The following is a 57491-nucleotide window of genomic DNA, read 5'->3' as shown; positions in this document are numbered from 1 at the left end:
AGAGCAACCTGATGGGCCTGATGCTGGCACGTGACGCGTTCTTCGCGCGTCAGGGTCACTCCGTTCAGCAGGACGGCCTGGTGGGCGATCTGCGCAAGATCCGCGTACTGTGCTCCGAAAACGCGCACTTCTCCGTACAGAAAAACATGGCGCTGATGGGTCTGGGCTACCAGTCCGTGGTGCAGGTGAAAACGGATGAATTCTCCCGCATGGATCTGACCGATCTGGCGGCGAAAATCGAGCAGTGCAACGCGAACGGCGAACAGATTCTGGCGATTGTCGCAACGGCGGGTACCACCGATGCCGGTGCGATCGACCCACTGCGCGCGATCGCTGAACTGGCGGCGAAGCAGAACATCTGGGTACACGTTGATGCGGCCTGGGGCGGCGCGCTGCTGATGTCTGATCAGTATCGTCACTATCTGGACGGCATCGAGCTGGTGGATTCCGTAACGCTGGACTTCCACAAGCAGTTCTTCCAGACCATCAGCTGCGGCGCGTTCCTGCTGAAAGAAGCGCGTCATTATGAGCTGATGCGCTATCAGGCGGCATACCTGAACTCCGAGTTCGACGAAGAAGCGGGCGTGCCTAACCTGGTGTCCAAATCCCTGCAGACCACTCGTCGTTTCGACGCGCTGAAGCTGTGGATGAGTCTGGAAGCGCTGGGTCAGGAGCAATACGCGGCAATCATCGATCACGGCGTGACGCTGGCGCAGCAGGTTGCGGCCTACGTGAAGGAGCAGCCTGCTCTGGAACTGGTTATGCAGCCTCAGCTGGCAAGCGTGCTGTTCCGCTTCCGCGGACAGGTGCAGACGGACGACGCGGGCATCGCCCTGCTGAACCAGAAAATTGGTGATGCGCTGCTGGAATCCGGCCGTGCAAACGTTGGTGTGACCGAGCACAACGGCATCACCTGCCTGAAGCTGACCCTGCTGAACCCAACCGTGACGCTGGAGGATATCAAAATCCTGCTGTCGCTGGTTGAGCGCACCGCGCAGGAAGTTCTGGCTAAGTAATACAAAACCCCTCTTCCGTCGGGAGAGGGGTTATCTTTATACGCCTGCCCACCACATTCTGATTTTCAATCCCCAGTAGCTCGTCCAGCCCGTTGTGGCGCTGACAACGTTCCCCTTTGACACTATCACCAGCGTTGGCGTTACGCTCACCTGCCACTGCTGCGACAAGGCGCCGCTTACATCGTTAATCACCGGCATACTCAGGTTTTTCTTTTCAGCCCAGCGGGCAAGCTTTGCATTATCACCGGAGCGCATGGCAACGCTCACGACGTTACCGCCCTCTTTTGCCAGCTTATCGACCGCAGGAGTTGTATAGCGACAGATGCTGCACCAGGTTGCCCAGATGTAAATCAGCAACGGGCGCTCCTGGCTGAGCGCCGCGATATCGTGAATGTTACCGTCGATGCTCTGCATTGGCGTTGCGCTAAAGCTGGCGGGTAATGACGGCTTTCGGTATTGATCCACACCCCACATGACCGCCAGCGTAAGCAGAATGAGTATGATCCCTTCCCGCGCCCAGCGGCGCAGGCGACTCAATTTACGGTTATCCATTATGACCTCTCGATTTAACGGAGGTCATCTTAACGGGCTATTCGGCGTCATGCTGTAAAGAAGTGTCGCGTCGCTTTTATTCCGGGGTGTAGCCGCCGTAGTCGTAATGGCTGTACCCCGAGTGGTAATAGAACGCCGCGGATTTCACAATATCATTGAGAATCGCACCTTCAACCTGCACGCCCATCTGTAGCAGGCGCTTCCGGCAGTTCTCGATCTCTTTAACGCTGGTTTTACCGAAACGGGCCACCAGCAACGTGGTTGCCGCGACTCTGGCGACGAGTAGCGCATCCGTTACGGCCAGCACCGGTGGCGTGTCGACAATCACGATGTCGTACTCTTTGTCTATTCGCGTCATTACCGTCTGGAAACGCTCCTTCATAAGCAGCTCCACAGGATGCGAAGGTTGTGGTCCACAGGTCAACACGTCAAAGCCCCCTTTCTCGAAGCGTTGAATTGCATCCTGCCACTCTACGCTTCCCCCCAGCACGCTGGACAATCCATGGTGGTTGTTCAGTTTGAAAATATTGTGGACATATCCTTTGCGCATATCCGCATCAATGAACAGCACGCGCTGTCCGGCCTGAGCCGCAATCGATGCCAGTGAGGTACTCACCAGGGTCTTTCCGCAGTCCTGAGACGGACCTGAAATCACAACGACCCGATTTGCGGCATCCATCATGGTAAAATGCAGACTGGTGCGTAACCCCCGCACCGCCTCGACAAACATATCAGCCGGTCGGTCAACGGGCAGGAAGGGTATGTTTGACGTCCTGTGCTTCCAGTGGGAAGCACACAGCGTTCTCCTGCGCAAATGCGTTTTTTTCCATAGCCACACCGAACGCGGGAGCGTAGCCAGAAGAGGCATTCCCTGCGCTTCCAGCGGTTCAGACGAGGTGATGCCCCGTTTAAACGCAGAACGAACCAACACCGTTCCTGCTGAGAGCATCAATCCCACCAGCATACCGAGCATAATGATAATCACTTTGCGCGGTTTGACTGGGGCCGGCTGCGTTACTGCAGGGTCAATGATCCGCACGTTTCCAATGGCACTGGAGCGTGAGATATTCAGCTCCTGCTGGCGCGTCAACAGCTGCAGGTAGATGGTGCGCCCGGACTCAACGTCACGGCTTAAACGTAAAATTTCCTGCTGCGTAGAAGGCATGGCTGAGACGCGGTTATTCAGGCGCGTACGTTCCTGCTCCAGGGTCTGTTTTTTTTCCCGTAAGGCGCGGTAGGTAGGATGATCCTTTTTGAAAAGCTGAGAAACTTCTGCTTCGCGGAACGTCAGCTCGTTAAGCTGATTTTCCACGTTAACAACCTGATCAAGAACCGTCTTCGCCTCAAGGGATAAATCGACAGAATCGCGTTGCTCTCTGTAGGCGTTCAGCCGTGCTTCGGCTTGATCCAGTTCGCGGCTGATTTTAGGCAGTTGATCCTGTAAAAATGTCAGGCTACGGGTATCTTTAGCTTCCTGGCGCGCAATATTCTGGCTGAGATAATTTTCAGCAATGGTGTTAAGCACTGCGGCGATCTTGTCAGGCTCCTCTCCCGTCAGCGTTAAGGCAATCATTCCGCTCTGCTTCGCCGACTCCGAAACAATGAGCCGACGCTGAAGGGCGTTAATTGCCTCGAGCTTTGTGACGGTTTTGAGGGAAAACTGGGTCCCTGGTGCCGCGCTGAGGGAGGTGACAAGAAGCGTTACCCCGTCTTTAACCAGCATGTTCCCGACAACGCCATCAGCCTCCAGCGTTTTTCCTTCGAGGTGATACCGGCCCTGCTCCTTAACGGTCAGTAAAAGTTCCTGCGGCTTATCTTCCAGAGGAGGAATGGTTAGCGCGCCAATTGTCAATTCACCGGCTTTATGCCCTCGTTCCAGTAGCGGCCCAATGACGGGCAGTACGCGCCGTTTAACGCTGTACGTTAGCCCCAGCTTGTCAACGGTCTCTCCCAGAATCATCCGCGATTTGAGCAGCAAGAGTTCGGGTGCAACATCAGGTGAAAGATCGGTACCAAACTGGCTTAAGCTTTTGAGCAACGAGTTGTCCTGCTTCGCTTCTATCTGTACAAGGGCATCGGCCTGATAGATCGGTGTGATGCTATAGGCATAGATCCCGGCGCATACGGTGAACAGGAGCGTGATGCACGCTATCATTACCCGATGATCAAACATCTCAGCCAACAGCTGAATGAGATCAATTTCATTATCATGCGGTGTTGCCGCACCATATTTGTCTGATTTATGAGACGACATTACTGCTTCATTCCTTGTTGACGCAAACGACGAGCCCATTCCTGGCTGGCTTTTCCTAACTGCTCGAAAACATATTCGAAGGCTTCCCGGCTTTTGCGATACGGGTCGGGAATGTCCTTTGTTTCCAGCCACTGACCAAACAACAGCGATTTCCCCCGATTCTCCGGTGCCACAGAGGCAATAAAACGGAGATGCTCTGGCTCCATCACCAGAATCAAATCGGATTTTTGTAACAGATAACGCGTGACCTTACGCGCCACATGACCTTCCAGAGAAACCCCATGTCGTAAGGCGACGTCCTTTGCAGCCGCATCCGCCGGGCGTCCTGAGAGTCCGAAAATACCTGCCGAGGATACCTGCGTGTCGGGTAGCTGCTGGCGCAACAGCCGCTCACCAATCGGTGAACGGCAAATATTGCCGGTGCAAACCACGAGAATTGAATTGAACATTATTGCGGCCACGACCTGATGTAACGGACGGTTTCGGTCAGGTCATGTACGCCACTGATGGTGGGTACCAGCTGGGTGATCACACGATTCCAGCGTGAAAGCGGTGCCGTAGTGACATAGACAATGTCGTACGGTTCCAGCTGGAATTCAGTACTCAGCACCATGGCTGAGGCATCTTCCGCATTGAGTTGATAGATGTTAGCGATTTTGTCTTTCTCGCCTTTTAGTGAAACCGGGCGAATAACAAAAATCCCGGTTGCATCGGCCATATTCTGGTTCAGCCCGCCGGCATTCCCCAGGGCTTCGGCCAGCGTCATGCCGCTACGATCCATCTTAAGCGTGCTCTGCTTAACAACCTCACCCATCACAAACACTTTCAGCGCGTCGTTCCGGGGAACAAACAGGATATCGCCCGGATAAAGCAGCTTATTCTGGGTCAAATCGCCGTGTTGCATCAGGGCATAAAGTGAAAGCCGCGAATCCTGGCCATCATGCGTAAGCACGACGTTACGCCAGTCGGCATCCGCAGAGAGACCGCCCGCGGCGTTCACCGCATCCATTACCGTCAAAGGAATATTGGTTATTGGCTGCTGGCCCGATTTCTCAACCTCTCCGGTGATATAGGCTTTTTGAGAACGGAAGGAGGCGACGCTGACGTCTACCTGCGGACTCTCAATGAACTTATCCAGCCGCGCGGTGATCTCCTCACGTACCTGCGAAACCGTTTTGCCCGCCACTTTCAGCCTGCCGACGTAAGGATAGAAGAGCGTGCCATCAGCGTTAACCCAGTTACCCGCGTCGCTCGCGCTACGGTATTGCCCTGCGGGCGTCGTGAGTTCAGGGTGATCCCAGACGGTGACCGTCAGAATGTCCCCTGATCCAATGCGGTATTCCCAGTTTCTGAGTTGTTCATCCAGATTAGGATTTGCCTGAGATTTAGAAATGGGTGGACGCAGTTTTTCAATTAACCCAGGGCTTAAAGGAAAAATCTCCACGCGTTTTTCCAGCGGATCGTTAATTTCTTCATCGGGCGTGATTTTTTTCCCGGAAAGACTTAAGTTCTGGCCTGGTGAAAATACACATCCTGTTAGCTGGCTGAGCGTCAGAAAGGATAGTAAAAAAGCAGTTGTATTTTTCATTTATTTAAAATGTTGATTTATCGTTGCGCCGGGTATTTAACTCGTAAAAAAATGCAAGCAACACCTTGAAATATAATTATTTATTATCAGCCCACAACACTAAAAAGCACAAATCCGCTGTTCTTTAAAAAGTTAAAGACAGCGCACAATTGCGCAAGAAAACGAAGACCAATAACACTTTATGCGGCGCGATATTAAATGTTATCACTCGCGAAAGCATTCGCTTAACAGCGCAATTTGGACGCAAAAAGTTATTTTCAGAAAAGATTAATAAAACAATAAAAAAAATAAATATGCCACGCGTTCAACATTCACCAAAATGATGGCCATCACCGTAATCGACTACACAAAACCCTCCACTTTTGTTACATTTTTTATCAAACACATCATGCTTTGATACTTAAAATGGACTGTCTGCCTTGTGCTGTGTACCCGCAGACAAAAAGTATCTGTAACGATATCACTGGAGAAAAAATGGCTAAGCGTAAATTGCTGCTTCTGGGTGTACTACTGTCTCTGGCGGGATCCGCATTCTCTGCCCCGCAAACCGCCGCTGCGCCATCTGGCATCAAGGCCTATGAAGAACAAGAGTTCATCGCGGATTTCACGAAGTTCAAAATCGGCGATACGGCACCGGCGCAGTATCAAACGCCGGAGTACACCATTAAACAGTACCAGTTGCGTAACCTGCCGGCGCCGGATGCCGGAACCCATTGGACCTATATGGGTGAGAACTATGTGCTGATCGGCGATGCTGATGGCAAGATCTACAAAGCCTACAATGGAGATATTTTCTATCACCGCTAACGCAATTTTGATTCGTCCCTGGCAGGAAAGTGACCGACCTTTCCTGCGCACGCTCTACCTCCACGCCCGGCGTGAAGCCTGGCCATGGCTGGACAGTTCAGACTGGCGGCTTGAAGACTTTGACGCGGCTACCCGTGACGAAGTGATTTGGGTTGCTGTTCAGAACGGGCATCGCCTGGGTTTTGCCTCCGTCTGGACGAACGATAATTTCCTGCACAACCTGTTTGTCGATCCGCAGTATCAGAGCCTGGGCGTCGGACATGTGTTGCTTGAGCACGTACAGAAGACGTTTACCAGTACGGGTTCGCTTAAGTGTCTGGTGAAGAATGCGCGGGCGGTTGCATTTTACCAGCGCCACGGCTGGCACATCGAGGCGACGGGGAATTCTCCGGAAGGAGAATATTATTTGATGCACTATCGGCTGAGTTAACGTCAGGTGGCGCTACGCTTACCTGACCTACACGATCGTAGTTGGCCGGGTAAGGCGAAGCCGCCACCCGGCACTAAGGCGCAGAGGCGTTACACCGCGCGGAAGGCGATTTCACCCGGGATCACTTCACCCTGCCAGTAGAGCTGCGCCGCAACGCGCCCCGCCAGCTGGCGATACATCTCCGCGAATTCGCTGTCCGGACGGCTGACAACCGTCGGTTTCCCGCTGTCCAGATCTTCACGCAAGGAAATATGCAGCGGCATCTGCCCCAGCAGCTGGGTGTGATACTGTGCCGCCAGTTTTTCCGCCCCACCCGTACCGAAGATAGGTTCGTGGTGTCCGCAGTTACTGCAGATGTGCATGCTCATGTTCTCGACGATGCCGAGCACCGGCACTTCCACTTTCTCAAACATCACGATGCCTTTTTTGGCGTCGATCAGTGCGATATCCTGCGGCGTGGTGACCACGACGGCGCCCGTTACCGGAATGTTCTGCGCCAGCGTCAGCTGTATGTCACCGGTGCCCGGCGGCATGTCCAGCACCAGATAATCCAGATCCGGCCACATCGTTTCCTGCAGCATCTGCAGCAGCGCTTTGCTGGCCATTGGGCCGCGCCAGACCATAGCGTTGTCGTCGGTCACCAGGTAACCGATGGAGTTAGTCGCCAGACCGTGCGCCACGATCGGTGCCATATGCGTGCCGTCAGGTGAGGTTGGACGCTGATTTTCCGCACCCAGCATGTTTGGAATAGAAGGACCGTAGATATCGGCATCCAGAATACCGACCTTTGCCCCTTCCGCCGCCAGCGCGAGCGCGAGGTTTACGGCGGTAGATGATTTACCCACCCCACCCTTACCTGAACTCACGGCGATGATGTTTTTCACCCCATTGACGCCCGGCTGATTTTTCACACGCTTCAGCGTGGCGATGCTGTGGCTCAGCTTCCAGTCAATCGCTTTTGCACCGGTAATGCGCAGCAGCTCAGCGCTGGTCTGCTCTTTCAGAGCGTCAAAAGCGCTGGTCCAGACGAACGGCATCTGCAGCTCAATGTGCAATGTATCGTCCAGCCATGCGACGTGGTGTAACGCTTTCAGCGCAGTGAGGTTATGTTTCAGGGTTGGATGCTGAAAGTTAGCCAGCGTCCCGGCGACCATTGCTCGTAAGGCTTCCGGTGATTTGGCCTGGGATTGAGAACTCATCCCGACTCCTTTGTTCTTGTGAATAAGACCTTAGGCAAACAAGTTTACCTGAAAGGCCGCGGTTTGTGCTTACTTAATAATGCCCCTTTTGGTAATATCGAAAACCCTTTTCACAGTTAAAAGAAGTAATGCCTACTATGACTCAAGTCGCGAAAAAAATTCTGGTAACGTGCGCCCTGCCGTACGCCAACGGCTCAATCCACCTCGGCCACATGCTGGAGCATATCCAGGCTGATGTCTGGGTCCGTTACCAGCGAATGCGCGGCCACGAGGTTAACTTCATCTGCGCTGACGACGCCCACGGCACGCCTATCATGCTGAAAGCGCAGCAGCTGGGGATTTCCCCGGAGCAGATGATTGCCGAAATGAGTCAGGAGCATCAGACCGATTTTGCTGGCTTTGACATCAGCTATGACAACTATCACTCCACGCACAGCGACGAAAACCGCGAGCTGTCGGAGCTGATATACACCCGTCTGAAAGAGAACGGTTTTATCAAAAACCGCACTATCTCTCAGCTGTACGATCCGGAAAAAGGCATGTTCCTGCCGGACCGTTTCGTCAAAGGCACCTGTCCGAAATGTAAATCCCCGGACCAGTACGGCGATAACTGCGAAGTCTGCGGCGCGACCTACAGCCCGACCGAGCTTATCGAGCCGAAATCCGTGGTTTCCGGCGCCACGCCTGTGATGCGTGATTCCGAGCACTTCTTCTTCGACCTGCCGTCCTTCAGCGAAATGCTGCAGGCGTGGACCCGCAGCGGCGCGCTGCAGGAGCAGGTGGCGAACAAGATGCAGGAGTGGTTCGAATCCGGCCTGCAGCAGTGGGATATTTCCCGCGATGCGCCGTACTTCGGCTTCGAAATCCCGAACGCGCCGGGCAAATACTTCTACGTCTGGCTGGATGCGCCAATCGGCTACATGGGCTCGTTCAAGAACCTGTGCGACAAGCGGGGCGACACCGTCAGCTTCGACGAATACTGGAAGAAGGATTCCGACGCCGAACTGTACCACTTCATCGGTAAAGACATCGTCTACTTCCATAGCCTGTTCTGGCCGGCAATGCTGGAAGGCAGTAACTTCCGCAAGCCAACCAACCTGTTCGTACACGGCTACGTAACGGTGAACGGCGCGAAGATGTCCAAGTCTCGCGGGACGTTCATTAAGGCCAGCACCTGGCTGAACCATTTCGACGCGGACAGCCTGCGCTACTACTACACCGCGAAGCTCTCTTCCCGTATCGATGATATCGACCTGAACCTGGAAGATTTCGTGCAGCGCGTGAACGCGGATATCGTGAACAAGGTGGTGAACCTGGCGTCCCGTAACGCAGGGTTTATCGCCAAACGCTTTGACGGTGTGCTTTCTGCCGAACTGGCCGATCCTGAGTTGTATAAAACCTTCACCGATGCTGCCGCTGCGGTTGGCGAAGCCTGGGAAAGCCGTGAGTTCGGTAAAGCGATTCGTGAAATCATGGCGCTGGCCGATGTTGCCAACCGCTATGTGGACGAGCAGGCCCCGTGGGTTGTCGCGAAACAGGAAGGCCGTGACGCCGACCTTCAGGCAATCTGCACCATGGGTCTGAACATGTTCCGCGTGCTGATGACCTGGCTGAAGCCGGTTCTGCCGCAGCTGGCAGCCCGCGCTGAAGCGTTCCTGAATACTGAACTGACCTGGGACGCTATCCAGCAGCCGCTGCTCGGCCACAAGGTGAACACCTTTAAAGCGCTCTATAACCGCATCGAAATGAAGCAGGTTGAAGCCCTGGTCGAAGCCTCTAAAGAAGAAGTGAAAGCGGCGGCGGCACCGGTAACCGGCCCGCTGGCTGACGATCCGATTCAGGAAACCATCACCTTCGACGATTTCGCGAAAGTCGACCTGCGCGTGGCGCTGATTGAAAACGCGGAGTTCGTGGAAGGTTCTGACAAGCTGCTGCGCCTGACGCTGGATCTGGGCGGCGAGAAGCGTAACGTCTTCTCCGGCATCCGTTCAGCCTACCCGGACCCGCAGGTGCTGATCGGTCGTCAGACCGTAATGGTGGCGAACCTGGCGCCGCGCAAAATGCGCTTCGGCATCTCTGAGGGGATGGTGATGGCCGCAGGCCCTGGCGGGAAAGATATCTTCCTGTTAAGCCCTGACGAAGGCGCGAAGCCGGGCCAGCAGGTGAAATAACAAAAAAGCCGGAGATTCTCTCCGGCTTTTTTTATGGTTTCGGATGATGTACCCGGTGGGTCAGCCCGCGCAGGAAATTGCGCAGAAACTGGTCGCCGCACTCGCGGTAGTTTTTATGATCCGGCGCGCGCATCATGGCGGTCACTTCCGGTACGGATACGCGGTACTTTTGCTCCGTCATGATCGCCACAATATCGTCCGTTTTCAGCGAGAACGCGATACGCAGCTTTTTCAGCACCGTGTTGTTGTTCACGCGGCGCTCCAGCGCCAGCTCCGGCGCGGCCGGATCTTTGCCACGCTTATCGTAAATGAGGCCGTTCAGGAAACCCGACAGAATGATGTCCGGGCAGCGAACGAAGCCCTCTTCGTCTTCTTTGGTCATCCAGGTATCGAAACCTGCAGACGTGGATTCCATATCGGACAGCGCAAGAATGCGCACCATGTCGTTATTGTTTGCTTTCAGGGTGTAGCGCAGGCTACGAAGAATGTCGTTACTTAGCATAGAGCCTTCGAATGTCGATGATGCAATGGCGCGCAGTGTACCAGTTTTACAGGCCAATCGCCTCTTTCAAACTCTTCAGATAGCGACGGCTGACGGGGACGGTCTGCCCGGCACGCAGCACCAGCTCGGCCTGGCCGTTATCTTCCAGGCGGATCTCCTTCAGGTGCGCCATGTTCACCAGATACTGGCGGTGGCAGCGGAGCAGCGGCGTGCGGCTCTCCAGCGTGCGCAGAGTCAGTTCGGTGAACCCTTCGTTCCCTTCCGCACTGGTGACAAACACCCCGCTCAGGCGGCTACTGACAAACGCCACATCATCCATCTGCAGAAGATAAATCCGGCTGTGCCCGGTGCAGGGGATAAATTTCAGCGGCTGCTGGTTCTCCGGCAACAGCGTAACGTCCTGAACGGTTCGCTCCTGGCGTAAACGGCTGAGCGTTTTTTCCAGGCGCTTCTCTTCAATCGGCTTGAGTAAATAATCAAACGCGTGTTCCTCAAAAGCCTTAACGGCATACTCGTCGAACGCCGTCAGAAACACGATGTAGGGACGATGCTCCGGGTCGAGCATGCCGACCATCTCCAGCCCGCTGATGCGCGGCATCTGAATGTCCAGGAACAGCACGTCAGGGCGCAGTTTGTGCACCGCGCCGATGGCCTCAATGGCGTTGGCGCACTCTCCCACAATCTCAATATCTGGCTGCTCCTGCAGCAGAACGCGCAGGTTTTCCCGTGCCAGCGGCTCATCATCCACAATCAGCACTCTTAACATGCGTTTTCCTCCAGCGGCAGTCGAACGGTAATACGGGTAAATCGGTCGGGCTCACAGGCAACTGTAATGCCACAGTCATCGCCAAAGTGGGCGCGCAGACGTTTATCCACCAGGCTCATCCCTAAACCGCCGGAGGCGGAAGGCTGGTAAAGCCCGGCGTTATCTTCAATATCCAGCACCAGATGATGGTTAAAACGGCTGGCGGCGATGGTGACCTCCCCTGTCCCCAGAAGCTGCGAGGTACCGTGCTTGATGGCATTCTCCACAATAGGCTGCAGGGTAAAGGCCGGAAGATGCTGATGCGCAAGCTCATCCGGAACGGAGAGCGACACCTGCAGACGGGATTGAAACCGCGCCTGCTCAATCTGCAGATAGGCATTCACGTGCTCAATCTCGTCGGCGAGGGTCACGATCTCAGAGGGCCGCTTCAGGTTCTTGCGGAAAAAGGTCGACAGAAACTGCACCAGCTGCGCGGCCTGATCGCTGTCGCGGCGGATCACCGCTTTGAGCGTGTTGAGGGCATTGAACAGGAAATGCGGATTGACCTGGGCATGTAGCAGCTTAATTTCAGACTGCGTCAGCAGGGCTTTCTGCCGCTCATACTGCCCGGCGAGGATTTGCGCGGAAAGAAGCTGGGCTATCCCCTCCCCCAGCGTGCGGTTGATGGAGCTGAACAGACGGTTTTTCGCCTCATACAGCTTGATGGTGCCCATCACCCGCTGATTTTCCCCGCGCAGCGGAATGACCAGCGTGGAGCCCAGCTTGCACTGCGGGTGCAGCGAGCAGCGGTAAGGCACTTCGTTACCGTCGGCATACACCACCTCACCAGTTTCAATAGCGCGCAGCGTGTAGGTCGAAGAGATCGGTTTGCCAGGAAGATGATGATCGTCCCCGGTGCCGGTAAACGCCAGCAGCTTTTCGCGATCGGTAATGGCAACGGCGCCGATATCAAGCTCCTTGTAGAGCACCTGCGCGACCTTCATGCTGTTCTCTTCGTTAAACCCCTGACGCAGGATCCCTTCGGTCGAGGCGGCAACCTTCAGCGCCGTGGCGGAAAAGGCCGAGGTGTATTTTTCGAACATAGCGCGCTTGTCGAGCAGAATACGCATAAACAGCGCCGCGCCGACGGTGTTGGTCACCATCATCGGGGCGGCAATATTGCTGACCAGGTGCAGCGCATCCTCGAACGGACGCGCAATCAGCAGAATGATCGCCATCTGCGCCATTTCGGCCACAAAGGTAATGGCCCCGGCGGTAAGCGGGCTAAAGACTTTATCCGGGCGACCGCGCTTAATCATATAGCTGTGCACCAGGCCGCCGAGCAGCCCCTCGACGATCGTGGAGATCATGCAGCTGAGCGCTGTCATCCCACCCATGGAATAGCGATGAAGTCCGCCGGTCAGCCCCACAAGGCCACCGACGACCGGGCCGCCCAGCAGCCCGCCCATCACCGCGCCGATGGCGCGCGTATTGGCAATAGAGTCTTCAATATGGAGACCAAAATAGGTCCCCATGATGCAAAAAATAGAGAAGGTGACATAGCAGAGCAGCTTGTGCGGCAGGCGTACGGTAACCTGCATCAGCGGGATGAAAAGACGCGTTTTGCTCATCAGCCAGGCAATGACCAGAAACACGCACATCTGCTGAAGCAACAGCAGCACCAGGTTAAACTCGTACATACTCAAAACCGCACACGCTAAAAAACGCGTAACATACACGGATGCGGATGAACTTTCTTTGAAGCATCCCAAAAAAGCGTAAAATCGTGTCCGTTATCACACCTTTTTCTGCATATCGCGCATGCTTCGCATTATTTGTCTAAAAATTAACCACACCTTCCTGGTTCGGCAAAGTGGGTCTACAGTTAAGCTGGGGACGCGTAAGCCAGGGGGCAAATATGGCGCTTTACACAATCGGTGAAGTGGCACTCCTTTGTGATATCAATCCCGTTACCCTACGGGCGTGGCAGCGACGGTATGGATTGCTCAAACCGCAGAGAACGGACGGTGGTCATCGTCTTTTCAACGATGCCGATATCGACCGGATCCGCGAAATCAAAAGTTGGATCGACAACGGGGTGCAGGTCGGCAAAGTGAAGTCTCTGCTGAGCCACGACGACCCGGACACGCAACATCTCTGGCGTGAACAACAGGAAACCCTGCTGCGGCTCCTGCAGGCCGGTAACCTGCAGCGCCTGCGCGCCTGGATCAAAGAGCAGGGGCGCGATTATCCGGCGAAAACGCTTATCACCCATCTTTTCATTCCGCTCCGTCGACGCCTGCAGTGCCAGCAGTCTACCCTGCAGGCGCTGCTCAGTATGCTTGACGGGGTGCTGATTAACTATATTGCCGTCTGTCTTGCCTCGGCGAAGAACAAGGCCGGAAAAGATGCGCTGGTGGTCGGCTGGAACGTGCACGATACCACCCGTCTGTGGCTGGAAGCGTGGATCGCCACCCAAAAGGGCTGGCGCGTGGATGTCCTTGCGCACTCGCTGGGGCAGCTCAAACCCGAGTTTTTCGACGGCCAGACCCTGCTGGTCTGGTGCGGCGAAGTGCCGTCCGCCTCGCAGCAACAGCTGCTGACGGAATGGCGTGAGCACGGTTATCCGGTTTATTCCCTGGGTCCGGATGAGCCTTAACGGCATTTAATGGTTCATTAACAGCTGCGCTTCACCGTATAATTGTTCCGTTAACAACAGGAGCACATGATGAAGGCAACCAAACTCGCCATTATTACCCTTTTTGTCCTGATGGCCGTAAGCGGTATCGGCGGCGTGATGCTGGCCGGGTACTCGTTTATCGTTCGTGGCGGTGTCGGCTGAGGTACAGCGCCAGCCGCTCAAAAAGGCGATCGACGACGATGGCTGCCAGCGCGACCAGCACCGCCCCCTGCACAATATAAGCCGTATTAAACCCGCTTAAGCCGATGATGATCGGCGTTCCCAGCGTATTGGCACCTACCGTAGACGCAATGGTCGCCGTCCCTATGTTAATAATCACCGACGTGCGGATCCCGGCAATAATAACCGGTGCCGCAAGCGGCAGTTCTACCTTGCGAAGCCGCTGCCAGCGGCTCATCCCCATTCCTTCCGCCACGCTTAATACAGACGCAGGGACCGCCGAAACGCCCGCCAGCGTGCCCTGGAGAACGGGCAACACGCCGTATAAAATCAGCGCAATAATCGCGGGCTGCTGACCAAAACCCATCACCGGCACTGCTATCGCCAGCACCGCCACCGGCGGAAACGTCTGCCCAATGGCCGCAACCGTCTCCACCAGCGGACGAAACTCCCGGCCCGCAGGTCGCGTGACCGCAATGCCCGCCCCTACTCCCAGCACCACCGCGATGACGCTTGAGAGCGCCACCAGCCAGAGATGCGCCAGGGCGAGGTTGATAAAGCTCTCCTGCTGATAGACCGGCCGCGGCAGCCCGGGAAAAAGGGTGTTAAACAGCGCCGCGCTGTGGGGCATCAGAAACAGTAAGGCGACAAAGAGCGCTGCCAGCCAGAGGAGCGGATCACGCAGTGCCTTCACGCGTCACCTCCCCGGCCAGCAGATCGCGAAAATGCAGGCTTCCGCACGGCGCGCCCCGGGCATCCGCCACGGGCAGGACTTCACACCGGCGCGCGACAAACGCGGAGAGGGCGTCCCGCAGGCTCATCTGCTCCTGTAGCGGTTCGCCGCTCACCGCTGTCTCCTCGGGACGCATATAGTCACCAACCGTCCGCAGTGAGAGCAGCCTCACGCCCAGCTCGCTGCGGCCAAAAAACTCGCGCACAAAGTCGTTCTTCGGCCAGGTTAATAGCTCAAGCGGCGCGCCCTGCTGCACCACCTCGCCGTGGTCCATCAGCACCAGATGGTCGGCCAGGCGCAGGGCTTCATCAATATCGTGCGTCACGAGGACGATGGTTCGACCGAGAATGCGGTGAATGCGGGTCATCTCCGCCTGCAGCGCCCCGCGCGTAACCGGATCCAGCGCGCCGAAGGGTTCATCCATCAGCAGCACCTGCGGGTTGGCCGCCAGCGCGCGCGCCACGCCCACGCGCTGCTGCTGCCCACCGGAGAGCTGGTGCGGATAGCGATCGCGCAGCGCGGGCTCCAGCCCCAGCAGAGACATGAGTTCATCAACGCGGTCAGCGATTTTAGCCCGCGACCATTTCTCCAGCTGCAGCACGGTGGCGATGTTCTGCGCCACCGTCCAGTGCGGAAACAGGCCGATAGACTGAATGGCATAGCCCATCCGGCGGCGCAGCTCCAGCACCGGCAGGCTGCGGATCTCTTCTCCGGCAAAGCGGATCAGGCCGCTGTCGTGCTCAACCAGCCGGTTGATCATCTTCAGTGTGGTGGATTTTCCCGAACCCGATGTGCCAATCAGCACGGAAAACGCGCCCTCGGCAAAGTTCAGGTTCAGGTGGCTCGCCGCCGGGCGACCGGCAAAGGTTTTACTGACATCATGAAATTCAATCATTGGCTCTTCTCCTGAGCAGCGCGAGCCATAAGGCAAACAGCGCGTCGACGACAACCGCCAGCGCAATGGTGGGAACCACGCCCAATAACACCAGATCGAGGGCGCTGCTCAGCAGCCCCTGGAATACCAGCGCGCCAAAGCCGCCCGCACCAATCAGCGCGGCAATCACTGCCATGCCGACGGTCTGGACCGCCACCACCCGCAGGCTGCGCAGCAGCAGGGGCAGCGCCAGCGGAAGCTGAATCCTCCAGAAACACTGTCGCGCGCTCATGCCCATCGCATGGGCGCTTTCCAGCACATCCGGCGCGACCTGGCTTAATCCCGCGACCACGCCGCGCACCAGCGGCAGCAGCGCATACAGCACCAGCGCGATGAGCGCGGGCGTTAACCCCGTTCCGGCTATGCCGAGCGTTCCCAGCGCCGGGAATGACTTCACCAGTCCGGCCAGCGGGGCAATCAGCAGGCCAAACAGCGCAACGGAGGGAATAGTCTGGATGACATTGAGCACGGCAAAGACCCCACCCTGGCGTGAAGGATGACGATAACACCACATGCCGAGCGGTATCCCAAGCAGCAGAGCCGGGATCAGCGTGCCAAAAAGAATTGTCAGATGTTGCGCCAGGGCATCATCAAACACCTCCTGACGGTTGGCGTACTCTTTTAACAGCGAGAGATTATTTAGTTCCCCGCTGAACAGCAGGAACAATGGAATGCACCATATCTGCGCGTTGAGCACCCAGCGCCAGACGGCGCTGGAGATGAGTCGACGAATGGCATCGCTACTGGCCAGCAGACACAGCGCCAGCCACAGCCAGAGGCCGCTACCCACCGTGGTTCTCGCCAGCGGACTTTCCGCCGACGCCATATGCGTCGCCGCCTGCCCGGCGCCCCAGAACAGGACGATAAACAGCCCTTCAGCGAGGAGCAGCGTCAGCCACTGCGCCGTGCGCCCTTGCCAGAGCGACAGTGCAACCCACGCGCCCAGCGCCGCCGCCAGCCACCACGGCGTGAACGCCCACACTTCCCAGATATAGCGCCCTTCCCCCGACATCAGGCGGTTAGGCGCGACGTTCACAAACGGTAACGCGACCGCCGCGATGGCCACGCAGGCCAACAGCAGCAGTACGCGGTTATGACATTTTATTGGCACAGCCCTTTCCCGTTACTTCACAAGCCCTTGTTGTTTCAGGAAGTCGGCGGCCACTTTTTTGGCATCCAGTCCCTCGACGGCAATGCTGGCATTCAGCTGCTGCAGCGTTTTTTCATCCAGCTTTTCGAAGACCGGTTTGAGCCAGTCGGCAATCTCCGGATAGGCTTTCAGCACCGCCTCACGCACTACCGGGGTCGGAGCGTAAATTGGCTGTACGCCTTTAGGATCGGTCAGGGTTTGCAGGCCGAGCGCCGCTACCGGGCCGTCGGTGCCGTAGGCCATCGCCGCGTTAACGCCAGAGGTTTGCTGCGCCGCCGCTTTGATGGTTACCGCGGTATCCCCGCCCGCGAGCGAAAGCAGTTGCGCCTGGTCGAGCTTGAAGTCGTACGCTTTTTCGAACGCGGGTAGCGCGTCAGGACGCTCGATAAACTCCGCGGAGGCCGCAAGCTTAAAATCGCCCTTCTCTTTCAGATAGCGGCTGAGATCCGCAAGCGTAGTCAACTTACCTTTCTCCGCCACGTCCTTACGCACGGCGATAGTCCAGGTATTGTTGGCCGGGGCCGGGGTTAACCAGACCAGCTTGTTCTGCTCTGCGTCGAGTTTTTTGACTTTTTCATAGCCAGCTTTGGCATTTTTCCATGCCGGATCGTTTTCGTCTTTGAAGAAGAACGCGCCGTTGCCGGTGTATTCAGGGTAGATATCCAGCTCGCCGGAGGTAATCGCGCCGCGCACAACGGGCGTGGTGCCCAGCTGAACTTTATTGACGGTTTTCACGCCGTGGCTTTCCAGCACCTGGAGAATAATATTCCCGAGCAGCGCGCCCTCGGTATCGATCTTTGAGCCCACTTTTACCGGCTCCGCCGCCTGTAGCGGCAGGCTTAGCGCTGCGAGTAGCACCGCAGAAGCTACCATCCCCGTTTTAATCGTCATTCCGCTGTCCTCATTTTTTTATCGCCTTTTTCAGAGGCTTGAGAGAAAAGCGTAGCTTAAAACGGCGGATTTACCCGGCAAAATGCCTTTTTAGCATAAGGTAAGACGCATCCCCCGGAAGTCGGGGGATGCAAAGGGAAGGAAAGGTTACAGCAGCTCGAACTCGCCTTTATTCACGCGGGCGGAATCCACCCCGATAAAGACGTTAAACTTGCCCGGTTCCGCATCATATTTCATCTGCTGGTTCCAGAACTTCAGCGCGTCCACGTCAATCGGGAAGCTGATGGTTTTGGTTTCGCCAGGTTTAAGATCAACCTTTTCGAAACCGCGCAGCTGCTTCACAGGACGGCTCATCGACGCAGTCACATCCTGCACGTACATCTGAATCACCGTTGCCCCTTCGCGCTTGCCGGTGTTGGTCACCTCAACGCTGGCGGTAACTTTGCCGTCACGCTTCAGGGTCGGCGCCGACATTTTCACGTCAGAGACCTTAAAGGTGGTGTAGCTCAGGCCGTAACCAAACGGATAGAGCGGGCCGTTAGCTTCGTCGAAGTAACGAGACGTGTACTTGTTCGGCTTGTCGGCGTTGTACGGGCGACCGGTGTTCAGGTGGCTGTAGTAGACCGGGATCTGCCCGACGGAGCGCGGGAAGGACATAGGCAGCTTGCCAGACGGGTTGTAATCACCAAACAGCACGTCGGCGATGGCGTTACCGCCTTCGGTGCCGGCGAACCAGGTTTCCAGAATGGCGTCAGCCTGCTGGTCCTCTTTCACCAGCGCCAGCGGACGGCCGTTCATCAGCACCAGCACCAGCGGTTTGCCGGTGGCCTTAAGGGCGGCGATCAGATCGCGCTGGCTCTGCGGGATGGTGATGTCGGTGCGGCTGGAGGCTTCATGCGCCATACCCTGCGCTTCCCCCACGACCGCGACAACCACATCGGACTGCTTCGCGGCGTTGACCGCTTCCTCAATCATCTCCTTCGGCGTACGCGGGTCGACCTTAACCGCTTCCTCGTACTGGTTGAGGAACGTGACGATGTCTTTATCGTCGGTGACGTTCGCCCCTTTGGCGTACACCACTTTGGCGTTTTCACCGACGGCGCTCTTGATGCCGGTCAGGACGGTGACAGACTGATCGGCCACGCCCGCAGCAGACCAGCTGCCCATCACGTCGCGCTTGCTGTCAGCCAGCGGGCCGACCACAGCAATAGTGCCAGATTTTTTCAGCGGCAGCGTATCGAGGCGGTTCTTCAGCAGCACCAGACTTTCGCGCGCCACTTCACGCGCTTCTTTGCGGTGCAGGCGGCTTTCGGCGTTGGTATCAGCCGGGTCAGAATCTTTCGGGCCCAGATGGCTGTACGGATCGTTAAACAGCCCCATGTCGTATTTCACGTTCAGCACGTGGCGCGCGGCATCGTCCAGCTCCGCCATCGTTACCTTGCCGCTCTTCACCAGCCCCGGCAGGTATTTGCTGTAGTACTCATCGCTCATGCTCATGTTAATGCCGGACTTGAGCGCCACGCGCACCGCGTCTTCCGGGTCGGACGCCGTACCGTGTTTGATCAGCTCTTTAATCGCGCCGTGATCGGAAACGGTGATGCCCTTAAAGCCCCACTGGTCACGCAGGACGTCTTTCAGCAGCCAGGAATCGGAGGTCGCTGGCGTGCCGTTTAGCGAGTTCAGCGCCACCATCACCGCGCCGCTGCCCGCGTCCAGACCTGCCTTGTACGGCGGCATGTAGTCGTTAAACAGGCGCTGCGGGCTCATGTCGACAGTGTTGTACTCTTTACCGCCCTCGACGGCGCCGTAGGCCGCGAAGTGTTTGACGCTGGTCATCACCGAGTAGCGGTCCGCCGGGCTTTTGCCCTGCATCGCTTCCACCATGGTTTTGCCCATCGTGGCCGTTAAAAAGGTATCTTCACCGAAGCCTTCCGAGGCGCGGCCCCAGCGCGGATCGCGCGAGACGTCCACCATCGGTGCCCAGGTCATGTTCAGGCCGTCGTCCGCCGCTTCATAGGCAGATACGCGCCCGACGGTTTTCACCGCATCGAGGTTAAAGGAGGAGGCCAGGCCGAGGCTGATGGGGAAGACGGTACGCTGGCCGTGCACCACGTCATAGGCGAAGAACAGAGGGATTTTCAGGCGGCTGAGTTCCATCACCTGATCCTGCATTTTACGGATATCCTGACGGGTGACGGTGTTAAAAATCGCGCCCACCTGATTCTCTTTGATCATCTCGCGGATGGCCTCTTTCGGGTTATCCGGGCCGACGCTGATCAGACGCAGCTGGCCGATTTTTTCATCGACCGTCATCTTCTTAAGCAACTCCGTGACAAACGCGTCGCGGGCTTCAGGCGTGAGCGGGTGATTACCAAACAAATCCTCTGCCAGCGCAGGTTGCAGCGCCAGGCTGACGGCGACACCTACAGAACATAGCCATTTCATGTTGTTATTCTCTCTCATCAATAACCGTGGGAAGCACCCGGCCAGACCGTGCGAAAAGCGCAGTGTGCCACAAACCCTCTGAACGTTGCAGGGTTATTCTCTGATTTTTCTCGTGAATACTCGACCGTTGAACAGTTAATCGCGCTATGCTTTACAGCGAGAAATTTGCCCCACCACAAGGAGTGGAAGATGACTTCTGTTCGAACTGACGATAACAAGACTTTTATTAACGAACTGTCGCGCCTGGTTGGCTCCTCTCACCTGCTTACTGACCCGGCCAAAACCGCCCGCTACCGTAAGGGTTTCCGCTCCGGTCAGGGCGAGGCGCTGGCGGTGGTCTTCCCCGGCACGCTGCTGGAGCTGTGGCGCGTACTGAGCGCCTGCGTTGCCGCGGATAAGATTATTTTAATGCAGGCGGCCAACACCGGCCTGACCGAAGGCTCTACGCCGAACGGCAACGATTACGATCGCGATATCGTGATTATCAGTACCCTGCGCCTCGACAAGCTGCACCTGCTGGACAAAGGCGAGCAGGTGCTCGCGTTCCCCGGCACCACGCTCTACTCCCTCGAAAAAGCGCTTAAGCCGCTGGGACGCGAACCGCACTCGGTGATCGGCTCCTCCTGCATTGGCGCCTCGGTGGTGGGCGGGATCTGCAATAACTCCGGCGGTTCGCTGGTACAGCGCGGTCCGGCCTACACCGAAATGTCGCTGTTTGCCCGTATCGACGAAAACGGCAAGCTGACGCTGGTGAACCACCTGGGCATCGATCTGGGCGTAACGCCGGAACAGATCCTCAGCAAGCTCGACGACGACCGCGTGAGGGACGAAGACGTACAGCACGACGGTCGCCACGCGCACGATCACGATTACGTCACCCGCGTGCGCGATATCGAAGCCGACACCCCGGCGCGCTATAACGCCGACCCGGACCGCCTGTTTGAATCCTCCGGCTGCGCGGGCAAGCTGGCCGTTTTTGCCGTACGCCTTGATACCTTCCCGGCGGAGAAAAAGCAGCAGGTGTTTTACATCGGCACCAATCAGCCTGAGGTTCTGACGGAGATACGCCGTCATATTCTCGGTGAATTCACCCACCTTCCCGTGGCGGGCGAGTATATGCACCGTGACATTTACGACATCGCGGAGCGCTACGGGAAAGACACCTTCCTGATGATCGACAAGCTCGGCACTGACAAAATGCCGTTCTTCTTCACCATGAAGGGCCGCACCGACGCGATGCTGGAGAAGGTGTCGCTGTTCAAGCCCCACTTTACCGACCGCTTTATGCAGAAGCTGGGGAACGTTTTCCCTGCGCATCTGCCGGAGCGAATGAAAACCTGGCGTGATAAGTACGAACATCATCTGCTGCTAAAAATGGCCGGTGACGGGATTGCCGAAGCGCAGAGCTGGCTCACCGAGTTTTTCAAAACCGCCGAGGGGGATTTCTTCGCCTGTACGCCGGAAGAAGGCAGCAAAGCCTTCCTGCACCGCTTCGCCGCCGCGGGTGCCGCCATCCGTTACCAGGCGGTACATTCCGAAGAGGTGGAAGATATTCTGGCGCTGGATATCGCCCTGCGAAGAAACGACACCGAATGGTTCGAGCACCTGCCGCCGGAAATTGACAGCAAGCTGGTGCACAAGCTCTATTACGGCCACTTTATGTGCTACGTTTTCCATCAGGATTACATCGTCAAAAAAGGGGTCGATGCACACGAACTGAAGGAGCAGATGCTCGCCCTGCTGCGCGAGCGCGGCGCACAATATCCTGCGGAACACAACGTTGGGCATCTTTATAAAGCCCCTGACGCACTTAAGCAGTTTTATCGCGAGAATGACCCTACAAACAGTATGAACCCCGGTATAGGGAAAACAACGCGGAAGAAATACTGGCAAGAAAGTGCAGACGCGGAGCAGCACATAACGCAAGCGTCTGATTAAACCCTACAGCCAAATTTGAGAGATTGTTTCGCGCGCCGTAATCGTAATAGAGTAGCGTTCAGTCGCCGGAGAAACCTTTCTCCGGCATTCGATAACGAGGAGCGGGCACGTCATGTCGGCTGTTGATGTTTTATCCGAAACCGAACTGGAAGTGCGCGACGCCCTTCCCGATGATGTGCATGCCATCGCCGCCATTTACGCCTGGCATGTGCTTCACGGACGCGCGTCGTTCGAAGAAGTTCCTCCCACCATCGACGAAATGCGTCAGCGCATGAAAAGCGTGGCCGAGAACGGTTTACCGTGGCTTGTCGGGCTGTACCGCGGGATCGTGGTGGGCTACTGCTACGCCGCCCCTTATCGACCGCGACACGCCTATCGCTATACCCTGGAAGAGTCGATTTACGTGGACGCCAGCATGACCGGACGCGGTTTTGGCACCGCATTAATGAGCGCGCTAATCGCACGCTGCGAGCAAGGCCCGTGGCGGCAGATGATTGCTGTTGTGGGAGATGGCAATAATAATGCCGGATCGCTGCGGCTGCATAAAAAACACGGCTTCGAGATTGTCGGTCAGCTGCGCAGCGTGGGGTATAAGAAAGGCGACTGGCGGGATACGGTGATAATGCAGCGCCCGCTCAACGATGGGGACTGGACGCTGCCGGAATAAAAGCAGTGCGGTCTGGTGCCCTCACCCCGGCCCTCTCCCACAGGGAGAGGGAGAAAACATAAAAAACGGTAACATGCGTTACCGTTTTGCTTTTACCTAATCGTTCTGCGCCGTCGCCATCTGCTCCGCTTTCTGCTTTTTATACGTCAATGCCGCAGCCGGAACGGGCTGCACTTTCCCGGTCTCAATCCAGGTACGCAGGCGGCTCGCATCCGCAAAGTGGGTATATTTGCCGAAGGCATCCATCACCACCAGCGCCACCGGCTTACCGTTAAACACCGTGCGCATCACCAGACAGTGTCCTGCCGCGTTGGTAAAGCCTGTTTTCGTTAGCTGAATGTTCCAGTTATCCCGGTACACCAGATGGTTAGTATTGCGGAACGGCAACGTGTAGGCCGGGTTCGCAAAGGTCGCCATCTCTTCACGGGTGGTACTGAGCTGACCAATCAGCGGATATTGTTTGCTGGCAATCAGCAGTTTCGTCAGATCGCGGGCCGTGGAGACGTTGTTAATCGACAGCCCCGTCGGTTCAACAAAATGGGTATTGCTCATCCCCAGCGCTTTGGCTTTGGCGTTCATCGCGCGGATAAACGCGTCATAACCGCCAGGATAGTGGTGCGCCAGGCTCGCCGCCGCGCGGTTTTCGGATGACATCAGTGCCAGCAGCAGCATATTTTTACGGCTGATTTCGCTGTTCAGGCGCACGCGGGAGTAGATCCCTTTCATCTCCGGCGTGTGGCTGATATCCACTTTCAGCTTTTCGTCCAGCGGCAGATGTGCATCAAGCACCACCATCGCGGTCATTAATTTGGTTATTGAGGCAATAGGGCGCACCAGGTCCGGGTGGCTGGCGTAAATCACCTTATTGGTATTGAGATCGACAATCATCGCGCTGCCGGACGCAATTTGCGGCTGGGCAGCAGCGGCGGTCACCGCGGGCGTTTTGGCGACGGCTGGCACAGCAGCTGACGCGCCCAGCAGCAGCGCCAGGCTAAGTAAAGAGACTCGAAATTTCAGCATGGTGAGACTTCTGATAATTATTCACGCACGTAATGACGTACACCGCCTGTGTCGACGGATAAACACAGGCTGGCTTCGGCATCATAGCGGTCACCGTGCTTTGTCGCCAGCGGATAATCGTGAACAGATGCTGCATTGCTGGCATTTACGCCAGCAATGCAGTGAGCTTAGAAGAGACGGTATCCATAACCCCAAAGAATAACCGTCAGCGCCAGTAACGCCTCCAGCACCAGCACCCCGATGGCAAGCGTCGAGCCGGAGAAGCTCAGGCCCTCTTCTTTATTGATATTGAGGAAGGTAGGAACGCCCACATACAGCAGATATCCGGTATAAAAGAGGGCAATGGTACCGATCAGCGCGCACAGCCAGACCAGTGGATAGAGCGCAACAATACCGCTTAAGAACAGCGGGGTCGCGACGTATCCGGCGAAGATCATACAGTGTGCCAGCGATGGGCGTTGCGGATAGTTACGCGCCATCCAGTGAATGACGCGTCCCATAACCGCCACCCCGGCCAGCATCAGGCCATAAAAGAGAATGGCAAGATAGAGCCCGGTAAACCAGGAAAGCTGCACCACGGTGCCGTCACCGAAGTTCCAGCCAATTTGTGTTGTGCCAATAAACGCGCATATTACCGGCACCGCAGCCATGAGCAGCACATGGTGCGTGTAATGATGCGAGACCGTTTCGTTCTCACTTTTGATGACATGCATCTCACGATCGGGATGGGAGAAAAGTCCCCAGACATGGTTCATAGCGCCCCCTTGTTGTCGGCCCGTCAGCGATACCTTAAGTATAATGCAGGCTTTAGATTATTTTATGTACAGTGGGAAATTTCCGTTGATTGCCGCGCGGTTGATTCATGGGGTATATGATTAAACGAGACACGCAGAGGGAGATAATATTTACGTAATGGATATTAACGCGCTCATTGAACAATATGGATATGCCGCGCTGGTCATCGGCAGCGTGGCGGAAGGTGAAACCATCACGCTGCTAGGGGGCGTCGCCGCGCATCAGGGCTTACTGAAGTTCCCGCTGGTCGTCGCCGCGGTCGCGCTGGGCGGCATGATTGGCGATCAGCTGCTCTACTTCCTGGGGCTGCGCTTTGGCCCGACGCTGCTCAAGCGTTTCGCTAAACACAAAAAGAAAATCAACCGCGCGCAGCGCCTGATCCAGCGCCATCCTTACCTGTTCGTGATTGGCACCCGCTTTATGTACGGCTTCAGGGTTATCGGGCCGATACTGATTGGCGCCAGCCGCCTGCCGCCAAAAATTTTCCTGCCGCTGAATATTCTTGGCGCGATAGCCTGGTCGCTGATCTTCACGACGCTCGGTTATGCAGGCGGCGAGGTGATTGGCCCGTGGCTGCATAATCTAGACCAGCACCTGAAGCACTGGGCGTGGTTGATTCTGGTGGTTGTGGCGGTGATTGGGGTCAGGCTGTGGCTGAAGCATCGGGAAAAGGTGCGGGATGAGGAGTAGCCTGGTGCGGCCTGATGCCCTCACCCTAACCCTCTCCCACAGGGAGAGGGAACTATATACACCCTCTCCCCTTTGGGGAGAGGGCCGGGGTGAGGGGAAACCTGCTACCTCTCCGGCTTAAACTGCGGGTTAGCCAGCATAAAGCCCCCGTCGACGATAAAAGATTGACCCGTTGTGTAGCTGGCATCGCTGTCGCACAGCCACGCCACCAGGCTGGCAATCTCTTTGGTATGGCCCGGCCTTGCCAGCGGGATTTCCGGCATTGACCCTTCCTTCACTTCGCTGTCGTCCATATCGTTCATCGGCGTGGCAATGGCACCCGGTGCGACGGCGTTCACCAGAATCTTATGCTTAACCAGCTCCATCGCCATGGATTTGGTTAAGCCGCCGAGCGCATGTTTCGCGGCCGTATAGGCGCAGGCCTCCGGTAGCGGGGTGTGCTCGTGCACCGAGGTGATGTTTACAATCCGCCCCCCTTCCCCCTGCTTCACCATTTGCCGTGCCGCAATCTGTGAGCAGAGAAACGCGCCATCCACGTCGACGGTAAAAATATTCCGCCAGTCGTCAAACGCCATCTCAAGGAATGGCGCTTTGGTCATCGCTCCGGCATTGTTAACCAGAACGTCCAGCCGCCCGAAACGCGCAATCAGCGTTTCAATGGCTTCCGCGCCGTCCGGGAGCGTGCTTAAATCAAGATGAATAGCCTCTGCGCGCTGCCCACGCGCTTCAACTTCACGGCAGGTTTCCAGCGCCCCTTTTTCATCGGAATGCCAGGTGACGCCAATATCAAACCCGCGCTCTGCGAGCATCAGCGCCGTGGTTTTACCGATCCCGGAATCCGATGCGGTTACAATCGCTACTCTGGTCATACTCACCTCCTGAAAAACTGCAAAGAGGTAAGTATAGATAATGGCCTTTTTTAGCCCTGGTGATACCCACCGCCCAGCGCTGAAGTCAGCTGCAGCGTGGCGTCGAGATACTGGCCTTTCAGCATGACGCCTTCGAGACGTTCTTTCAGCGCCGGAATTTTGGCTTCGCTGACCCGCGAGCCCGCAATGATACCAGCGCTAAAACGCGCCTGCGCCAGCGCCACCACGCGCGCCGCGTCTTTTTCGACCTGCTGCTGGTGACGATTTTTTGCCGTCAGGGTTTCAACTTCACTGGCCGTACGCGCCACCTGATTGACCGCATCCACCACTGCTTTGTTGTAGTTCGCGACGGAAAGGTTATTCTGCGCCTGGGCGATATCCAGCCTGGCGTTCAGCCTGCCGCTGTCAAAAATCGGCAGCGTCAATCCGGCGGTCACCCCCATCTGCTGCGCTGAAGAGCGAAACAGATCGCTCAGATGGAGGGCATCCTGCTGTAAGAACGCCATCAGGTTCACGTCAGGATAGAAAGCCGCTCTGGCGGCATCCACCTCGCTCATGGAGGCTTCGATATACCAGTGCGCTTCTTGCAGATCCGGACGGCGAGCCAGCAGTTCATAACCGAGCGTCGACGGTAACGAGGCTTCTGCGGCAGGCAACGGGTGGCGCGTAAGGCGTGTTGCCGGGGCACCGGTCAGCGCCTCCAGACGCGCTTCAATAGCCTTCATCTTGCCCTTTACGTCCGCCAGCTGTTCATCAGTCTTGCTGGCGTGGATATCGGTTTCAACGCCCTCCACCGAGGAGGTAATCCCGTGCTGATACAGTTCCCGATCGGCGTCGATAATATTTTCCTGCTCCTGTTTAATCCGGGTAAGGACATCCCCTGCTTCGGCCTGGGTCTGCCACGCCCAGTAAAGGCGCGCAACGCTGGTTGAAAGGAGCTGGCGGGTCTGCTCCAGCTCCGCTTTTTGCGCATTCACTTTGCCAATACGCGCTGCGATCCGGTCGCGGTTTTTACCCCACAGATCGAGATCCCAGCCCGCCGTCAGGCCAAAGGTGCCGTTGGTATACCATGGGCCAGTTGTACCCGCCGCCGGGTCGGTCAGGGCAAACGGCCCCATCAGCCCCTCTGCCGACATTTTTTGCCGTTCAACATCCGCAGAAAAATCCATCTGTGGGCCATCGGCAGCAATAGCGGCTCTGGCCTGCGCTTCGGCAAGCGTAATGCGCTGCCGGGCAATTTGCATATCGGGAGCATCCGCTATGGCTTTGGCAATAAGCGAATTTAACTGCGGGTCGTTATATTCTTTCCACCACTCATTTTTCGGCCAGTCCGCATGACGAAGTTGGGTATTAACGGAAGCGGCTGTCGCTTGCGTTTTGATTGGCGACACCGTGGAATGTTCCGGTGCGCACGCAGCCAGCATAAAAATAAGGGGAGCACTCAGAGATAAAATAAGAAAACGTTTCATTACGCCATGCACTCAAAAAAATAAAGGCGCAACTTACGCTTGATGACGTTCCATTTTTTAGTAACGCGTGGCAATCCGCAAATTGTCATACACTTACATAATCGGCAAAATATTCACTGTGTGAATTATTTATATTTAAATATAAGTACCGGTTATTTTGACTGTATAACCCGCGCAATATCAGCCGACGTTTGCAGCGTACGGATCTCCTGAAATAATCCCAGCGCTTCGCTGTACTCTTTGCGTAAATAACTCAGCCACTGTTTAATTCGAGCGACGTGATACAAACCGGTGTCGCCCTGCTTTTCCAGACGGCTGTATTTTTGCAGCAGCGTGACGACGTCTGCCCACGGCATCCGCGGCTCGTTATATTTCACTACACGGCTGAGGTTCGGCACGTTCAGCGCACCGCGGCCAATCATCACCGCATCACAGCCGGTAGCGTTCAGGCATGCCTGCGCACTCTCGTAATCCCAGATTTCACCATTGGCGATCACCGGAATGGTGAGGCGCTTGCGGATCTCGCCGATCGCCTGCCAGTTAATGCGCTCGGCTTTGTAGCCATCGTCTTTGGTGCGGCCATGCACCACCAGCTCGGTGGCCCCGGCCTGCTGCACCGCATCGGCGATTTCAAACTGCCGCGCGTCGCTGTCCCACCCCAGACGCACCTTAACCGTCACCGGCAAATGCGAAGGCACAGCCTCACGCATCGCCTTCGCGCCGCGGTAAATCAGCTCAGGATCTTTCAGCAAGGTCGCCCCGCCGCCGCTGCCGTTGACCAGCTTCGACGGACAGCCGCAGTTGAGATCCACCCCGTAAGAGCCCAGCTCAACCGCGCGGGCAGCGTTTTCCGCCAGCCACTCAGGATACTGGCCGAGCAGCTGAATACGCACCAGCGTGCCGGAAGAGGTCCGGCTCTGGTTGTGCAGCTCGGGGCACAGGCGGTAGAAGGATTTTACCGGCAACAGCATATCGACCACGCGCAGAAACTCCGTCACGCAGAGATCGTAATCGTTCACCTCGGTCAGAAGCTCGCGCACGAGGGAGTCGAGCACGCCTTCCATTGGAGCCAGTAAAACACGCATAGCAGTACCTGTGAAAAAAGACGCGCTATAGTAGCCGCTCTCTATATCGCTGGGAAGCGCTTCTGTTCAGGTAGAAAGTCAGCCGGCGTTGCCCCGACAACGGCGCGAAACGCCGCCGCAAATGCCGCCTGCCCTGAAAACCCCAGCATCCAGGCCACCTGCTTAACCGGGTATCCGTTGGCGAGCAGGTCCAGCGAGGCACAAATCCTTGCGCGCTGTCGCCAGGCCCGGAAGCTAAAGCCTGTATCTTTGATAAACGCGCGTGAAAATGTGCGTTCAGACATCGCGGCCTGTTCCGCCAGACTTTCCATAGAAACATCCCAGAGATTGTTGGCAATGATGTCACAGGCAACGCGATGTAACCGCCCATCAACGGGCATCGGTAATTCGGCCGAAATCTGCTGCGCCTCGCTGAGGATGTCGAGCAGCAAAACGGCCATGCTGCGCTGACTGGCTGGCCGGTATTGCGCACTGAACAGCCCGGCAATCAGCTCTTTGAACAACGCTGTCGCCATAATCACGTGAACCTCTTCTTTCCGTGTAAAAGGCTCGCATTGCGATATCAGCGCGGGGCTAAACCAGACTGCGCGGAGCTCCGTGGTGGATAACACGCTGTAGGTGTGTTCCTGAAAGGGAGGGATCCACAACGCGCGCTGAGGCGGTATGACCCAACGCTTATTGCCAGTTTCGACCAGCATCACCCCTTTGATGGCAAACAAAAGTTGCCCCTGTGAATGCCGGTGAGGGGGATCCACTTCGCCACGCGTATAACTAATTGCCCCTCTGGACCATCCGATGGCATCGTCGTGAATTGGCGTTTTATCGATAACGGTTGGCATTTCACATTCCTCCCTTCCTCTTATGATGCTGCTTGTACACGTAACCGGAGAGAGACGCAATGCACATTCATTTTATCATTCATGAACATTTCGAAGCGCCAGGCGCCTATGAAATCTGGGGGAAAAATCGCGGCTGTAGCCTGAGCTACTCCAGAGTTTATCAGGGCGATCCGTTACCCGAAGACCTGGAGAGCACGGACTTGCTTATCATCATGGGAGGCCCGCAGTCACCCGCCACCACGCTTGAGGAGTGCCCCTGGTTTGATGCGCAGGCGGAAATGCGACTCATCGGCCGCGCAATAGGGGCGGGTAAAACGGTGATTGGCGTTTGTCTGGGCTCGCAGCTTATCGGTGAAGCGCTGGGCGCAGGGTTTTGCCAAAGCCCGGAAAAAGAGATCGGTAAATTTCCCGTCAGGCTCACAGATGCAGGCAAGGCGAACCCGCTGTTTGAGAATTTTGGCCACGAGCTGAGCGTCGGTCACTGGCATAACGACATGCCAGGGTTGACGCCACAGGCTAAGGTGCTCGCTTACAGCGAGGGCTGTCCCCGTCAGATCGTGCAATATGGCGAACGGGTTTACGGTTTTCAGTGCCATATGGAACTGACGGCGGAGGTCGTTGAGTTGCTGATTGAACATTCGCAGAACGATCTCCGCCGTGCGGATGAATTTCGTTTTGTCGAAACGGCGGAAAAACTACGCTCGCATGATTATCGCGAAATGAATCAGGTGCTGTTTTCTTTTCTCGATAAACTGACCGCCCTGCGCTGATGCATTCTCTGGCTCGTCACTTCGCCACCGCACTCCCTTTCCTCTAAACTGTAGCCTGCCCCTGTGCGGTGATACCGGACGTTCCATTCCGGAATGTCTGGTATGCTCAAATTTCATGATGTGATCCGTGGCACATTTTTAGGTTTAATTGTATGATGAATGCGTTTCAGCAAGGACTATCACCATGAGCAAATCATTGAACATTATCTGGCAATATCTGCGCGCATTCGTCCTGATTTACGCCTGCCTGTATGCCGGGATTTTCATCGCGTCGCTGCTGCCCATCACCATTCCCGGCAGCATTATCGGCATGCTAATCCTCTTTGTTTTGCTGGCGCTGCAAATCCTGCCCGCAAAATGGGTCAACCCCGGCTGCTTCGTCCTCATTCGCTATATGGCGCTGCTTTTCGTGCCAATCGGCGTCGGGGTTATGCAGTATTTTGATTTGCTCAAAGCCCAGTTCGGCCCGATTGTGGTCTCATGCGCGGTCAGTACGCTGGTGGTTTTCCTGGTGGTGAGCTGGAGTTCGCATCTGGTGCATGGCGAACGCAACGTGATCGGGGAGAAAACAAAAAAATGATGGCTAATATCTGGTGGTCGCTGCCGCTAACCCTGGCGGTGTTCTTCGCCGCGCGCAAGCTTGCCGCACGTTTCAAAATGCCGTTGCTGAACCCGCTGCTGGTGGCGATGGTGGTCATTATTCCGTTCCTGCTGCTCACCGACATTCCTTATGAACGCTACTTTGCCGGCAGCAAAATTTTAAACGACCTGCTGCAGCCTGCCGTTGTGGCGCTCGCCTTTCCTTTATATGAGCAGCTCCACCAGATCCGCGCCCGCTGGAAATCCATCATTACCATCTGTTTTGTGGGCAGCCTGGTGGCGATGATCACCGGCACGTCGGTAGCGCTGTTGATGGGGGCCTCGCCGCAGATTGCCGCCTCTATTCTGCCAAAATCGGTGACCACACCTATCGCGATGGCTGTCGGTGGCAGCCTCGGCGGGATCCCGGCCATCAGCGCGATGTGCGTCATTTTCGTCGGTATTCTCGGTGCGGTGTTTGGTCACACCCTGCTGAACGGGATGCGTATTCATACTAAAGCGGCACGGGGACTGTCGATGGGGACCGCCTCCCACGCCCTGGGCACTGCCCGCTGCGCGGAGCTGGATTATCAGGAAGGGGCGTTTAGCTCGCTGGCTTTGGTGATCTGCGGAATTATCACCTCCCTGCTGGCCCCGTTCATTTTCCCGCTGATTCTGGCGGTGATGGGCTAAAATTTGCGATGCGTCGCGCAAATTTCATTTTGATTTCATAAGTTGCATACATAATGAGAAGTGGATCACATATAAAGCCCTAACAGCTCCGTAAACTACCGATCCATTAACCTTTATGAGGCAAACGCCATGCACCCACGTTTTCAAGCTGCCTTCGCCCAGCTTGCAGAGAATTTGCAGTCAGCCCTTGCTCCCGTTCTGGCAGATGCACACTTCCCCGCCCTGCTGACCGCGGAGCAGGTCACGGTGCTGAAACAGGCAACGGGACTGGACGAAGACGCGCTGGCTTTCGCACTGCTTCCCCTGGCTGCCGCCTGCGCGCGGGCCGATCTCTCCCACTTTAACGTCGGGGCCATTGCGCGCGGCATCAGCGGTACCTGGTACTTCGGCGGCAATATGGAGTTCCTGGGCGCGACCATGCAGCAGACCGTTCACGCCGAGCAGAGCGCCATCAGCCACGCCTGGCTGCGCGGTGAGAAAGCCCTGAGCGCCATTACCGTTAACTACACCCCCTGCGGCCACTGCCGTCAGTTTATGAACGAGCTGAACAGCGGGCTGCAGCTGCGCATCAACCTGCCGGGACGCGCACCGCACACGCTGGGCGATTACCTGCCTGACGCCTTTGGCCCGAAAGATCTGGAGATCAAAACGTTGCTGATGGACGAGCAGGATCACGGTTTCGCCCTGTCCGGCGATGACCTGAACCAGGCGGCCATTCGCGCGGCGAACAAAAGCCACACGCCTTACAGCAAATCCCCGAGCGGCGTGGCGCTGCAGTGCCGCGACGGCCGTATCTTCACCGGCAGCTATGCGGAAAACGCCGCGTTTAACCCAACGCTGCCGCCACTACAGGGCGCGCTCAACCTGCTGAGCCTGAACGGCTACGATTATCCGGACATTCAGCGCGCCATTCTGGCCGAAAAAGCCGATGCGCCACTGATCCAGTGGGATGCCACCGCCGCGACGCTCAAGGCGTTAGGCTGCACGACGATCGACCGCGTCCTGCTGGCATAAACCTTCCGGCGGACAGAAATGTCCGCCACGTTGCTGAAAAACCCCTCAGTTGAGTCGCTGTTTCTTGCGCTAACCAGGCGGGTAAAGTAGCCTGAGTTAAATTTCATCCACGAACGAGCCATCTCCATGTTAAAGCGCGTTTTTTACAGCCTGTCTGTCCTGGTCGGCATACTGCTGTTTATCGTGCTGGGTCTCGACCGCTGGATGAGCTGGAAAACCGCCCCCTACATCTTTGACGATCTGCAGGACCTGCCCTATCGTCAGGTTGGCGTGGTGCTCGGCACCGCCAAGTATTACCGCACCGGGGTGATCAACCAGTACTACCGCTACCGCATTCAGGGCGCGCTGAACGCCTACAATAGCGGCAAGGTGAACTACCTGCTGCTAAGCGGCGATAACGCCCTGCAAAGCTATAATGAGCCGGTGACGATGCGGAAGGATTTGATTGCCGCTGGCGTCGATCCTGCAGATATCGTGCTCGACTACGCCGGATTCCGCACCCTGGACTCCATCGTGCGTACGCGCAAAGTCTTCGACACCAACGACTTCATCATCATCACTCAGCGCTTCCACTGCGAGCGCGCGCTGTTTATCGCGCTGCATATGGGCATTCAGGCGCAGTGTTACGCCGTGCCGTCGCCAAAAGATATGCTGAGCGTGCGCGTCCGCGAGTTCGGCGCGCGTTTTGGCGCTCTGGCAGACCTCTACATTTTCAAACGCGAACCGCGCTTCCTCGGCCCGCTGGTGCCGATCCCGGCGATGCATGAAGTACCGGAAGACGCGCAGGGTTACCCGGCCGTCACCCCGGAGCAACTGCTTGATATGCAGAAAAAAGAGAAAAAATAGCCTCGCCTTTATACTTTCTTTACGCCGGGCCTGACGCTTTTTATCCCCCCTTTACGCCGCCCCCTTTATGCTGAGTTCACTGCCGCTACGGCTTCATTGAAGAATGACTATGAACTCGATAATGAATGCGTTTTTCCTGAAAAGTCTCCGTCCCTATTTTAACTTTCCCGGTTTATCGCTTCCTGGCGCACTCAATTCCGGCCTTTGGCTTGATGAAAAAATTGACGCGCTGCAGCACAACGTTTCGGTCGAAGTCGCGGATTATCTCGAACGTTACCCGCAGACGAAACATATTGACGTTTACCTGAACGATATCAACGGCATTATGCGCGGCAAGCGGCTCCCGGTAGAGAGCATGCTGGCGCTGGAAAAAGGCTGTTACTTTCCCCTCTCCGTCTACTCTATGGATCAGAAAGGAAAAATCGCCGCCCCGCTTCATGATGAACCGGACCGACTCTGCCTCCCCGTCGCCGGTTCCCTGCGCCCCTGCCCGCAGGATCCGCAGCACAACGCGCAGATCCTGCTGACGATGCAAGACAGCGACGATAAACCCTGCCCGCTGGAGCCACGAGTCATCCTGCAGAACGTCCTGTCCCGCTTCCACCAGCACGGGCTCTATCCGGTGATTGCTCCGGAAATCGAATTCTATCTGACGGGTCAACGCGATCGGGATCCGCAAAATCAGGGGTGTTTTCATATGGATACCTCAACAACCCATGCGGCACTGTTTGACGAGCTGGAACAGCTGGCACACCTTCAGCGCATCCCGCTGTCCGGGATCGTGGCGGAAGCCCAATCCGGTCAGTACGAATTAAACCTGAAGCACAGCCATCGCGTCATTGAGGTCTGCGATAACGTGCTTGCCCTGCGCCGAATGACCCGTTACGTAGCCGAAAAGCACGGCCTGCAGGCCAACTTTATGGCTAAGCCTTTCAGCCAGCTGGCCGGCAGCGGTTTACACTTCCATTTCAGCCTGAATAACAGTCGCGGCGAAAACGTTTTTGCTTCTCCGGTGAACGCGCTTAACAGCATGATGCGTTTGTGCATCGCCGGGCAGCTGGCGCTGATGCCCGCCTCTATCGCCATCCTTGCGCCTGGAGTTAACGCGTTTCGTCGCCTGCGTAAAAACCTGACGGAACCCGTCTTTAACTCCTGGGGCTATAACACCCGCTCCGCCGCATTGCGTATTCCCTGTTCGGAGGACAGCAACCGCCGCATTGAGTACCGGCTGGCCGGGGCGGACGCCAATCCCTATCTGGTCGCCGCCACGATCCTGACCGGCATGCTGTACGGGCTGGAAAATATCGACGAGGACGATTTGCCTGAACCGCAGCATGATGAACCCACCCTGCCGCTGTTTCAGCAGGAAGCAATCGAGACATTTTCCCGCTGTCAGTACCTTACCGACAGCCTGGGTGACGCCTTTTGCGAACAGTGGGTGGCCTGTAAGCTTTCAGAGCTCGACTGGTTTGAGAGCGTTGTGACCCGCGAAGAGTCACATCTGGCGTAGGGCATAAAAAAGCCCGCTCGGTGAGCGGGCCGCGTAACGCGAGGAGCGATTACTTCTTGCGTGCGTACTTCAGTGAATCCAGCGCCACAGCGAAGATAATGATGGCGCCCTTGATGATGTACTGCCAGTACGGGTTCACGCCGATGTAGGTCAGGCCATAGTTGATGACGGTGAAAATGATCACACCGGTCACCACGCCAAGCACGGTACCCACGCCGCCGCTGAAGGAGACGCCGCCGACGACGCAGGCAGCAATTGCATCCAGCTCGTACATGAAGCCAAGGTTGTTGGTTGCGGAGCCGATGCGGCCCGCTTCCAGCATTCCACCGAAGGCGTAGAACACACCGGACAGCGCGTAAATCATCAGCAGGTTCAGGGCAACGTTTACGCCGGAGACTTTCGCCGCTTCCGGGTTACCGCCGATTGCGAAGATGTTTTTACCAAAACGCGTTTTGTTCCACAGGATCCAGACGAACGCCACCGCAATCAGCGCATAGAAGGTGATATACGACAGGCGGAAGCTGCCCAGCGCGATAAACCCTTGCGTAAAGGTCGAGAAGCCGCTGTCAAAGCCCGAAATCGGTGACGCACCCACAAAGTCGTAGTAGAGGGAGTTGATGCCGTAAACGATGATCATCGTACCCAGGGTGGTGATAAATGGTGTCACGTTCAGGTAAGCGATGATGATACCGTTGATCAGGCCAATCACCGCCCCGATGGCGCAGACGATCAGAATCACCACGAAAATCGGCATGGTCGCCATTTCCGGGAACACCTTGTTGGCGTTTTCCATCGACTGCAGCAGGGTTGCCGCAATAACCGCCGCCAGGCCGACCTGACGACCGGCAGACAGGTCCGTCCCCTGGGTGACGATAAGGCCCGCCACGCCCAGCGCGATGATGATACGCACGGAGGACTGGGTCAGAATGTTACTCAGGTTCAGCAGGCTTAAGAACGTAGGGTCCTGGAAAATAATAATGGCCAGCAGGACTAAAAGAACAACGTAAATACCGCCTTCTTTCAGGTAAGTGAGAAAACTTTTTTTATTTAACGCACTCATGAGGGGCCCCTGATCTTAAAGGTGCAAAGACGCAAGACGCAAAATTTCGTTTTGCGTTGTCGTTTTGGTGTCAACAATACCGGCAACGAGACCATTGCTCATAACCAGAATACGGTCCGTGATCCCTAACAGTTCCGGCATTTCGGAAGAAATAATAATGATCCCTTTATTCTTTTTCGCCAGCTCGGCAATCAGCTGATAAATTTCAAACTTCGCGCCGACGTCAATACCGCGGGTCGGTTCATCCAGCATCAGAATTTCAGGCTGGGTTAATAGCCAACGGCCGATAATGACTTTCTGCTGGTTACCGCCAGAAAGCGAACCAATTTGGGTACGGTGGCCCGGTGTTTTCACGCGCATGGAGTCAATTACCCATTGGGTATCGCTCTTCATGCGGGAGTTATCCAGCAGCCCGACTTTGTTTTTGTAATTACGGATATTAGAGATTAACGAGTTAAAGTTAATATCCAGATAAGCATAAATACCGGTCGAACGACGCTCTTCCGTCACCAGCGCAAAACCGTTATTAATGGCTTCGTTGGCATTGTGGTTGTTAATTTTCTTTCCGTGCAGCGTGATGGTGCCTTCGGCTTTCTCGCGGATGCCAAACAGGGTTTCCACAATGTCGGTACGCTTTGCCCCCACCAGGCCGGCAATGCCCAGAATTTCCCCTTTGTGCAGGTCGAAAGAAACATCACGAATGGACGGCTGACGCAGCGAGGTCAGATTGCGCACTTCCAGGATCACTTCGCCCGGCCTGTTCTCTTTGTCCGGGAAGCGCTGGTTCAGAGAGCGGCCGACCATCATAGCGATGATCTTGTCCATGTCCAGCCCTTCCAGCGGCTGCGTTGCAATCCACTGGCCGTCGCGCAGGATGGTAATTTCATCGCACAGCTGGAAGATCTCTTCCATTTTATGCGAGATGTACACAATGCCGCAGCCGCGATCTTTCAGCTTACGAATAATGGTAAAAAGGTGGTTAACCTCTTTTTCCGTTAAAGACGAGGTGGGTTCGTCCATGATGACGATTTTCGCGTCATAGGAGAACGCTTTGGCAATTTCGATCATCTGCATTTGAGAGACGGATAATGTCCCCACGCGGGCGCGCGGATCGATATCAATATCCAGCTCATCAAAAATTGCTTTGGTGTCGCGATACATTTTGTCCTGATCGACAAAGACACCTTTGGTTGGGTAACGACCCAACCACATGTTATCCATCACCGAGCGTTGCAGTACCAGGTTTAATTCCTGGTGAACCATTGAGATACCGTTTTCCAGTGCTTCTTTTGCTGAATGGAAATCGATCTCTTTCCCCTGAAAAAGAATGCTGCCAGAATCTTTTTGATAGATCCCAAAAAGACATTTTAATAATGTTGATTTACCCGCACCGTTCTCCCCCATTAATGCATGAATAGAGTGAGGCCGGACTTTTAAATTAACATTATCGAGTGCCTTAACACCGGGAAATGACTTGTTAATACCGTTCATTTCCAACAAGTATTCACCGGTTGACTGAGTAGTTGTGCTGACCATAATTATACCTTGTTGGCCTCGCATATCGCGTTATAAAAGGGCGCAACAGGTTGCGCCCAGTGAAGACAATGTAGATTGCTTATTTACCGATAAACTCAGCCAGGTTGGACTGGTCTACGCCCACGTAAGGCACGCGAACGATTTTGTTGTCAATTTTCCAGCTGGTGCCATCCGCCGCGCCTTTACCATCGGCGAGGTTTTTCGCCAGATCGAAGGTCGCTTTCGCCTGGTTGTTGGCATCGTTCAGAACGGTACCGGCCATCGCGCCAGATTTAACCAGCGCCAGCGCTTCTGGCAGAGCATCCACGCCAAATACCGGGATGGAGGATTTATTGTGGGCTTTGAGCGCTTCAATTGCACCCATTGCCATCGCATCGTTGTTGGCAATGACGACTTCGATTTTGTTCGCGTTCGGGCCGGACAGCCACGCGTCCATCTTATCTTTCGCCTGAGCGGTATCCCACATCGCGGTATCTAACGCCAGCTGCTGGGTTTTCAGGCCTTTGTCGTTCAGCTCTTTGATAACGTAAGTGGTACGGGCTTCAGCATCCGGGTGGCCAGGCTCACCTTTCAGCAGCACGAACTGAATCTGACCGTCTTTGTTCAGGTCCCAGTTCGGGTTCGCCGCCCAGTGTTTCGCGATCAGATCGCCCTGAATAATGCCGGACTCTTTGGAGTCAGTACCGACGTAATACGCTTTGTCATAGCTGTCCAGCGCCTTACGGGAAGGTTCTTTGTTAAAGAAGACGATTGGCACATTCTGGCCGCGCGCTTTCTCGATAACCGTGCCTGCTGCCGCCGGGTCAACCAGGTTGATCGCCAGAGCCTTAACGCCTTTTGCCAGCAGAACGTCGATCTGATCGTTCTGTTTGGACTGGTCGTTCTGGGAGTCATTCATCAGCAGCTGTACGTCTGGCGCTGCTTTCGCATCTTTCTCAATCGCTTTACGCACAACAGACATGAAGTTGTCGTCGTATTTATAGATGGTCACACCAATACGGGTATCCGCAGCGTGCGCTGCTGCACCAAAAAGCATGCTTGCCATTACAGCAGACAGGGTCAACACCTTCTTATTCATGGTATCTCCGGTTTTTTTTATGCAGGGTAGTTCTTGTGAATAACGATCGGCAGGCAGGTGTTAATAAAACGTTACTGACAGCCGACGTTCACTTATAAAATTTCTATCTTCCGTGGTCGGTAACGCTCCAGAAATGCGTTTTATTCGTTGTTTGCGGCACATTGGCTATAGTGAAAGTGAATAATCACCGTTACATAGCGTTTCAGCCCCTAAAACGCTGACATCATAGTCAGCGCCTTGTTAAGATACTGTGAATTTACTCACAGATTGAAAACGGTTACATCACCTGATGTAATCAGTTAGTGATCGGAACCACAATTTGCCGGGCCGCGACGGAATGACGACGTACCAGCGTCGGCATGAAGCAGTGCGTTGCCCCTGGATCCAGCAGCCCTGCCGCTCCCTGTAGCGCCAGCTCGGTCGCCAGTTTCGCCATAGAAGCAATGGGATAGCGCACCGTGGTGAGCTGCGGGTCGGTGTAACGGGCAATCGGAATATCATCGAAACCAATCAATGACAAATGCTGTGGCACCGCAATGCCGTTATCCTTCAGCGCAGTCAGCGCGCCCGCGGCCATGCTGTCGTTATAGGCAAACACCGCGGAAAGCTGCAGATTTCGGCCCAGCAATTCCACCATTGCCGCTTCACCGCCCTGCATGTCCGGCGTTCCGGTGCCGATCCAGCTTTCTGATGGCGTAATGCCGTGATCTTTCAGGGCGTTTTGCCACCCCTCACGCCGCAACGCGTCATCTTTAATTTGATGGCTGGACGCCAGATAGCCGATCCGCTGATGGCCGTTATTGATCAGCATTTTGGTGGCCATCATGGCGCCGCTGACGTTATCCAGCCCGACACAGCGATGGGCATAGCCCAGGACGATGCGGTTGATCAGCACCATACCCGGGATCTGCTCCATAAACCCGGCCAGCTCTTCATCGCTTAAGGCTTTTGAGTGAACAATCAGAGCGTTGCAGCGCTGGCGGATCAGCACTTCAATTGCATAACGCTCCTTTTCCGCCTCGTGATAGCTGTTGCCAATCAGCACATATTTCTGATGCTGCTGGGCGACCACATCGACCGCTTTTACCAGCGCACCGAAAAAGGCGTCCGAGACATCCATCACCACCACGCCGATGGTATCGCTGACCTGCGTTGCAAGCGCCTGGGCATTGGCATTTGGCCGGTATCCGAGCTGGGTCACGGCTTTCATTACAGTTTCACGGGTTTCAGGGCTGACCAGCGCGCTGTTGTTCAGCACGCGGGAGACGGTAGCCACAGAAACGCCCGCCAGACGGGCGACGTCACGAATGGTGATCATATTAACCACCCTTTATAGGATTGCAGCAACTCACAGACACCCCCTGTGTTTAGCAAGGTGGCTATTTTGGCAGCGAGAGAAAGGGGACTACGTGAAGAAGGTCACACTCATGAAAACGCTTACATCCGTTTTGTTAATGATTGTGATCCAGATCGTTATCTGGATGTATTATTCAATGATACCCCTGAAGCATGTGCGGTTAACTGACGCCACACCCACTCCAGCGGCCCCTGGCGGAAATAACGCAGCCAGATAACAGAAAACGCCAGGTTAACCACCCAGACCGGAATAACAAACGCCAGCAGCCCGAGGCGGTCGAATTTCATAAACAGGCCAAAGCGATAGAAAAGCGTGGTGCAGAGAAGCGTTTGCAGGAGGTAATTGCTTAACGCCATGCGGCCTACGCAGGCCACGGCGCTGACGATCCACAGACGAGAGAGCTGCGGCCAGAAACCATAGATCAGCGCCGCATAGCCGATGGTCTGGAACGGCGCGCTGAGCTCACGCGGCACCTGGAGCAGAAACGCGCACCAGCGGTAATCCCAGTGGAGGTGCCACTGCGCAATCACCGCCGGAAGATTAATCAGCACGCCGATCAGAACCAGCCCCGCCCCGGTGCGGCGGTAGTGACGCAGGCTAAACTCCCCTTTCAGCCAGCCGGTGCGCATCAGTGACGCCCCCATCAGCATCATGCCCGCCAGCTGCCAGCCGTATTGCGCCCCCAGGGCAAGCAGATTGTCGCCCAGCATATCCGCGCGGTTGCTTATCGCTTCCGTACCGCCTTTCAGCTTCCAGTACTGCTCGTACTGGAGGTTAGCGGCATCCGGGATCCAGGAACGGTTTGTCGCATCACCGGAGATCAGCCCCAGCAAAAACAGAACGCCGAGCCCCATGAGATAGAGCATCACGCCGGTGTTAAACAGGCTTTTCACACTGTGCGCATCGCGAATGAGCCGCCAGCAGATCAGCCCGACTAACCCATAAGCGAGAAGAATATCACCATCCCAGAAGAACAGGCCGTGGATAAACCCGAGGATGACCAGCAGCGTTAAGCGCGACTGGATCCAGCGTGTGCCGCGTTTGAGCAGAAGCTGCAGGCCCGCGCCGAACAGCAGCGCAAACAGCGTGAGGAATTTAACCTGGGCAAACAGATCGAGGAGCGCCCACGTCCAGGCATCGCTTCGGGTAATGTCGCCGTACCAGGCGGGATTGAGGTAAGCGGCCTTCGGCAGACCGAAGGCGCTGATGTTCAGCAGCAGGATACCCAGTATGGCGACGCCGCGGACAAAATCGAGCGTGACGTTTCGCTCCATGGTCCCTGCCCTGTTTGATTAGTTGTGGTGACGCACGGCGCGCAGGAACTCCTGGCGGGTGTTCTGGCTCGATTTAAACAGGCCGCCCAGCGAGGTGGTGGTAGTCGCACTGGTCGCATCACGCACGCCGCGTGCTTTCACGCAGTAATGAACCGCGTCAATGGAGACCGCCACGTTATTGGTACCCAGCAGCGTTTGCAGCGCGATCAGGATCTGCTGCGTCAGACGCTCCTGAACCTGCGGGCGCTGCGCGAAGAACTGCACAATGCGGTTGATCTTCGACAGGCCAATCACCGTGTCTTTCGGGATATACGCCACGGTCGCTTTGCCGTCGATGGTCACGAAATGGTGCTCACAGGTGCTGGTCAGGGTGATATCCCGTACCGTGACCATCTCGTCCACCTTCATCTTGTTTTCGATGACGGTAATTTTCGGGAAGTTGGCGTAATCCAGTCCGGAGAAAATTTCGTCAACGTACATTTTCGCGATACGCTTAGGCGTTTCCATCAGGCTGTCATCGCTCAGATCGAGATTCAGCAGTTGCATGATCTCGGTCATATGCCCGGAAATCAGTTTCTTACGGGTTTCATTGTCCATATCCTGAACCGGCGGACGCAGTGGCGTTTCAAGACCGCGCGCGAGCAGGGCTTCGTGGACCAGGGCAGCTTCTTTACTGAGTGATGACATTTTGTTCTCCTGCAGGTGTGGCGTCTTTTGCCCTCGTTGTGGCAAAAGTATGCGCTCATTGTGCGTGAGGCGACGCACATAATCCAGTATTCACGACGATAATTATTGCAATTGCTGTTGCCTTTCAGCGTGGCGATTCCAGACCAGGGCACCGGCGACAAACAGCGCAACGCCCGCCAGCCCCAGCGCAGGCTCCAGCCGGTGGGTTAGCCAGGTCGATACCGCCGAGGTCACCGGACCAATCAATTGCCCGATGGCATACCCGGTGGTGAGCAGCCCCGCCATATAGCGCGTGTGGTGCGGTGCCAGCTCGCGGCCGTATAAAAGTGAGAGCTGCACCGCGCAGAGGAACCCGCCTCCCACCAGCAGCCCGCCCGTCAGCAAGCCGCCAATGCCCGGCAGCAGCCAGGCCGCCAGCACGCCAGCTCCCTGTAACCACAGCACGATGGCCAGCCTGCGGTTAGCCGTTGAGGTGTGGCGCAAAAGAATGCTGAGCGCAATCCCCACCACGGCGGCGGCACCAAAAATTGGCCAGACAAACTGGGCAAACAGGCTGCCGGGAAAGCGCACTGCCGCCATTTGCGAAAGGAAGGTCGCCGGGAGGATATAGCCAAATCCCGCCAGGCTGTAGCTCCAGACCAGGCGCCTTAAATCCGTCGTCAGCACCAGCGGCTCTGGCGCGGTGCCGGGTCGATGAAGCTGCCCGGATCGCGGCAGATAGCGCGCCACCAGCGCAACCAGTACCAGCGCCAGCACGCCGTAGATTTGCCATGCCGCACCGGCCGAAAGGGATTTCGCCTGAATATAAACCGCGAGCAGGCCGCTCAGGGCGATACCTGCCCCGGGCCCGGCAAAGACAGCCGCACTGAGCCCCGGTTTACCCAGCTGTCCCAGCCGCTCGTTGGTCCAGGCAGCAATCAGCACCATTGACCAGCCGCTCATGCAGCCAATCACAAAGCGCAGCAGGCCGTGCACGACGGCGTTATCAGCCGCGGCGGAGAGCAGGGTCAACGCAACCGCGCCGGTGATGCCAAGCCAGAGTCGCGTTTCAACAAAGCGGTGCGCGCGCATGGCATCCCATGCGCCCACCAGATAGCCCAGATAATTCATCGCCGCCACCAGGCCCGCGCTGGTCAGCGTGAGTTGCCCGGCGGCAATCATCAGCGGCACCTGAGGGGTAAAGGCAAAGCGCCCTATCCCCATCGCCACCACCAGAACGACAAACCCACTAAGCGCAATACGCAGCGCCATGACCGCTCCAATTGTTAAAGAAAAGTAAATTTATGATGCAGCATCTCGCCGTTCCGCGAAAGTGAAAGTTGCTCACAGGTAAATGAAAACGCTGTATTATGGCTCTAATGAATAGCTATTCTCATTAAGGAGCCCTGCATGGAACTGCTCGAAGAGCACCGTTGTTTTGAAGGTCGACAGCAGCGCTGGCGGCACGACTCCACCACGCTGAACTGCACCATGACGTTCAGCATTTTCCTGCCGCCGACGGAAAATCCGCCGGTTCTGTTTTGGCTGTCAGGCCTGACCTGCAACGACGAAAACTTCACCACCAAAGCGGGCGCACAGCGTATTGCCGCCGAGCTGGGCATTGCGCTGGTAATGGCTGATACCAGCCCGCGCGGCGATGATGTGGCGGACGATGCCGGGTACGATTTAGGTAAAGGCGCCGGATTTTATCTCAACGCCACCGAACAGCCGTGGGCGAGCCATTACCGCATGTACGACTACATTCGCGACGAGCTGCCTGCGCTGATTAAGGCTGAATTTGCGGTAAGCGACCGCTGCGCCATCAGCGGACACTCCATGGGCGGACACGGGGCGCTCATCATGGCGCTGAAAAACCCGGGGAAATACGTCAGCGTCTCTGCGTTCGCGCCGATTGTGAACCCAACGCAGGTGCCGTGGGGACAAAAAGCTTTCACACACTATCTGGGTGAGGATGCCGAGAAATGGCAGGAATGGGACAGCTGCGCGCTGATGCTGGCAAGCGATTCGGCGATCGCGATCCCGATGCTTATCGATCAGGGCGATGCGGATCAGTTCCTCGCCGGACAGCTACAGCCTGCGGTGTTGGCTGAGGCGGCACGCCAGAAGGACTGGCCGCTGACGCTGCGCATTCAGCCGGGATACGATCACAGCTATTACTTTATGGCGTCCTTTATCGAGGATCATCTCCGCTTCCATGCGGAGCATTTGTTTGAGTAAGTGCGCGTCATTGCCGGGTGGCGGCTTCGCCTTACCCGGCCTACGTTCGCTTTTACCCTCGTCGCATCAGAACTTATAATCCACGCCCACAAAGTAGCGACGGCCATCTTCCGTGTAGCTGTAATCGTCACGGCTCAGGTCTTTATCCAGCAGGTTCTGCACGCCCGCGCGCAGCTTCACGCTTTTCGTCGCCTGCCACGCCGCGCCGGTGTTCCAGATGACATAGCCACCCGGCGTTGGTGCACTGCTGGTCAGCGCGCGCTTCTCGCCGGTGTAATTGCCCTGAACATAGAACGACCAGTCCTGCGTCGCCTTCCAGTCAACGGTCCCGTTAGCCGTATGGAACGGCAGCTCGGACAGTGGTTTGTTGCCGCCGTTGCTGATATCGCGACCGTCGTTATAGGTGTAGTTCAGCGTCACTTTCCAGTCTTCCGCCAGCGGGAACTTCACTTCGGTCTCCACACCACGGATGCGCGCCTTGTTGACGTTGTAATAGCGGAAAATCGGTTCGCCGTCCGCGTTCAGACCAACGTAGTTAGGGTAGCTCTGCGCCTGTTTTGCATTCGCCGTACGGCTGATGCTGATGCGGTCATCCACGTTATTCTGGAAGGTGGTGACGCTGGCCTGCACGCCCTCTAACCAGCCCTCTTCCCCGCTGTAGTACAGACCGAACTCGAAGCTCTCGCTGGTTTCCGGCTTCAGATCCGGGTTACCGACAATCTCGCAGGCGCCGCGGCACGAGCCGGTGACCCAGTCCGGGCTCAGCTGCAGCAGCGACGGCGCTTTAAACGCTGTTGCCCAGCCCCCTTTCACCGTCACGGTATCCGTCGCGTTATAGACCAGATAGGCTCGCGGACTCCAGTGATCGCCGTAGGTATCATGGTCATCCATACGGATGCCGGTGGTCAGCGCCAGCGGCTCAAAGATACGCCATTCGTCTTCGAGGAACAGCGCATACTGGCTTGTTGACGTACTGCTGCTGGAGCCCCCCGTCAGGTTGACCGGATCTTTCAGCTTATCGTGACGCCATTCGCCGCCAAAGGTCAGCAGCTGATTAATGTCGCCCAGCGGCAGCACGTATTTCCCGTCTACCGCGTTGCTCTCGGAACTGATGGGATTGCTGTTGCCCGGGTTTTTGTTATCCACCTTCTCACCGTAAACTTTCAGCTCGCTGTTGCCGACGCCCCAGCGGCCGTTATGGCTGAGAGAGTAGTTCTGACGCTCAAGGCGGTTTTTGTCGAGGGAGTCTGAATCGCGATCCTGGCGGTCAAAGCCGTAGCCCGCAGTGAAGTCGTGGTTTTCTGTTGGAGTCCAGGCGAATTCCACGTTGGCATCACGGCTGGTGAAGCCCTCAATGCGCGGCGTTTCACCGCTCGCCGTGGTGGAGGATTTCTGCTGCCCGTCTTTCTCACGCTTCGCGAGGCTACCGTAGGCTTTCAGGCCCAGCAGGCCGTCCACCAGCGGACCGCTGGTATAAAACTGACCGTTATACGTGTCGCCACGATCGCGGTGTTCCTGAAGGGTAGAATCCGCGCTCAGGGTGCCCGTCCACTTCTGGCCGATTTTTTTGGTGATAATGTTCACCACGCCGCCGAGAGCATCAGAGCCGTAGAGAGAAGACATCGGTCCGCGCACCACTTCAATGCGTTCGATGGCATCAACCGGCACCCAGTTAAGGTCGAAATCGTTATGGCGGAAGACCGCGTTGCGCGAGTTGACGCGCTTGCCGTCGATCAGGATGAGCGTATAGCTGCTGTCCAGACCGCGAATACTTACCCCTTTACGGTTGTCCCCTTCGCTCGTGAGCTGTACGCCCGGCACATCCCGTAACACATCTTTCAGGTTCTGAACGGGTTTGCGCTGCAAATCTTCCTGGGTAATCACGCTGATACTTGCCGGTGCGTCTTTCAGGTTTTGCTCGGTCGCGGAAGCCGTTACAACCATTGTGTCGCCAGATTCCGCTGCGATGACAGGCAGTGCCAGGGACATTGCGGACGCGCATAGTCCTCCCCTGACGACGGGATTCAACCTAAACATTCCATATCTCCATGAGGTAAATACAACTCAATCAAAAATCATTGCTCACAGTGCCTTGTTGTCCGCCCACATCTGCGGTGGGTCGATAGCACGCTTATTTTTTGATAACGATAAAGCAAACGATAATTATTATCAATTAAATTGTTAAAAATTATATCTGCCGTTCATACTGTGGAGATAAAAAAGCCCGCTCAAGTGAGCGGGCTGAAAGAGAGGAAGCGCGGTTATTGTTTAAATCGTTCCGGGAAATCCATTTCACTGTAGCGAACGAAGCGGGTTCCTTTCGTCAGTTTGTAGCCGAACCAAATGACCAGGAACAGCGGAATACCAATATAGGTGGCCGTGACGGCACCCCAGTCAATGGTGTCCGCAAGGAAAGCTTCATAGTTCTGTCCCAGGGTAATAATCAGGCACAGAATGAAGGCAAAAATCGGCCCCAGCGGGAAGAAGCCAGAACGGTACGGGAGGTTATTCAGGTCGTGACCCTGCATAACGTAGCCGCGGCGGAAACGGTAGTGGCTGATGGCAATGCCCAGCCAGGCGATAAAGCCCGTCATGCCGGAGGTATTAAGCAGCCACAGGTACACGGTCTGGTTGCCGAACATAGAGGTCAGGAAGCAGAGGCCCGCAATGACCGTGGTGGCATACAGCGCGTTACGCGGGACGCCACCGCGGGACAGTTTCGAGAAAATACGCGGCGCTTTACCGTCGCAGGCCAGGGTGTAAAGCATACGGGTGGACGCGTACATACCGGAATTACCCGCCGACAGCACCGCCGTCAGGATTACCGCGTTCATTACCGCCGCCGCAGAAAGCAGGCCAGCGTGCTGGAAGACCAGGGTGAAAGGGCTGACGCTGATGTCTTTGACGTCATTACGCAGCAGGCTTGGATCGGTATACGGAATGATCAGGCTGATAATCAAAATAGCGAACACGTAGAACAGCAGAATACGCCAGAACACCTGACGCACCGCGCGCGGAATGTTCTTCTCCGGGTTTTCGGATTCACCGGCCGCGATACCAATCAGCTCCGTTCCCTGGAAGGAGAAGCCGACAATCATCGCCACGCCAATCATCGCCGAGAAGCCCCCGGCAAACGGCGCATCGCCTATCGTCCAGTTGCTCCAGCCCGCAGGTTCAGCCCCTTTGAAAATCCCCACGATCATCGCCACACCGACGACGATAAAGATGATGACGGTTGCCACTTTGATCAAAGAGAACCAGTATTCCGCTTCGCCGAAACCGCGCACGGAGATGTAGTTCAGCAGGAAGATAACGGCCAGGAACAGGGCGCTCCAGATCCAGCCCGGCGTGTCCGGGAACCACCAGGTCATTACCAGCTGTGCGGCAACGAGGTCAACGGCGATAGTAACGGCCCAGTTGTACCAGTAGTTCCAGCCCAGCGCGAAGCCGAAGCCTTCCTCAACGTATTTTTGTCCGTAGGTCGAAAACGAACCTGACACCGGCATGTACGCTGCCAGTTCGCCCAGACTGGTCATCAGGAAATAGACCATCAGGCCAATCAGGATATAAGAGAATAATGCCCCACCCGGGCCGGCTGCCGAAATCGTTGCGCCAGAGGCAACGAAAAGACCTGTACCGATGGAGCCGCCAATGGCGATCATCGTCAGGTGACGCGCCTTGAGTTCACGACGTAGCGTGGGCGCTTCTGTGGTTTTAGTTTCTGAAACCATGTGAAAATGCTGTCCATTTAATAAATGAGGCGCGATTGTAGCAGACGATCTCCGTTCCTTCCGGCAGAAATACCCTGTTATAAGAGAGCTTCATGACGCGTCCAGGATTATAAGTAACGCATTATTTTTCCCTCTCCCATTTGGGGTGAGGGGCGCTTTTACATCTCGCAGTAGCGCAGAAAACGCTGCAGCGAGCTGGAAAGGTGTTTCTGACGATGGTGGATGCACCATAGCGTGCGCACCAGTTTCGGGAGCGGAATGGGAATTTCCACCAGCGACCCCGTCTCAAGCTGTTCGGCAATGACGCGCCGGGAAAGACAACTGATGCCCAGGCCATGACGCACCGCGTGCTTGATGGCCTCAGAGTTCCCCAGCTCCATTCCCAGCTGGAAATGCGGCAGATGCGACAGCAGCAGGTAGTCGACAATCTCACGCGTACCGGAGCCCTGCTCGCGGAGGATCCACTGCGCCTGCGCCAGCCGCTCCAGCGTCACCTCGCCCTGCAATAACGACGAGGCCGGAGACGCAAAGACCACCAGCTCGTCTTCCAGCCAGGGCTCGGCAATGATATCGACGTTATGGCAAGGGCCTTCGATAAGACCGATATCCACGCGGAAATCGATCACCGCGTTGATCACGTCCTGGCTGTTGCCCACGCTCATCTCCAGCGGCAGAGTCGGGAAATCCCGACGGTAGCGCGCTATCACTTCCGGCAGGATATAGTTTCCGATGGTGCTGCTGGCAAACACGCGGATCGCGCCGTTGTCTTCGCGGAACAGCTGTTCGATTTCGATAGCCTGCTCCAGCAGCGCCAGCGCGCGCGGGTAAAGCAGGCGGCCATGTTCGTTGACCACCAGACGCTTCCCTACCCTGTCGAACAGCTGAACGCCCAGCTGCCCTTCAAGATCGGTCAACGCCGCGCTGACCGCAGACTGCGAGAGCGCCAGCATTTGTGACGCCTGGGTCGTCGAGCCGCTTTTTAGCACCTCGGCAAACACTTCCAGCTGACGCAATGTAATGTGCATGTTTGCTTACCACTTATATAGATTAATTATAAGTATATAATCAATTTTATTTTTAAGCCAGAGCGCCGTAACCTTTAGCCAGACAAAGGAGAAGGTTATGTCAGAAATCACCTTGCAACATCATCGTACAGTGTGGCACTTCGTGCCGGGTCTCGCGCTCAGCGCAGCAGTGACCGCCGTAGCATTATGGGGCGGTAGCATCCCGGCTATCGCAGGCGCAGGTTTTAGCGCGTTGACGCTGGCCATTTTGCTGGGCATGGTCGTGGGTAATACCGTTTACCCGCATATCTGGAAATCCTGCGACGGCGGCGTGATCTTTGCCAAACAGCACCTGCTGCGCCTCGGGATCATTCTTTACGGCTTCCGCCTCACCTTTTCGCAAATTGCGGACGTGGGTGTGAGCGGAATTGCCATCGACGTCCTGACCCTGACCAGCACCTTTTTACTGGCGTGCTTTATCGGTCAGAAGATCTTCGGCCTGGACAAGCAAACCAGCTGGCTGATCGGCGCAGGCAGCAGCATCTGCGGTGCGGCGGCAGTGCTCGCGACGGAGCCGGTCGTAAAAGCCGAAGCCAGTAAAGTAACGGTCGCCGTCGCGACGGTGGTTATCTTCGGTACGCTGGCGATCTTCCTTTACCCCGCGATGTATCCGCTGGTGGCGCACTGGTTTAGCCCGGAAACCTACGGCATCTATATCGGTTCGACCATGCACGAAGTAGCGCAGGTGGTGGCGGCAGGTCATGCCATCAATCCGGAAGCGGAAAATGCGGCGGTGATTGCCAAAATGCTGCGCGTGATGATGCTGGCGCCGTTCCTGATTTTCCTGGCCGCGCGAGTTAAACAGCTAGCCCCGGCTGGCGGCAGCGAGAAAAGCAAAATCACCATTCCGTGGTTTGCGATCCTGTTCATCGTGGTTGCCATCTTTAATTCCTTCCACCTGCTGCCGAAAGCGGTGGTGGAGATGCTGGTGACGCTGGATACGGTGCTGCTGGCGATGGCGATGGCGGCGCTAGGGGTGACCACCCACGTCAGCGCGCTGAAAAAAGCTGGTGCGAAGCCGCTGCTGATGGCGCTGGTGCTCTTCATCTGGCTGATTGTGGGCGGCGGTGCGATTAACCTCGCCGTACACAGCCTGATGGCATAAACCATCTCGTCCTTCTCCTGTTAACCCGCTATCATAAGCGTTTCGGGTTAGCAGGAGTCTTTTTATGAAATATGTTGGAGCGCACGTCAGCGCTGCCGGTGGCCTTGCGAATGCCGCCATTCGCGCCGCCGAAATCGAGGCGACCGCTTTCGCCCTGTTCACCAAAAACCAGCGCCAGTGGCGCGCCGCGCCGCTCACCGCCGACGTGATTGACGACTTCAAAGCCGCCTGTGAGAAATACTGCTACGGGCCGGGCCAGATCCTTCCCCACGACAGCTATTTGATTAACCTCGGGCATCCGGTTCAGGAAGCGCTGGAAAAATCCCGAGAGGCGTTTCTCGATGAAGTGCAGCGCTGCGAACAGCTCGGGCTGACGCTGCTGAACTTCCATCCGGGTAGTCATCTGATGCAAATAGATGAAGACGCCTGTCTGGCGCGCATTGCCGAATCCATCAACATGACGCTGGATAAAACCAAAGGCGTGACGGCAGTGATTGAAAACACCGCCGGTCAGGGCAGCAACCTCGGCTTCAGGTTTGAGCATCTCGCGGCGATTATTGACGGCGTGGAAGATAAATCCCGCGTGGGCGTGTGCATTGATACCTGCCACGCGTTTGCGGCCGGGTACGACCTGCGCACCACCGAGGCGACGAAAAACACGTTTGATGAGTTTGAGCGAATAGTCGGCTTTAAGTACCTGCGCGGGATGCACCTGAACGATGCGAAAAGCGCGTTCGGCAGCCGCGTTGACCGTCACCACAGCCTGGGTGAAGGCAATATCGGCCACGATGCGTTTCGCTTTATCATGCAGGACGCTCGCTTCGACGGTATTCCGATGGTGCTGGAAACCATCAATCCGGATATCTGGGCGGAAGAGATTGCCTGGCTGAAGGCGCAGCAAAACGCTGAACAGGCGGCATAAAAAAAGCCGGGTTGCGTTAGCACCCGGCTTTTTTATTGCTTACCGCTTAAGCTGCTTTTGCCACAACTTCCGCTTCCGGACGTTTCAGCACTGCGTAAGACAGACCCGCCACCAGCGTACCGGCAATAATCGCCAGCAGATAACCCAGGACCGGGGTGATGGCGCCAGGGATCAGCAGGACGAACAGACCGCCGTGCGGAGCCATCAGCTTCGCGCCAATCGCCATGGAGATGGCACCCGTTACCGCGCCGCCGACGATACAGCACGGCAGAACACGCATCGGGTCACGCGCCGCGAACGGAATCGCGCCTTCGGTAATGAAGCACAGGCCCAGCACCAGCGCCGCTTTGCCACCTTCCTGCTGCGCTTTGTCGAACTTACGACGGGCAATAATCGTCGCCAGGCCGAGCGCCAGCGGTGGCACCATACCAGCCGCCATGATCGCCGCCATCGGCGCGTAGGTCTGGGTACTCAGCAGGCCAACGCCAAACGCGTACGCCGCTTTGTTCACCGGACCACCCATGTCGGTACACATCATGCCGCCGAGGATCGCGCCCAGCAGAACCGCGTTCGCCGTACCCATGGTTTGCAGCCAGTGGGTCAGACCCGCAAGGATGCCCGCAACCGGCTTACCAATCAGGTAAATCATCGCCAGACCGACCACCAGGCTGGAGATCAGCGGAATGATCAGAATTGGCTTCAGCGCTTCCATACTCTGCGGCAGCTTCAGCTTCGAGCTAATCAGCTTCGCAACGTAACCGGCGAGGAAACCGGCGATGATACCGCCGATAAAGCCAGAGCCGGTGCTCACCGCCAGCATACCGCCGATAAGACCCGGGGTCAGACCCGGACGGTCAGCAATAGAGAAGGCGATAAAGCCTGCCAGCACCGGCACCATCAGCGCGAACGCGGAGCCGCCGCCAATCTGCATTAACGCTGCCGCCAGCGTGCCCTGCTCTTTAAACGCTTCAATACCGAAGGCGAAGGAGAGCGCAATACACAGGCCGCCAGCCACCACCATCGGCAGCATGTAGGAGACGCCGGTCAGCAGGTGACGGTATGCGCCCGCAGACTCTTTTTTCCCTTCGGTCGGGGTTTTGGCTGCGCCAGTGGCCTGATACGGTTTGGCTTCTGCCAGTGCCTTATCAAATTCCTGCGCGGTCTTTTTCAGCGCCAGGCCGGTAGAGGTGCGGTACATCGGCTTGCCGGCAAACTTCGCCAAATCCACTTCAATATCTGCCGCCACAATCACCAGATCGGCCTCAGCGACCTCTTCCGGCGTAATGGCATTGCCCGCACCCACGGAGCCACGAGTTTCAACCTTCACCCACCAGCCGCGTTTTTTCGCTTCGGTTTCAATGGCTTCAGCCGCCATAAAGGTGTGCGCCACGCCCGTCGGGCAGGCCGTGACCGCAACAACGCGTTTCGGCCCCGATGCCGTAGCCGGAGCCGCCGCGACCGGCGCGCTGTAGACGGTCGCGTGACCTTTCGCTTCGCTCAGGAACAGTTCCGGGTGTGCCACCGCGCGATTAATATCGCCCAGCCACACTTTTTTGCCGTTCAGGGCGCTGTCAGCGGGGATTTTATCGCCCAGGACAATCGCCAGCTCTGCATCGCCTGGGTTATCAATGATGTCCAGGTGTGCTTTTTGTGCCGCCGCTCCCAGCAGGGTCTTCGCCATGTAGGCGCGAGCCTGTCCGAGACCGGAGTCAATGATCAGCAGCGTTTTCATTATTCCTCTCCTGCTGTTAGTTAAAAGGTTTTAAGTCAACGCGCGCCATCATCGCGGCTAACTGGGTACGATCGGTAATACCGACATTGCTCTGGCTCACGGCCAGGGCTGCAACGGCGGTGGCAAGACGTAACGTATGTTCACTGGATTCACGCATCAGCAGGCCGTAAATCAGGCCGCCAACCATGGAATCCCCTGCGCCAACGGTGCTCACAACTTCCATTGACGGCGGTTTAGCAATCCATTCACCTGAAGCGTTAACCCACAACGCCCCTTCTGCACCCAGCGAGATCACCACGTGAGCAATACCCTGCTCGCGCAGCGCATGGGCAGCCTCAATCACATCTTTTAATTCCGGCAGCTTACGGCCTGCCCAGATCTCCAGTTCGCGGCGATTTGGCTTCACCAGCCACGGAGAGGCTTTCAGACCCGCAACCAGCGCGTCGCGGCTGCTGTCGAAGATAATGCACGGGCACTGGCTGCGCAGGCGCGTCATCCAGTCGGTAAACGCTTCCGGGCTGACGCCGGACGGCAGGCTTCCGCTGACGCACACCATGTCGAACTGACCAAGCCAGGTCAGGGAGTCGTTAACAAAGCGCTCCCAGTCAGCTGGCGTCACTTCGAAGCCAGAGAAGTTCAGATCGGTCACTTCACCGTCTTTCTCCGTCAGCTTAACGTTGATGCGGGTACGGCCCTGCACAACCTGGAAACGGTTGGCAATACCCAGCTCGCTGAACAGCTGCTGGAAACCATCCTGGTTATCTTTACCGAGGAATCCGCCCACGGTGACATCGATACCGAGATCCTTGAGCACTTTCGCGACGTTAATCCCTTTGCCCGCAGCATGCAGGCCAGTGGTACGCACGAGGTTGACTTCGCCGCGCTCAATTTCCGGGCAAAACCCCACCAGGTCATAAGCCGGGTTCAGCGTAATAGTCGCAACACGTCTGCTCATTATGCGCCCTCCCCCAGACCCGCCGCGATGGCGTCGCCAATCGCTTTCAGCGCCTGTTCAGCATCTGCACCCTGCGCGGTGAAGCGCAGACGATGGCCTTTCTTCACGCCCAGCGCGACGACTTTCATCAGGCTACGGCCGTTGGCCGGTTTGCCCGAACCATCCAGGTTGGTCACGGTAATCTCGCTTTCAAATTGTTTAATGGTGTTGACCAGCATGGTGCCCGGACGGGCATGCAGGCCGTGTTCGTTACGCACTACGAACTCGGCGTTCAGCACATCATCGGTGAGTGCGTCGTCACTGGTCAGCAGGGCCAGCAAGGTCGCGGCATCGGCGTTCAGCAGTTTTTCAGCTTTATTGTTGAGCAGCAGATCGCCCAGACGCTTCAGAACGGAAACCGGCTGCTCATCGTTCATCGCCACGGTCACCAGCATGGCTGCTGTCTCACCCTCAACGTCGAACGCGGTGGCCGCGCGGCTCACTGCAATCGCGCTGCGCAGGTTGCCCTCAGCGCTGTCGTTCAGCCAGATGCCCTGGCCAAGATTCAGCGGTTTATCGTTAATCACGCGCGTCACAAAGGCGGCATCAGCGGCACCCGCTTCTTTCAGGCGACCCGCGTTCAGCGCCTGCAGCGTGACCAGGTCGGAGGCCACAACATCCAGCGTCAGCGTGTCGTTATCGAGTTTCAGCGCTTCGCTCTGTTTTTCGCCCATCAGCAACGCACGCAGCTCTTCAGCAGTCGTTGCAGACTTCAGCTGTTCCGCCACGGAGTCATCGCTCAGGACATGCGTCAGCTGACGCAGCAGGCCTAAGTGTTCGTCGCTACTGGCCGCGATACCGATAGCCACATAAGCCACCTGGCCGTCGCCCCAGAGCACGCCCTGCGGGAACTGATAAACCTTCACGCCGGTTTTCAGCACCTGGTCGCGGGTGTCGGTTGTGCCGTGCGGAATGGCAATGCCATTGCCGAGGAAGGTGGAGGTCTGCTGCTCGCGCGCCAGCATACCGTTTACGTAGCCGTCCGCGACGTTACCCGCCTGCACAAGGGCAGCGGCAACCTGACGAATGGCCTCTTCTTTATCCCCGGCCTGAGCGCCCGGGTGAATATCCTGAACAGATAACTGGAACATGGTTCTCCTCTCCTGCTGAAAGTGAATCGTTTCAGCTTACATGAGAAAAAATGCGCTAGCCTGCTCCGTTTGTTAAAACAAGATAGCGCTGAAACGTTTCAAAAAGTCTTGCGCTTTCTGCAATGGCTTGCAAGAAAAGTCGTCTTTGCGATATCAGAATTTAGAGATACTGCACATTTCTTCTGCGCTCAGCTGAATTTTGCTGAAGTTCAGCAAACCAGTTTCAGCTAAGTTCAGCCAGGTGGGGCGTAAGTTGAAATGCCATTTTGATTTTTCGTGGCGTAATTGACTTCACCCACTGTTTATTTTTTAGCTGACGGCGTAAACTCCGCCCCTCTCTGCTACTCGCTAATTATAAAACATGGATAACACCCCTGCGGCCACCGCGCCGAAGCCCTTTGATTTGACATCAACGGCGTTCCTGATTGTTGCCTTCTTCACGGGCATCGCCGGTGCGTTGCAAACCCCGACGCTGAGCTTATTCCTGACTAACGAAGTTCACGCCCGTCCGGCGATGGTTGGCTTCTTTTTTACCGGAAGCGCCATCATTGGCATTCTCGTCAGCCAGTTTCTGGCCGGTCGTTCCGACCGCAAGGGCGATCGTAAAAGCCTGATCGTTTTCTGCTGTCTGCTGGGGGTGTTGGCCTGCGTCCTGTTTGCCTGGAACCGTAACTATTTCGTTCTGCTGTTCATCGGGGTTTTTCTGAGCAGCTTTGGCTCAACCGCCAACCCGCAGCTATTTGCCCTCGCCCGCGAGCATGCCGACCATACCGGGCGGGAAGCGGTAATGTTCAGCTCGATATTGCGCGCTCAGGTGTCGCTGGCATGGGTGATTGGCCCGCCGCTGGCCTACGCGCTGGCGATGGGGTTTGGCTTTACGGTGATGTACCTGAGCGCAGCGGTCGCGTTTGTGGCGTGCGGCGCGCTGGTGTGGTTCTTTCTGCCGTCAATGCGCAAAGAGCCCAAAGTGGCAACGGGCGTGCTGGAAGCACCGCGTCGTAACCGCCGCGATGCCCTGCTCCTGTTTGTTATCTGCACGCTGATGTGGGGCACCAACAGCCTTTATATCATCAACATGCCGCTGTTTATTATTGATGAGCTGCACCTCCCGGAGAAGCTGGCCGGCATTATGATGGGCACCGCCGCGGGCCTTGAGATCCCGACCATGCTGATTGCAGGCTATTATGCGAAGCGTTTCGGAAAGCGTTTTTTAATGCGCGTCGCGGCCGTCGCCGGGCTGCTGTTCTACGTTGGTATGCTGACGGTGCATACGCCGGGACTCCTCCTGGCCTTACAGCTGCTGAACGCCATTTATATCGGCATCCTGGCGGGGATTGGCATGCTCTACTTCCAGGATCTGATGCCGGGCCAGGCAGGTGCCGCCACCACCCTTTATACTAATACCACCCGCGTGGGCTGGATTATCGCGGGCTCAATGGCCGGAATCGTTGCCGAGATCTGGAACTATCACACGGTATTCTGGATTGCACTGCTGATGTGTACGCTGACGATTGGCTGTCTGGTGAGGATCAAAGACGTTTAAGGCGCAGTGAGCGCCTCCAGTTCAAGCAGCCAGGTCATCGCCTGCGCGCGCGTGCTGCCGCACATTTCGGCCGATGGCTGAAGCCCGGAACAGACTTTCGGGCGCAAGGGCGAACCAAAGATCATACACAGGTTGGATTCAGAGAGCTGAACGCAGCGGGTATTGGCGGGCTTGCCTAATGAACCATTATTCATAGTTTATGATTAACATTGCTGCAGTTCATATCTGGTTTAATTAATCTATTCTATGCCACGCTAAGTTGATCGTATTATATGTTTCCCAGCCTTTATTCGGCTGTAACTTACTAATTTATCGAAATATATAAAGTCAACCTAATCGAACATCAACACCGTTTGAATCTTAAATTCCAAAACAACATAAACTTCATAAACCATGTACCACATTCTTAGTATTTTCAGCATACACAGGAAAAACAGTTTGATTGGAAGCAACAATTTAAGAACTAAAAAAAATAACAAAAACAACAAGAATCATCTAATCATTTGACAAACGAATAGAAAGCACAAATAAAATACAAACATTCACACAATGCCGCACGCCACGAAAAAAAATATAAAATTGGAATTGGTTAATTCATTTTTTAAGACTATCAATGAAGGTGGCAAAAACAATCGCCACCTTCTAAGGCATCACTTGTAGATGTCAGCGTTAATAGTCTTATGCTCTTCTTTTCCTTCCTTCGAAGTAATAACGTAGTACTTTCCTCCCTTTTCATCAACCTTTTGCGAAAGATCATCGTCAGACATTGTAAAACCATCTTCAGTCACTGATAACGTTCCAATTTTGGTATATTTACTTGCATTTTCCGCATCAATTTCCTCAGCAGCAAATACAGTAGTATTAAACATTACCATAAAACAGCAGAAATATTTTGCGAGTTTCATTCGATTACTCCAAGTATTGTAGTAGTAGGTAATAATTTCATAGAAGAAAAATCGGTACTTTAAACTTTACGCGTAACGGGTTAGAGCAAACTATTTTTTAATCGACAGAAAATAACACTTGCACAGTATTAGAT

Annotated in this window: 53 protein-coding genes (1 of these 53 running past the window's edge); 19 read left to right on the top strand and 34 right to left on the bottom strand. The window is 56.1% G+C overall.

All coding sequences use genetic code 11. The features are described from left to right. Nucleotides 1-1016: the 3' portion of an aspartate aminotransferase family protein gene (locus tag URZ40_RS17395; protein WP_320720922.1), read on the top strand. 451 nt of this gene lie to the left of the window's left edge; 1016 of the gene's 1467 nt are visible here — the last part of the coding sequence; its start codon lies beyond the left edge, outside the window; the stop codon is at nt 1014-1016. A 36-nt stretch (nt 1017-1052) separates the two neighbouring features. Here URZ40_RS17395 and URZ40_RS17390 read toward each other — a convergent pair whose 3' ends face one another. The 4 genes from URZ40_RS17390 to URZ40_RS17375 form a co-directional block, all read right to left on the bottom strand. Beyond that, a complete protein-coding gene (locus URZ40_RS17390; protein ID WP_320720921.1) occupies nt 1053-1568 on the bottom strand; it encodes a protein disulfide oxidoreductase in 516 nt (171 codons plus the stop codon). A gap of 76 nt (nt 1569-1644) precedes the next feature. Next, complete coding sequence (locus URZ40_RS17385) at nt 1645-3822, bottom strand: polysaccharide biosynthesis tyrosine autokinase (RefSeq protein ID WP_320720920.1); 2178 nt, start codon at nt 3820-3822, stop codon at nt 1645-1647. Then, complete coding sequence (locus tag URZ40_RS17380; RefSeq protein WP_320720919.1) at nt 3822-4271, bottom strand: protein tyrosine phosphatase; 450 nt, start codon at nt 4269-4271, stop codon at nt 3822-3824. Before URZ40_RS17380 ends, URZ40_RS17385 begins: the two co-directional genes overlap by 1 nt. Then, complete coding sequence (locus URZ40_RS17375) at nt 4271-5410, bottom strand: polysaccharide export protein (RefSeq protein ID WP_320720918.1); 1140 nt, start codon at nt 5408-5410, stop codon at nt 4271-4273. The genes URZ40_RS17380 and URZ40_RS17375 overlap by 1 nt, the downstream gene beginning before the upstream one ends. 474 nt (nt 5411-5884) lie before the next feature. On the opposite strand from URZ40_RS17375, the gene URZ40_RS17370 reads away from it, so the two are divergent. After that, nucleotides 5885-6217 (top strand): RcnB family protein, encoded by a 333-nt coding sequence (locus tag URZ40_RS17370; RefSeq protein ID WP_008500887.1) that lies wholly within the window; start codon nt 5885-5887, stop codon nt 6215-6217. Then, nucleotides 6192-6647: a GNAT family N-acetyltransferase gene (locus tag URZ40_RS17365; RefSeq protein WP_320720917.1), complete on the top strand. Its 456-nt coding sequence runs from the start codon at nt 6192-6194 to the stop codon at nt 6645-6647. The genes URZ40_RS17370 and URZ40_RS17365 overlap by 26 nt, the downstream gene beginning before the upstream one ends. 89 nt (nt 6648-6736) lie before the next feature. Here the strand turns inward: URZ40_RS17365 and apbC are convergent, their stop codons facing one another. Beyond that, the gene (gene apbC / locus URZ40_RS17360; protein ID WP_316379387.1) at nt 6737-7846 is read right to left on the bottom strand and encodes an iron-sulfur cluster carrier protein ApbC; all 1110 of its coding nucleotides are present in this window, start codon (nt 7844-7846) and stop codon (nt 6737-6739) included. Nucleotides 7847-7983: 137 nt separating this feature from the next. Between apbC and metG the strand changes: the two genes are divergently transcribed. Beyond that, the gene (metG, locus tag URZ40_RS17355; protein ID WP_320720916.1) at nt 7984-10017 is read left to right on the top strand and encodes a methionine--tRNA ligase; all 2034 of its coding nucleotides are present in this window, start codon (nt 7984-7986) and stop codon (nt 10015-10017) included. A 31-nt stretch (nt 10018-10048) separates the two neighbouring features. Here metG and URZ40_RS17350 read toward each other — a convergent pair whose 3' ends face one another. Genes URZ40_RS17350 through URZ40_RS17340 form a run of 3 tightly spaced genes read right to left on the bottom strand, consistent with a single transcriptional unit; the run spans nt 10049 to nt 12964 of the window. Beyond that, nucleotides 10049-10519, bottom strand: a complete 471-nt coding sequence (locus URZ40_RS17350; protein ID WP_045888720.1) for a DUF1456 family protein — start codon at nt 10517-10519, stop codon at nt 10049-10051. Between the two features lie 46 nt (nt 10520-10565). After that, on the bottom strand, nt 10566-11285 hold the full coding sequence (gene btsR, locus URZ40_RS17345; protein WP_116338738.1) for a two-component system response regulator BtsR: 720 nt from the start codon (nt 11283-11285) through the stop codon (nt 10566-10568). Beyond that, on the bottom strand, nt 11279-12964 hold the full coding sequence (locus URZ40_RS17340) for a sensor histidine kinase (RefSeq protein WP_192983104.1): 1686 nt from the start codon (nt 12962-12964) through the stop codon (nt 11279-11281). Before URZ40_RS17340 ends, btsR begins: the two co-directional genes overlap by 7 nt. A gap of 218 nt (nt 12965-13182) precedes the next feature. On the opposite strand from URZ40_RS17340, the gene mlrA reads away from it, so the two are divergent. Continuing rightward, nucleotides 13183-13923 (top strand): HTH-type transcriptional regulator MlrA, encoded by a 741-nt coding sequence (gene mlrA / locus URZ40_RS17335; protein WP_116338734.1) that lies wholly within the window; start codon nt 13183-13185, stop codon nt 13921-13923. Between the two features lie 69 nt (nt 13924-13992). Next, a complete protein-coding gene (locus tag URZ40_RS17330; protein WP_008500895.1) occupies nt 13993-14106 on the top strand; it encodes a protein YohO in 114 nt (37 codons plus the stop codon). Here URZ40_RS17330 and URZ40_RS17325 read toward each other — a convergent pair. From URZ40_RS17325 to bglX, 5 genes are all read right to left on the bottom strand, one after another. Beyond that, the gene (locus URZ40_RS17325; RefSeq protein WP_320720915.1) at nt 14081-14818 is read right to left on the bottom strand and encodes an ABC transporter permease; all 738 of its coding nucleotides are present in this window, start codon (nt 14816-14818) and stop codon (nt 14081-14083) included. The two genes, URZ40_RS17330 and URZ40_RS17325, sit on opposite strands and share 26 nt — an antisense overlap. Further along, nucleotides 14802-15752, bottom strand: coding sequence for an ABC transporter ATP-binding protein (locus URZ40_RS17320; RefSeq protein ID WP_116338730.1), 951 nt, complete (start codon nt 15750-15752; stop codon nt 14802-14804). The genes URZ40_RS17325 and URZ40_RS17320 overlap by 17 nt, the downstream gene beginning before the upstream one ends. Next, nucleotides 15745-16902, bottom strand: a complete 1158-nt coding sequence (locus tag URZ40_RS17315) for an ABC transporter permease (RefSeq protein WP_166711783.1) — start codon at nt 16900-16902, stop codon at nt 15745-15747. The genes URZ40_RS17320 and URZ40_RS17315 overlap by 8 nt, the downstream gene beginning before the upstream one ends. Before the next feature lie 12 nt (nt 16903-16914). Continuing rightward, a complete protein-coding gene (locus URZ40_RS17310) occupies nt 16915-17832 on the bottom strand; it encodes an ABC transporter substrate-binding protein (RefSeq protein ID WP_116338726.1) in 918 nt (305 codons plus the stop codon). A 147-nt stretch (nt 17833-17979) separates the two neighbouring features. Next, on the bottom strand, nt 17980-20277 hold the full coding sequence (gene bglX / locus URZ40_RS17305) for a beta-glucosidase BglX (protein ID WP_320720914.1): 2298 nt from the start codon (nt 20275-20277) through the stop codon (nt 17980-17982). A 189-nt stretch (nt 20278-20466) separates the two neighbouring features. On the opposite strand from bglX, the gene dld reads away from it, so the two are divergent. Together dld and URZ40_RS17295 are read left to right on the top strand one after the other, a co-directional pair. Further along, nucleotides 20467-22215, top strand: a complete 1749-nt coding sequence (gene dld, locus URZ40_RS17300) for a D-lactate dehydrogenase (protein WP_166711787.1) — start codon at nt 20467-20469, stop codon at nt 22213-22215. Between the two features lie 112 nt (nt 22216-22327). After that, nucleotides 22328-22882, top strand: a complete 555-nt coding sequence (locus tag URZ40_RS17295) for a GNAT family N-acetyltransferase (RefSeq protein ID WP_166711789.1) — start codon at nt 22328-22330, stop codon at nt 22880-22882. 96 nt (nt 22883-22978) lie between these two features. On the opposite strand, the gene pbpG is transcribed toward URZ40_RS17295, so the two are convergent. Continuing rightward, nucleotides 22979-23902 (bottom strand): D-alanyl-D-alanine endopeptidase, encoded by a 924-nt coding sequence (gene pbpG, locus URZ40_RS17290; protein WP_302218981.1) that lies wholly within the window; start codon nt 23900-23902, stop codon nt 22979-22981. 167 nt (nt 23903-24069) lie between these two features. Then, entirely contained in the window at nt 24070-24657 is a 588-nt protein-coding gene (locus URZ40_RS17285) for a Yip1 family protein (protein ID WP_116338716.1), read from the bottom strand. A gap of 157 nt (nt 24658-24814) precedes the next feature. Between URZ40_RS17285 and URZ40_RS17280 the strand changes: the two genes are divergently transcribed. Next, nucleotides 24815-25387, top strand: a complete 573-nt coding sequence (locus URZ40_RS17280; protein ID WP_320720913.1) for a DedA family protein — start codon at nt 24815-24817, stop codon at nt 25385-25387. A gap of 104 nt (nt 25388-25491) precedes the next feature. Here the strand turns inward: URZ40_RS17280 and URZ40_RS17275 are convergent, their stop codons facing one another. The 4 genes from URZ40_RS17275 to URZ40_RS17260 form a co-directional block, all read right to left on the bottom strand. Then, nucleotides 25492-26256, bottom strand: coding sequence for an SDR family oxidoreductase (locus URZ40_RS17275; RefSeq protein WP_116338712.1), 765 nt, complete (start codon nt 26254-26256; stop codon nt 25492-25494). Between the two features lie 50 nt (nt 26257-26306). Beyond that, nucleotides 26307-27725, bottom strand: a complete 1419-nt coding sequence (mdtQ, locus tag URZ40_RS17270) for a multidrug resistance outer membrane protein MdtQ (protein ID WP_320720912.1) — start codon at nt 27723-27725, stop codon at nt 26307-26309. Nucleotides 27726-27877: 152 nt separating this feature from the next. Then, a complete protein-coding gene (dusC, locus tag URZ40_RS17265; RefSeq protein ID WP_116338708.1) occupies nt 27878-28810 on the bottom strand; it encodes a tRNA dihydrouridine(16) synthase DusC in 933 nt (310 codons plus the stop codon). Between the two features lie 41 nt (nt 28811-28851). Beyond that, on the bottom strand, nt 28852-29649 hold the full coding sequence (locus tag URZ40_RS17260) for a helix-turn-helix transcriptional regulator (protein WP_316379377.1): 798 nt from the start codon (nt 29647-29649) through the stop codon (nt 28852-28854). Between the two features lie 59 nt (nt 29650-29708). Here URZ40_RS17260 and URZ40_RS17255 point away from each other — a divergent pair, with 59 nt between their 5' ends. The 6 genes from URZ40_RS17255 (at nt 29709) to URZ40_RS17230 (ending at nt 35061) form a co-directional block, all read left to right on the top strand. Continuing rightward, complete coding sequence (locus URZ40_RS17255; protein WP_192983122.1) at nt 29709-30419, top strand: type 1 glutamine amidotransferase; 711 nt, start codon at nt 29709-29711, stop codon at nt 30417-30419. Between the two features lie 184 nt (nt 30420-30603). After that, nucleotides 30604-30999: a CidA/LrgA family protein gene (locus URZ40_RS17250; protein ID WP_014884558.1), complete on the top strand. Its 396-nt coding sequence runs from the start codon at nt 30604-30606 to the stop codon at nt 30997-30999. Then, the gene (locus tag URZ40_RS17245; RefSeq protein ID WP_316379376.1) at nt 30996-31691 is read left to right on the top strand and encodes a CidB/LrgB family autolysis modulator; all 696 of its coding nucleotides are present in this window, start codon (nt 30996-30998) and stop codon (nt 31689-31691) included. The genes URZ40_RS17250 and URZ40_RS17245 overlap by 4 nt, the downstream gene beginning before the upstream one ends. A gap of 129 nt (nt 31692-31820) precedes the next feature. Next, on the top strand, nt 31821-32705 hold the full coding sequence (gene cdd, locus URZ40_RS17240; RefSeq protein WP_116338702.1) for a cytidine deaminase: 885 nt from the start codon (nt 31821-31823) through the stop codon (nt 32703-32705). 126 nt (nt 32706-32831) lie between these two features. Next, a complete protein-coding gene (gene sanA / locus URZ40_RS17235) occupies nt 32832-33551 on the top strand; it encodes an outer membrane permeability protein SanA (RefSeq protein ID WP_028013857.1) in 720 nt (239 codons plus the stop codon). 121 nt (nt 33552-33672) lie between these two features. Next, nucleotides 33673-35061 (top strand): glutamine synthetase family protein, encoded by a 1389-nt coding sequence (locus URZ40_RS17230; RefSeq protein ID WP_320720936.1) that lies wholly within the window; start codon nt 33673-33675, stop codon nt 35059-35061. Nucleotides 35062-35110: 49 nt separating this feature from the next. Here the strand turns inward: URZ40_RS17230 and mglC are convergent, their stop codons facing one another. The 7 genes from mglC to URZ40_RS17195 form a co-directional block, all read right to left on the bottom strand. Beyond that, nucleotides 35111-36121 carry a galactose/methyl galactoside ABC transporter permease MglC gene (mglC, locus tag URZ40_RS17225; protein ID WP_013097952.1) on the bottom strand — a complete coding sequence of 337 codons (1011 nt, stop codon included), beginning with the start codon at nt 36119-36121 and terminating at the stop codon, nt 35111-35113. A 15-nt stretch (nt 36122-36136) separates the two neighbouring features. Beyond that, nucleotides 36137-37657, bottom strand: a complete 1521-nt coding sequence (mglA, locus tag URZ40_RS17220) for a galactose/methyl galactoside ABC transporter ATP-binding protein MglA (RefSeq protein ID WP_163330238.1) — start codon at nt 37655-37657, stop codon at nt 36137-36139. A gap of 79 nt (nt 37658-37736) precedes the next feature. Then, the gene (mglB, locus tag URZ40_RS17215) at nt 37737-38735 is read right to left on the bottom strand and encodes a galactose/glucose ABC transporter substrate-binding protein MglB (RefSeq protein ID WP_116338698.1); all 999 of its coding nucleotides are present in this window, start codon (nt 38733-38735) and stop codon (nt 37737-37739) included. Nucleotides 38736-39030: 295 nt separating this feature from the next. Further along, on the bottom strand, nt 39031-40053 hold the full coding sequence (gene galS / locus URZ40_RS17210; RefSeq protein ID WP_320720911.1) for an HTH-type transcriptional regulator GalS: 1023 nt from the start codon (nt 40051-40053) through the stop codon (nt 39031-39033). A 155-nt stretch (nt 40054-40208) separates the two neighbouring features. Next, nucleotides 40209-41366, bottom strand: coding sequence for a DUF418 domain-containing protein YeiB (gene yeiB, locus URZ40_RS17205; RefSeq protein WP_320720910.1), 1158 nt, complete (start codon nt 41364-41366; stop codon nt 40209-40211). Between the two features lie 18 nt (nt 41367-41384). Next, on the bottom strand, nt 41385-42053 hold the full coding sequence (folE, locus tag URZ40_RS17200; protein WP_116338692.1) for a GTP cyclohydrolase I FolE: 669 nt from the start codon (nt 42051-42053) through the stop codon (nt 41385-41387). 102 nt (nt 42054-42155) lie between these two features. Then, a complete protein-coding gene (locus tag URZ40_RS17195; protein WP_116338690.1) occupies nt 42156-43304 on the bottom strand; it encodes a YbfB/YjiJ family MFS transporter in 1149 nt (382 codons plus the stop codon). Between the two features lie 138 nt (nt 43305-43442). On the opposite strand from URZ40_RS17195, the gene fghA reads away from it, so the two are divergent. Continuing rightward, nucleotides 43443-44270, top strand: coding sequence for an S-formylglutathione hydrolase (gene fghA / locus URZ40_RS17190; protein WP_320720909.1), 828 nt, complete (start codon nt 43443-43445; stop codon nt 44268-44270). 66 nt (nt 44271-44336) lie between these two features. Here fghA and cirA read toward each other — a convergent pair whose 3' ends face one another. The 3 genes from cirA to yieE form a co-directional block, all read right to left on the bottom strand. Next, nucleotides 44337-46307, bottom strand: coding sequence for a catecholate siderophore receptor CirA (cirA, locus tag URZ40_RS17185; RefSeq protein WP_320720908.1), 1971 nt, complete (start codon nt 46305-46307; stop codon nt 44337-44339). 224 nt (nt 46308-46531) lie between these two features. Next, on the bottom strand, nt 46532-48001 hold the full coding sequence (locus tag URZ40_RS17180) for an amino acid permease (protein WP_061097614.1): 1470 nt from the start codon (nt 47999-48001) through the stop codon (nt 46532-46534). Between the two features lie 158 nt (nt 48002-48159). Further along, on the bottom strand, nt 48160-49026 hold the full coding sequence (gene yieE, locus URZ40_RS17175; RefSeq protein WP_116338684.1) for a DNA-binding transcriptional regulator YeiE: 867 nt from the start codon (nt 49024-49026) through the stop codon (nt 48160-48162). A gap of 97 nt (nt 49027-49123) precedes the next feature. On the opposite strand from yieE, the gene URZ40_RS17170 reads away from it, so the two are divergent. Next, nucleotides 49124-50170 carry a YeiH family protein gene (locus URZ40_RS17170; RefSeq protein ID WP_116338682.1) on the top strand — a complete coding sequence of 349 codons (1047 nt, stop codon included), beginning with the start codon at nt 49124-49126 and terminating at the stop codon, nt 50168-50170. 64 nt (nt 50171-50234) lie between these two features. Next, a complete protein-coding gene (gene nfo / locus URZ40_RS17165; RefSeq protein WP_320720907.1) occupies nt 50235-51092 on the top strand; it encodes a deoxyribonuclease IV in 858 nt (285 codons plus the stop codon). Between the two features lie 46 nt (nt 51093-51138). Here the strand turns inward: nfo and fruA are convergent, their stop codons facing one another. The 3 genes from fruA to fruB are packed head-to-tail and all read right to left on the bottom strand — an operon-like array spanning nt 51139 to nt 54909. Further along, entirely contained in the window at nt 51139-52824 is a 1686-nt protein-coding gene (gene fruA, locus URZ40_RS17160; RefSeq protein ID WP_166711812.1) for a PTS fructose transporter subunit IIBC, read from the bottom strand. Nucleotides 52825-52840: 16 nt separating this feature from the next. After that, a complete protein-coding gene (fruK, locus tag URZ40_RS17155) occupies nt 52841-53779 on the bottom strand; it encodes a 1-phosphofructokinase (RefSeq protein ID WP_116338677.1) in 939 nt (312 codons plus the stop codon). Next, nucleotides 53779-54909, bottom strand: a complete 1131-nt coding sequence (fruB, locus tag URZ40_RS17150) for a fused PTS fructose transporter subunit IIA/HPr protein (RefSeq protein ID WP_320720906.1) — start codon at nt 54907-54909, stop codon at nt 53779-53781. The genes fruK and fruB overlap by 1 nt, the downstream gene beginning before the upstream one ends. 361 nt (nt 54910-55270) lie before the next feature. Here fruB and setB point away from each other — a divergent pair, with 361 nt between their 5' ends. Continuing rightward, nucleotides 55271-56452, top strand: a complete 1182-nt coding sequence (gene setB / locus URZ40_RS17145; protein WP_320720905.1) for a sugar efflux transporter SetB — start codon at nt 55271-55273, stop codon at nt 56450-56452. Here setB and URZ40_RS17140 read toward each other — a convergent pair. Together URZ40_RS17140 and URZ40_RS17135 are read right to left on the bottom strand one after the other, a co-directional pair. Continuing rightward, the gene (locus tag URZ40_RS17140; protein ID WP_302218989.1) at nt 56449-56646 is read right to left on the bottom strand and encodes a Fe-S-cluster oxidoreductase; all 198 of its coding nucleotides are present in this window, start codon (nt 56644-56646) and stop codon (nt 56449-56451) included. The two genes, setB and URZ40_RS17140, sit on opposite strands and share 4 nt — an antisense overlap. 456 nt (nt 56647-57102) lie before the next feature. Beyond that, entirely contained in the window at nt 57103-57357 is a 255-nt protein-coding gene (locus URZ40_RS17135) for a DUF1471 domain-containing protein (RefSeq protein ID WP_048224133.1), read from the bottom strand. Nucleotides 57358-57491 lie beyond the last annotated feature (134 nt).

This window comes from Enterobacter sp. 296B2 (assembly GCF_034106185.1).
Lineage (GTDB): Bacteria > Pseudomonadota > Gammaproteobacteria > Enterobacterales > Enterobacteriaceae > Enterobacter > Enterobacter cloacae_N.
Note: the sequence above shows the minus strand (reverse complement) of the source record. Positions and strands in the feature narration are given on the sequence as shown.

Bases quoted from the DNA above. Each gene is read 5' to 3' on its own strand.
- URZ40_RS17340 (WP_192983104.1), bottom strand. From the start codon at position 12,964: ATGTACGAGTTTAACCTGGTGCTGCTGTTGCTTCAGCAGATGTGCGTG.
- URZ40_RS17140 (WP_302218989.1), bottom strand. From the start codon at position 56,646: ATGAATAATGGTTCATTAGGCAAGCCCGCCAATACCCGCTGCGTTCAG.
- URZ40_RS17285 (WP_116338716.1), bottom strand. From the start codon at position 24,657: ATGAACCATGTCTGGGGACTTTTCTCCCATCCCGATCGTGAGATGCAT.
- setB (WP_320720905.1), top strand. From the start codon at position 55,271: ATGGATAACACCCCTGCGGCCACCGCGCCGAAGCCCTTTGATTTGACA.
- btsR (WP_116338738.1), bottom strand. From the start codon at position 11,285: ATGTTAAGAGTGCTGATTGTGGATGATGAGCCGCTGGCACGGGAAAAC.
- fruA (WP_166711812.1), bottom strand. From the start codon at position 52,824: ATGAAAACGCTGCTGATCATTGACTCCGGTCTCGGACAGGCTCGCGCC.
- URZ40_RS17330 (WP_008500895.1), top strand. From the start codon at position 13,993: ATGAAGGCAACCAAACTCGCCATTATTACCCTTTTTGTCCTGATGGCC.
- nfo (WP_320720907.1), top strand. From the start codon at position 50,235: ATGAAATATGTTGGAGCGCACGTCAGCGCTGCCGGTGGCCTTGCGAAT.
- yieE (WP_116338684.1), bottom strand. From the start codon at position 49,026: ATGCACATTACATTGCGTCAGCTGGAAGTGTTTGCCGAGGTGCTAAAA.
- sanA (WP_028013857.1), top strand. From the start codon at position 32,832: ATGTTAAAGCGCGTTTTTTACAGCCTGTCTGTCCTGGTCGGCATACTG.
- URZ40_RS17195 (WP_116338690.1), bottom strand. From the start codon at position 43,304: ATGGCGCTGCGTATTGCGCTTAGTGGGTTTGTCGTTCTGGTGGTGGCG.
- URZ40_RS17375 (WP_320720918.1), bottom strand. From the start codon at position 5,410: ATGAAAAATACAACTGCTTTTTTACTATCCTTTCTGACGCTCAGCCAG.
- fruK (WP_116338677.1), bottom strand. From the start codon at position 53,779: ATGAGCAGACGTGTTGCGACTATTACGCTGAACCCGGCTTATGACCTG.
- metG (WP_320720916.1), top strand. From the start codon at position 7,984: ATGACTCAAGTCGCGAAAAAAATTCTGGTAACGTGCGCCCTGCCGTAC.
- galS (WP_320720911.1), bottom strand. From the start codon at position 40,053: ATGATCACCATTCGTGACGTCGCCCGTCTGGCGGGCGTTTCTGTGGCT.
- URZ40_RS17170 (WP_116338682.1), top strand. From the start codon at position 49,124: ATGTCAGAAATCACCTTGCAACATCATCGTACAGTGTGGCACTTCGTG.
- mlrA (WP_116338734.1), top strand. From the start codon at position 13,183: ATGGCGCTTTACACAATCGGTGAAGTGGCACTCCTTTGTGATATCAAT.
- URZ40_RS17295 (WP_166711789.1), top strand. From the start codon at position 22,328: ATGTCGGCTGTTGATGTTTTATCCGAAACCGAACTGGAAGTGCGCGAC.
- URZ40_RS17350 (WP_045888720.1), bottom strand. From the start codon at position 10,519: ATGCTAAGTAACGACATTCTTCGTAGCCTGCGCTACACCCTGAAAGCA.
- cdd (WP_116338702.1), top strand. From the start codon at position 31,821: ATGCACCCACGTTTTCAAGCTGCCTTCGCCCAGCTTGCAGAGAATTTG.
- dusC (WP_116338708.1), bottom strand. From the start codon at position 28,810: ATGCGTGTTTTACTGGCTCCAATGGAAGGCGTGCTCGACTCCCTCGTG.
- dld (WP_166711787.1), top strand. From the start codon at position 20,467: ATGACTTCTGTTCGAACTGACGATAACAAGACTTTTATTAACGAACTG.
- folE (WP_116338692.1), bottom strand. From the start codon at position 42,053: ATGTCATCACTCAGTAAAGAAGCTGCCCTGGTCCACGAAGCCCTGCTC.
- URZ40_RS17250 (WP_014884558.1), top strand. From the start codon at position 30,604: ATGAGCAAATCATTGAACATTATCTGGCAATATCTGCGCGCATTCGTC.
- URZ40_RS17260 (WP_316379377.1), bottom strand. From the start codon at position 29,649: ATGCCAACCGTTATCGATAAAACGCCAATTCACGACGATGCCATCGGA.
- URZ40_RS17310 (WP_116338726.1), bottom strand. From the start codon at position 17,832: ATGACGATTAAAACGGGGATGGTAGCTTCTGCGGTGCTACTCGCAGCG.
- URZ40_RS17255 (WP_192983122.1), top strand. From the start codon at position 29,709: ATGCACATTCATTTTATCATTCATGAACATTTCGAAGCGCCAGGCGCC.
- bglX (WP_320720914.1), bottom strand. From the start codon at position 20,277: ATGAAATGGCTATGTTCTGTAGGTGTCGCCGTCAGCCTGGCGCTGCAA.
- URZ40_RS17230 (WP_320720936.1), top strand. From the start codon at position 33,673: ATGAATGCGTTTTTCCTGAAAAGTCTCCGTCCCTATTTTAACTTTCCC.
- URZ40_RS17370 (WP_008500887.1), top strand. From the start codon at position 5,885: ATGGCTAAGCGTAAATTGCTGCTTCTGGGTGTACTACTGTCTCTGGCG.
- fruB (WP_320720906.1), bottom strand. From the start codon at position 54,909: ATGTTCCAGTTATCTGTTCAGGATATTCACCCGGGCGCTCAGGCCGGG.
- pbpG (WP_302218981.1), bottom strand. From the start codon at position 23,902: ATGCTGAAATTTCGAGTCTCTTTACTTAGCCTGGCGCTGCTGCTGGGC.
- URZ40_RS17275 (WP_116338712.1), bottom strand. From the start codon at position 26,256: ATGACCAGAGTAGCGATTGTAACCGCATCGGATTCCGGGATCGGTAAA.
- mglC (WP_013097952.1), bottom strand. From the start codon at position 36,121: ATGAGTGCGTTAAATAAAAAAAGTTTTCTCACTTACCTGAAAGAAGGC.
- URZ40_RS17365 (WP_320720917.1), top strand. From the start codon at position 6,192: ATGGAGATATTTTCTATCACCGCTAACGCAATTTTGATTCGTCCCTGG.
- cirA (WP_320720908.1), bottom strand. From the start codon at position 46,307: ATGTTTAGGTTGAATCCCGTCGTCAGGGGAGGACTATGCGCGTCCGCA.
- URZ40_RS17135 (WP_048224133.1), bottom strand. From the start codon at position 57,357: ATGAAACTCGCAAAATATTTCTGCTGTTTTATGGTAATGTTTAATACT.
- URZ40_RS17385 (WP_320720920.1), bottom strand. From the start codon at position 3,822: ATGTCGTCTCATAAATCAGACAAATATGGTGCGGCAACACCGCATGAT.
- URZ40_RS17280 (WP_320720913.1), top strand. From the start codon at position 24,815: ATGGATATTAACGCGCTCATTGAACAATATGGATATGCCGCGCTGGTC.
- URZ40_RS17245 (WP_316379376.1), top strand. From the start codon at position 30,996: ATGATGGCTAATATCTGGTGGTCGCTGCCGCTAACCCTGGCGGTGTTC.
- apbC (WP_316379387.1), bottom strand. From the start codon at position 7,846: ATGAGTTCTCAATCCCAGGCCAAATCACCGGAAGCCTTACGAGCAATG.
- mdtQ (WP_320720912.1), bottom strand. From the start codon at position 27,725: ATGAAACGTTTTCTTATTTTATCTCTGAGTGCTCCCCTTATTTTTATG.
- fghA (WP_320720909.1), top strand. From the start codon at position 43,443: ATGGAACTGCTCGAAGAGCACCGTTGTTTTGAAGGTCGACAGCAGCGC.
- yeiB (WP_320720910.1), bottom strand. From the start codon at position 41,366: ATGGAGCGAAACGTCACGCTCGATTTTGTCCGCGGCGTCGCCATACTG.
- URZ40_RS17390 (WP_320720921.1), bottom strand. From the start codon at position 1,568: ATGGATAACCGTAAATTGAGTCGCCTGCGCCGCTGGGCGCGGGAAGGG.
- mglB (WP_116338698.1), bottom strand. From the start codon at position 38,735: ATGAATAAGAAGGTGTTGACCCTGTCTGCTGTAATGGCAAGCATGCTT.
- URZ40_RS17320 (WP_116338730.1), bottom strand. From the start codon at position 15,752: ATGATTGAATTTCATGATGTCAGTAAAACCTTTGCCGGTCGCCCGGCG.
- URZ40_RS17380 (WP_320720919.1), bottom strand. From the start codon at position 4,271: ATGTTCAATTCAATTCTCGTGGTTTGCACCGGCAATATTTGCCGTTCA.
- mglA (WP_163330238.1), bottom strand. From the start codon at position 37,657: ATGGTCAGCACAACTACTCAGTCAACCGGTGAATACTTGTTGGAAATG.
- URZ40_RS17180 (WP_061097614.1), bottom strand. From the start codon at position 48,001: ATGGTTTCAGAAACTAAAACCACAGAAGCGCCCACGCTACGTCGTGAA.